Origin of the sequence: Mesorhizobium sp. M0923 (assembly GCF_040319365.1) — a bacterium.
In the GTDB taxonomy this organism is placed as follows: Bacteria; Pseudomonadota; Alphaproteobacteria; order Rhizobiales; family Rhizobiaceae; genus Mesorhizobium.
Genome location: NZ_JAMYNW010000013.1, coordinates 1 through 56598, shown reverse-complemented (window position 1 = coordinate 56598; position 56598 = coordinate 1). Strand labels below are relative to the sequence as shown.

Here is a 56598-nt window from a genome sequence, read left to right as displayed (position 1 = left end):
AACGGTGCGCCAGCGCCATGCCGATGGCAACGCCCTCGCCATGCACCAGCCGCGTGCCGTCATAGCCGGTCGCCGCCTCGAGCGCGTGACCGAAGGTGTGGCCGAGATTGAGCAGCGCACGGTCGCCGGTCTCGAATTCGTCGCGTGCAACGACGTCGGCCTTGGCGCGACAGGCCTCGGCAATCGCTTTTGCCCGCTCCGGCCCGCCGGCAAACACGCGAGACCAGTTTTCCTCCAGCCAGGCGAAGAACTCCGGCCGGTCGATCAGCCCGTATTTGGCCAGTTCGGCATAGCCGGCGCGAAACTCGCGGATCGGCAGCGTGTCGAGCACTTCGGTGTCGGCCAGTACCAGCCTCGGCTGGTGAAACACCCCGACCAGGTTCTTGCCGCGCTTGCTGTTGATGCCGGTCTTGCCGCCGACGGAGGAATCGACCTGCGCCAGCAGCGAGGTCGGGATTTGCACGAAGTTCATGCCGCGCCGCGCGATGCCGGCGGCAAAGCCGGCGAGGTCGCCGATGACGCCGCCGCCGAGCGCGACGACGACATCGCCACGCTCCAGCTTGGCGGCCAGCACGCCGTCGACCACCTCTTCCAGGTGCGCAAAGCTCTTGGTCTTTTCGCCGGGCGGCAGCGTGATGACTGCATGTTGGATGCCACCGCTTGCCAGGCCGGCCGCAAGCGTTGCGAGATGCGCGCTAGCGACGTTTTCGTCGGTGACGACCGCCGCCCTTGTGCCCGGCAGACGGCGCGCAATTTCGGCGCCGGCGCGTGACAGCAGGCCGGGGCCGATCAAAATGTCGTAGGTACGCTCGCCAAGCCCGACTTCGACAGAGACCGTTGCATCAGCGCTCACGACCGCACCTCGTCGATGTCGGCAACGCCGAGATGGCCGCGCAGCGCGTCCACCACTTCGGCGGCAATGATCTCCTTGCGGTCGTCGCGGGTCGGCACGATGACATCGGCCGCGGCGTAAACCGGGTAGCGTTCCGCCATCAGCCGCTCCAGCACCCCCCGGGGATCGGCGCTTTTCAGCAGCGGCCGGTTCTGCTTCTTGGAAACGCGCTCCATCAACAGGTCGATCTCGGCCTTCAGCCAGACCGAAACGCCATGGCTGGCGATCGCCTCGCGCGTCTGCGCATTCATGAAGGCGCCGCCGCCGGTCGACAGCACCTGGGGCCCGTGCTCCAGCACGCGCAGGATGACGCGCTGCTCCAGTGCCCGGAACTCCGCCTCGCCATAGCGCTCGAACAGGTCCGGGACGCTCATGCGCGAAACACTTTCGATCTCCTGGTCGCTGTCGATAAAGGGTAGCGCCAGCATCGCCGCCACCTTGCGGCCGATCGCCGTCTTGCCGGCGCCCATCAGCCCGACAAAGACGATGGAACGGTCGCCCAGCCGGCCGAGCAGCGCGGCATGGCTCTCGCCCGGAGGGTTTGCTGGTAACGCGTTCATGTTTCTAGGGCCTCTTTGCCGGCGTATCGACATCAAAAGCCTGTTTGCGTCAAGCGCGGCGCGCCCGGGACCTGTTATCGGCTTCACCCTTGAATTGGTGGGATTGGCGTCTCATAAGGGCACAGGGTTGGAAATGCAGAACAAGACGACGGGCGAAAATTAATGCCGACACTGTTTCGCTTTGTCGTGACGCTCGTGATTCTGGCCGGCATTGTCTACGGCGCGATGTTCGCCCTGGTCATGTTCGTCGAGCCGAGAAAGGCGGAAATGAGCGTGCGTATCCCTCCGGAAAAGCTCAATCCCAAAAAATGAACAGCGCCGCCCGCATCGAAGCCTTTCTCGAGATGATGAGCGCCGAGCGCGGCGCTGCCGAAAACACGCTTTCCTCCTATCGCCGCGACCTCGAGGACGCTTCCGCCGGGATCGGCGGCGGGCTCGCCGCTGCCACCAGCACCGACATCCGTGCCTATCTCGACGACATCGCCGCGCGCGGCTTTGCCGCCACCTCGCAGGCGCGCAAATTGTCGGCAATCCGTCAGTTCTTCAAGTTCCTCTACGCCGAAGGCCTGCGCGGCGACGATCCGACCGGCACGCTGGACAGCCCGAAGAAAGGCCGGCCGCTGCCGAAGACGATGAGCGAGGCCGATACCGGCCGGCTGCTCGACCGCGCCACGCAGGAGGCGATCGACCCCTCGCTCAACGACGACGACAGCCTGGCGGCGCTGCGCCTGCACGCACTGGTCGAGGTCCTCTACGCCACCGGCCTGCGGGTTTCGGAGTTGGTCAGCCTGCCGGTGACGGTGGCGCAGCGCGACGACCGCTTCTTCATGGTGCGCGGCAAGGGCAACAAGGAACGCATGGTGCCGCTGTCGGCCAAGGCGCGCACGGCGATGCGGACCTGGCTTGCCGCACGGGCGGCGGTGCCGGCTCTTGCCGACAGCCCGTTCCTGTTTCCGGCCGCCTCCGAAAACGGCTATCTCTCGAGACAGGTCTTTGCCCGCGAGCTGAAAGGGCTTGCCGCGCGAGCCGGCATTGCCGCGGCGAAGATATCGCCGCATGTGCTGCGCCATGCTTTCGCCAGCCATCTGCTGCAGAACGGCGCCGATCTCAGGGCCGTGCAGCAGCTGCTCGGCCATGCCGATATTTCAACGACGCAGATCTACACCCATGTACTGGAGGAGCGGCTGGTGCGTCTGGTCAACGATCATCATCCGCTTGCCGACTAGGCGTCATGTCGCTATGTGAGAACGACGTTCCACCGCGCCCAGCCTGCATTTTCGGGCTTGCGTCAGTCATTGCCTTCCGACCTGCCGGTTCGCCCAAGAATGTACAATTACCTCGATTTCGAAAAGCCTGTGCAGGATCTCGAAGGCAAGATCCTCGAGCTGAAGAAGCTTGCCGAGAACGGTGAGGCGGTCGACGTCGGCGATGAGATCGCCCGTCTCGAGAAGCGCTCACGCGATGCGCTGCGCGACGCCTATAAGGCGCTAACGCCATGGCAGAAGGTGCAGGTGGCGCGCCATCCGGACAGGCCGCATTGCATCGACTACATCAAGGGCCTGCTTACCGATTTCACGCCGCTCGCCGGCGACCGCAATTTCGGCGAGGACCAGGCGATCGTCGGCGGCTTCGCCCGCTTCCGTGGCGAGCCGGTGGCGATCATCGGCCAGGAAAAAGGTTCCGACACGGCAAGCCGGCTGAAGCATAATTTCGGCTCGGTGCGGCCGGAGGGCTACCGCAAGGCGGTACGGCTGATGGAACTCGCCGACCGCTTCCAAATCCCGCTGCTGACGCTGGTCGACACTGCCGGCGCCTATCCCGGCGTCAACGCCGAAGAGCGCGGCCAGGCGGAAGCCATCGCCCGCTCGACCTCAGCCTGCCTTGGCCTGAAGGTGCCGTCGATCTCGGTGGTGATCGGCGAAGGCGGCTCCGGCGGCGCCATAGCGATCGCCACCGCCAACCGCGTCTACATGCTCGAACACGCCATCTATTCGGTGATCTCGCCGGAGGGCGCCGCCTCGATCCTGTGGCGCGACACCACCCGGTCCAGGGATGCTGCGACCAACATGAAGATCACGGCGCAGGATCTGCTGGAGCTGAAGATCATCGACGCCATCGTCGCCGAACCGCTCGGCGGTGCCCATCGCGCCCCCGAAACGGTGATTGCCGCCACCGGCGACCTCATCGCCAGGACGATGAAGGAATTTTCCGGCGCCAACACCGACTTCCGCGAGCATCGCCGCGAGAAATACCTGGCGATGGGCCGCAATCTGTAGCCAACGCAGGTGCGCGGCCTGAAATGTGACGGCGTGGAGCAATTTCGCCACAAAAATGCCGCCGCGTTCGTCACAGTGAGCTTGCCGTAGGGGACGCGCCAATTTCGTTTGGGGCAAGAGGGCTGCTTGGCGCAAGGTCGCTTGCGGTAAGGAATTTTCAAGGTTAACGGGCTTAAGGTCCGTCAGTGGTCAGTTTAGCAGCCGCGGCATCCGCGGCGCAGAGATGAAGACGATAGCCATATCCATGTTTGCCAAGCTTGCCCGCACCGGAGTTCTGATCGCTGCGATCGGCGTCGCCGGCTGCAATGATGCTTCGATGAAGGATTTTGCACCGCAGGCCAACAAGCCGCTGCCGGACAAGATCCTGGCCGAGATGAGGGCCAAGGGCATGGTCCGCACCTCTTCGGTGATGGCCCGCATCTTCAAGGAAGAAGGCAAGCTCGAAATCTGGAAGGCCAAGACCAACGGCCGCTACGACCTGGTCGCCAGCTACGACATCTGCAAATGGTCGGGCAAGCTCGGGCCGAAGTTCACCGAAGGCGACCGCCAAGCGCCGGAAGGCTTTTACACGGTCCGCCCGGCGCAGATGAACCCGCGGTCGAATTATCACCTGTCCTTCAACATCGGCTACCCGAACGCCTATGACCGCGCCAATGGCCGCACTGGTTCCAACCTGATGGTCCATGGCGCCTGCTCGTCGTCGGGCTGCTATTCGATGACCGACGCGCAGATCGAGCAGATCTACGCTTTCGGTCGTGACGCCTTCCAGGGCGGCCAGACCGAGTTCCAGATCCAGGCTTTTCCGTTCCGCATGACTGCAGCCAACATGGCGCGCTACCGCAACGACCCGAACTACGAATTCTGGAAGATGCTGAAGGTCGGCTACGACAATTTCGAAGTCACCAAGGTGCCGCCGAAAGTCGACGTCTGCGAGAAGCGCTACGTCTTCAACCAGGTTGCGGCCGACGGCTCGACCTTTAATCCGACCGGCGCTTGCCCTGCGACCACCCAGCCCGATTCACTGAGGAGCGCCATCAACGCCTATCAAAGCACCTATGAGGCGGCCTTCAACGGCGCCGTCAAGGCCAGCGTGCCGGCACCCAAGCCGACCATCGCCGGGATCAAGGAAGCCAGCATCGTTTCCGACTGGTCGAAACGGCGTGCCCGCGGCGAACGCGTGCCGATCGAGCCGCCGTCGCTCAACCCAGACGGCACGGTGACCGAGACGGCGCGCATGGGCCGCGTCGATTCGCCGGCCGGCCGCAAGATGGCGGCACTCGACGCCGAAAAGGCCGCCAAGCAGAAGGCCGAGGAACAAAGGCTAGCCGCCATTGAAGCGGCCAAGGCCGCCAAAGAGGCAGCCAAGGCGCAGGCGCTGGCCGAGAAGGAAGCGGCCAAGGCGCAGGCACTGGCTGAAAAGGAAGCTGCCAAGACCGCCGCCGAGATGCCTGTCGCCACCGCCACTGTAGCGCCATCGGAGGCCGCCCCGGCAGTCGAAACGCAGGCTGCGGACGCCGAAAGCACGGCGACAAGGTTGAAGAAAAAGCTGCTCGGCATGTTTGGCGGCTGAGCTTCATGCTTGAACAAGAAGATGGGGGCCAAGGAGACAGGCCCTCAACCAGCCCCGCCGCCGTCTACGACCTCAAAGGTCTGAACTGCCCGTTGCCCGCGCTCAAGGCCAAAAAGCGCTTGGCCGCAATGCCGCCGGGTAGCCGCCTCTGGCTCGAAACCACCGACCCCCTCGCCGTCATCGACATCCCCGCCTTCTGCGCCGAGAGCGGCCATCGGCTGATCGAAACGGCGGCAATATCGGGCGGCCACCGCTTCCTGGTCGAGCGCGGCGGCGGCCGAGCCTGGACTTAGCTCGTTCTGCTGACGGTGCGCTGCCCCTCATCTGCCTGCCGGCATCTTCTCCCCGTATAGTGACGGGGAGAAGGGGCTGGCCGCAACTTTGGCGCTCTTTCTGCGGCGCTGGAGATTGGCGAAATCGTCGACGAGAGCGTCCTTCTTGAGAAGATGCCGGCAGGCAGATGAGGGGCAGCGCGGCGTTCGACTTAAAACTGATGAAAGCCTCTACCGCCCGGCAATAGCCAGCGGGTTGCTTTCCAGTGCCGCGCGGTCCGGCGTGTCGATCGACGGCCGGTTGGTGAAGGCGGCGAACAGCCGGCGGATATAGTCTTCCGGCATGTCGAGCGTGATCAGCACCAGCCTGGTGCCGCGCTGGCTGTCCGGCCAGGCCGGCAGTTGCACCGGCGGATGCAGGATCTTCTGCACGCCATGGATAACCAGCGGCCGCGACGGGTCTTCTGCAAGCTCGATGACGCCCTTCATCCGCAACAGGCGCTCGCCATGCGCCGAGCGCAGCAGATCGAGGAACATCTCGATTGCCGAAAACGGCACCGGCCCGTCATGAACCAGCGAATACGCGCGGATGCGGGAATCGTGCCTGTGGCCATGGTCATGGTGACCGTGGTCGGCATGACCATGACCGCTGTGGTCATGGCTGCCAACATCATGGTCGTGGCCGGCTTCTTCGCCGAGCCAACGCTGCACATCGACGGATTTGGTGGCCGGATTGTAGAGGCCGCAATCGAACAGGGTCGCGGCGCTTGCCTGGCTCGCGTCGAGCACCACGGCACCCGGGTTGAGCTGCCTGAGCCGCGCCCGCAACGCCTCCGCGTCGCCTGCATCCGTGGCCAGGTCGGCCTTGCTGAGCACGATGCGATCGGCGACGGCCACCTGCTTCACCGCCTCGACATGGGCATCGAGCGTCGCATTGCCGTTGACGGCGTCGACCAGGGTGATGACGCCGTCGAGCCGGAAGGCCTGGACCAGGGCCGGGTGCGCCATGATCGACTGCAGCACAGGGGCGGGATCGGCGAGCCCGGTGGTCTCGACGACAACGCGGGCAAGCCGGTCGATGCGGCCGGTCTGCAGCCGGTCGACGAGGTCGGCCAACGTGTCGACCAGCTCGCCGCGCACCGTGCAACAGAGGCAGCCGTCGGAAAGCTGGATGATGCCATCGGACGCCTGCTCGACCAGAAGATGGTCGATCGCCACTTCGCCGAACTCGTTGATGATGACGGCGGTGTCGGCGAGCGCGGGATTCCGGAGCAGCCGGTTGAGCAGCGTCGTCTTGCCGGCGCCGAGAAAGCCGGTGAGCACCGAAACGGGGATCGGGAAGCCGGCCATACGGCTAGTTCAGCGCCTTGGCCGGCCGTTGGACCTGCGCGGCGGTGGTGGACCCGGCCACGGCCGGCTCGGCGCCGGCCGGCGGCGCCCGATCCGGCCGCCATGTCGGCAGCGGCACGTCGGCATATTCCTGCCCGGAGGCGTCGAGCATCGCCTTCGGCTTCGGCCCCGTCGCGCCGCCGAGGCCGACGGCGATCAGCGTCGGTACATGGTCGAGCTTTTCCTGATAGGGCGATTTCGGCACATCCTTGCCCTTGTCGCCGACGGCGGGTGCGGCTTCCGACTGCTCCTCGACCGGCTTCTTCTTGCAGATCTCGTCGTTCATGTCGTTGGCCGACATGGTGTCGCCATAGGCAGGCAGCGCCGCCACCGTCAGCCAACTCGGCGCCGGGGTTGCAAAGCCCTGGTCGAGCAGTTTTGCCGCCGCCTCGGCGCGGGTGACGGCCGATTGCTCGCCGAGCACCACGGCGACCAGGGTGCGGCCGTTGCGGGTCGCCGAGCCGATCATATTGAAACCGGACGAGCAGACGAAACCGGTCTTCATGCCGTCGGCACCCGGATAGCGGCCGATCAGGAGGTTGTAGTTGGAGATCGCCTTCTTGCCGACGGCAAGGCCTTCGATCGAGAACCAGGGGGCATATTGCGGAAATTCCTTGCGGATCGCCATCACCAGCAAAGCGAGATCGCGCGCTGTCGTATACTGGTCCGGCGAATAGAGCCCGTTCGGATTGACGAAATGGGACCCGCTCATGCCGAGCCTCCGCGCCTCCGCATTCATGCGTTCGGCAAAGGCCGCTTGCGAACCGCCGATATTCTCGCCGACCGCCATGGCGATATCGTTGGCCGATTTGACCAGCATCATCTTCAGCGCATTGTCCAGCCGCATCACCGAACCCGGCTTGAAGCCCATCTTGCTCGGCGGCTCGCCGGCGGAATGTTTCGTCACCTTGATCGGCGAATCGAGCTGGACCTCGCCCGCGGCAATCGCACGAAACGCCACATAGGCGGTCATCAGCTTGGTCAGCGATGCCGGGTACCAGCGCCTGAACGCCTCCTGATGCTGCAGGATCTTGCCGCTGTTCAGGTCGAACAGGATGGTCGGATTGGCCAAGGCAGGCCCGGCCAGCGCCGCAAGCACCACCGCGCCCGCCACCAACAGTTTGAGGAAATGCCTATAGCGCATCATGAAAACCGAAATAGCCTCTTGCCGCAGTCGCCCCTGGCTCCGTAAGATTTCGTTACACGATCGCCAGGATAATGGTCCGGCTCTCTGTTCCCGGACCACAGTCGCGGTGCTATTTACTCTATGTGACGTCAACATGGCAAAGTGCTGCCGATCACAATGTGGAAGCAGCAGCACAATGCAAAGCAGCGTGCATGGTTGCAGGGCAGCAGGCACAATTGCACAGCAGCAGGTCAAGACCGCCTGCTCCAACAGCGAAATGGAACCATCATGCCGATCCTGAACCGAGCCGCCGAAATGCAGGATGAGGTGGCCGGCTGGCGCCGCCATTTGCATCAGACGCCGGAGCTGAATTTCGACGTCTTCAAGACCGCCGCCTTCGTCACCGAGAAGCTGAAGGCTTTCGGCTGCGACGACATCGTGACGGGTTTGGGCAAGACCGGCGTCGTCGGCATCATCCGCGGCCGCCACGGCGAAGGCTCGACGATCGGCCTGCGCGCCGACATGGACGCCCTGCCGCTCAACGAGATCAGCGGCAAATCCTATGCCTCGACCGTCCCGGGCAAGATGCACGCTTGCGGTCATGACGGCCACACCGCGATGCTTTTGGGTGCCGCCAAATACCTCGCCGAAACACGCAATTTCGCCGGCTCCGTCGCGGTTATCTTCCAGCCGGCCGAAGAGGGCGGCGGCGGCGGCAACGAGATGGTCAAGGACGGCATGATGGAGCGCTTCGGCATCTCCAAGGTGTTCGGCATGCACAACATGCCGGGCCTGCCGGTCGGCCAGTTCGCCATCAGGCCGGGTCCGATCATGGCGGCGACCGCCGAATTCACCATCACCGTCAAGGGCCGGGGCGGCCACGCGGCGATGCCGCACGGCACCATCGATCCGATCGTCATCACCAGCCAGCTTGTCGGCGCATTGCAGACGATCGTCTCGCGCAGCACCGATCCGGTCGAGGCGGTGGTCGTCTCGGTGACGAAATTCCATGCCGGCGACGCCTATAACATCATTCCCGAGAGCGCCGAGATCGCCGGCACCGTACGCACGCTGAAGAAGGAGGTCGCCAAGAAGGCTGAAGAGCGCATCCGCGCGCTTTGCCAAGGCGTGGGCGCTGCCTTCGGCGCGACAATCGAGGTTGATTACAATGCCAACTACCCCGTCACCTTCAACCATCCGGAAGAGACGGTCTTTGCCAGCGACATCGCGGCCGACGTCGCCGGCGACAGCCATGTGCACCGCGCCATCCAGCCGGTGATGGGCGGCGAGGATTTCTCCTACATGCTGGAAGCGCGGCCGGGCGCCTTCATCTTCATCGGCAATGGCGATACCGCCGGCCTGCACAACCCGGCCTACGACTTCAACGACGAGGTCATCCCGCACGGCATGAGCTATTGGGTGAAGCTGGCGGAGACGGCGCTGGCGGCGTAGCCGTTCGGCATCGGCGGTGCGGCGACCGCCGCACCTCTGGGCGGTAAAATCGGGCAGGACATGTTCTGCTGGTCACTTCCGGCCGGACGACTTCCGGGCAAGGCCGAAGGCAATGCCCAGAGCAATACCTATACCAATGCCCGCAACAATGTTGTCCAACACGACGCCGATGGCCACGCCGATCACGACGCCGAGTGTGAGGTGTTTGGCATCCATTATGCCCGGTCATGTAGCGTGGAAGGGAAGAGCCGCAACCGCTACGGTCCGCTCTTCGGATCCTCGACCTCCAGCGCCTCCATAACCGGCGCCAGCTCATTGTCGTCGGCAGCCTGCGGCTCTTCGCCTGTCCTTGCCTTCTTCAGGGCTGCCTCGATCGCCTCCTGGATGTTGCCGAGCTCGTCTTCGCGAACCTCGTGGCCGTAGCCGGCAGCATCGGCATCCTGCTCGAATTGCTGCGCCAGGACGGCGACGCTCACCTCGCTCTCGGCCGGCAGATTGCCGACATTCTCCTGCAGCCAGGTTTCAAAGAACTCTTTTGTGGCGCTCATGCGGTGTCTCCTTCGGGACACTAAAGCGCGCCGGCATCCCGAAAGTTCCGCTATCTTAACCGTCTTTGCACCGCTCGCCATGTCGGCTACGCAGGAACCCGCCGCTTCAACCAATCGACCATTAGCGTGGTGACTTCGCCCGGCTTCTCCTGCTGTGACCAATGCCCACAGCCGGCGACCACATGTTTTTCGAGATCGGCGATGTGGGCGTCCATTCCATCCATCATCGCTGGAGATAACACGACGTCGTCCTCAGCGCCGATCATGAGCGAAGGCACTTTTATCGTCTGGTCGACATTCAAGCCGGCTCTCCAATTGCGGGACAAGTTGCGGTACCAGTTGATGCCCGGCGTGAAACCGGTGCGCCCGAAGCTCTCGGCATAGAAAGCAAGCTCGTCTGGCGTCAGGATCAGCTCGCCGGGCAGCGTCTTCGGCTCCGGCTGCGAGAGCGCCTGTAGGAATGTCATGTGTCGGGCCTGCGGCGGCAGCTTGGCGTATTGCGCGGCGGTGATAATACCCTTGCGCATATTGCTCCTGAACACCCGCGCCACGTCGTGCGCCATCAAACGGTCCGCGAGATCACCATCTTCGAACATCAGCACATACATGTCGGGATTGTAGACTTCGCGCATCTGCGCGATCGGGTCTTTTGCCGGGTTGGCAACGAACGGCTTGTCCGGGGCGGTCAGCCCCTTGGTGAGGCTCGGATGCAGCCACAGCATTTCATGGGGAATGAATGGCGTGTTGACACCGATGACGCCAGTGACCCGGCTCTGATGCAAAAGCGGCATCTGCCATGCGACCAGGCCGCCCCAGTCATGGCCCGCGAACACGGCCTTTTCGACGCCGAGAGCATCGAGGAGACCGACGAGATCGCCGGTCAGGTGGACCATGTCATAATCCTCGACCTTGGACGGCCGGTCGGTCAGACCATATCCGCGCTGGTCGGGAACAATGACGTGGTAGCCGGCGGCCGCGAGCGGCGCGATCTGGTGACGCCAGGAAAAGGCGAGTTCGGGAAAGCCGTGCAGCAAAACAACCGCCGGTCCCTTGCCGGCTTCATAAACAGCCATATCGATGCCGTTGGAGCGAACGTATCGGACCGGCGGCATGGCCGGCGACGCGCCAAAGACCGGCAGGCAAGGCGCAAGAAGACTGCCGGCGGTGCCGAGAAGCACCGCCCTGCGGGAAAGGGTGATCATGGCAGAAGTTTCCTTAGCTGCTCGAATTCTGATCGAATGACGGCCGGGCAGGCCGAGACGTCTCGGCCGGCGCGGATCAGCACGAGAATGCCTTGGTAGAGAAGCAGAAGCCTGACGACGTGGAGATCGACCTGCCCTCCACCGATCTGGCGCTCCACGACCTGCCGGATGGCGGCTTCCAGCACGGCGAAGCCTTCCGCGAGACCTTCCGAGGCGACCGACGGTTGCGCACCGAACTCGACAGCAGCGTTCGTTAACAAACAGCCGAGGTCGCCGGATTCCGGGGCGGGCAGCAACAACGACAGGAACAACTGTTCCAAACCATCCAGATCGCTTGCTTCGCCGATGTAGGTCTCGATACGGTGTCGGATGACGGCATCGATATAGTGGCCGAAGGCCGCCCGATAGAGACCTTCCTTGTCGCCAAAGGCATTGTAGATCGAGCCAGACGTCAGGCCGGTGGCATCGCTCAGATCCTTGATCGAAATTCCCGCGAAACCGGCCCGTCGAAACGCGTTCATCGCGTCCCCCAGCACAGTGGCTTCGTCAAATAGTCGCGGTCTGGTCATGGAGCAACCCAATGTAAAATGATCATTCTAGAATGAGCATTTTACATCGCCAGTCAAGCGACTCTTTTTGCAAAGACAGCTCGATGGGCACACAGGCACGCCAACGATGCCAGGTTGCATCGCGATCTCCCGGAGCTTGGCCCCTCTGTGAGATTAAAAACCAGGCGGCGTTGGCGCCGCCTGGCCCGGCTGCTTACTGGCTGGCAGCAGTCGTCGGTTCGCACGACACGTTCGGGTTCATGTCGGCGAACGCGCCGGTCGGGTTGCCCTTCCAGGCCCAGACATGCAGCTCGTAAAACGGGCCGAGGCCATAGCGGTTGGGCGCGCTGTTGAAGTTGAACAGATGCCCATCGAGCGAGGCCGGGCCTTTCGAGGTGATGTATTCGACCGCGATCAGTTTTAGCGTGCCGTCGGCCATCGGCTCGTACATCACCGCTTCGGGCTTGGCGACATCGACAGCGTCGTCCTTGAGGTAGCCGGGATTGACGTAGTGGATGCCCATGGCGCCGCCGGTGATGCCGCTGGCGCAGGGGATCGGCGCATAGCCCTCGGCGGTCGCCGCCGCCACATTCTCGAAGCGGCTGTTGGCGGCGCGTACCTTGTCGGCCAGCGGATTGGGACCGGACGCGGGCGCTGCCTGATGCGCCTGCGCCAATGCAGTGCAGGCCGACAGCAGCGCCGCGGCAGCGAGGAATTTGTTGCGAAAGTTGATTGTCATAGTCATTCCATTCTTCTTGAAAAGCACAGCCCGGGCGGCCGCCGGAAGTAAGGAGGTCCGGCAGGTGGGCGCTGTGGCTGTTGTTGCTGGGAGATCCCTGTCCCGATGCGACAAATGCAGGGGAAGATCATCCCTTCGGCAGATACGGGATGGTTCCGGCCAGATCGGAGTTGTCGATCAGCTGGAAACGGCTGTCGCTGCCGCCCTGACGGGCCGAAACAAAGGGTGCGTAGGCGGGATCGTCGGTGAAGGCGCGCGCCGCGGCCTCGGTCGGGAACGCCATCAAGGCAATCAGCGTCGTGTCGAGCGGCTTGCCTTCGAGCGTCTTCACATTGCCGCTGCGCGACAGATATCTGCCGCCGTGCTTGTGAACGAGGTCGTGGACCGACGCGGCATAGGCCGGCATCCACTTCGGGTCCCTCACCTTGATGTCTGCGATAACGTAAGCGGTCATGGGTCATGTCTCCTGGTCGTGCACAGGGGTATCCCGTGCAGCGGCAGAGGGGTCGCATGGCAAGGCCGGCGCCAGCCAGTCCGCGATCTGTACTGGTGCGGCGAATTCGAAATTCGCATTCACTTTGGAGCAACGCAGCGAGCGAATTTCGGATTCAAAAGCCACACCAGCAAGTGCTTGGATTTCCAGTGTGGTTTTGGATTTGAAGTTCCTAACGCTGATGCCACCCAGAAAGCAGGAACTTCAAATCCACCACACTTGGCCGGTACAGTTTCTGTACTCGCCGCACCGCTGGGAAAGGCCTATGCTCCCGGCTGAGTTTGAGGGGAAGGCAACATCATGACCCAGGCCGGATACAAGCAGTTCTGCCCGTTATCGATGGCCGCGGAGGTGCTGTGCACCCGCTGGACCATGGTTCTGCTTCGCGAATTGGTGGCGGGCTCGACCCGTTTCAACGATCTGCGCCGCGGCGTCCCCAAAATGTCGCCGACCCTTCTGTCGCAACGGCTCAAGGAGCTCGAGCTGGCCGGGATCGTCGAGCGCAAGGAGGTGCGCGGCGAGAAAGGCATCTTCGAATACCGGATGACCGAGGCAGGCAGGGATCTGCGGTCCGTCGTCGAGGCGATGGGCTTTTGGGGGCAGAAATGGGTCGAGTCGCGGCTGTCGCTGAAGAACCTCGATCCGTCGCTGCTGATGTGGGACATGCGGCGCAATCTAAACGCGTCGCCGCTGCCCGACGGGCGCACGGTGATACAATTTCTGTACCAGGAGCTCCCCGCCTCCAAACGGTCGTGGTGGCTGATCGTCGAGAAGCACGGCGAGGTCGACCTCTGCTGGTACGATCCGGGGTTCGATGTCGATCTCTACGTCTCGACCGACCTGCACACCATGACCGAAATCTGGATGGGGCTGATCACCGTCGAGAAGGCCGGGCCGAAAGTCATTCTGACGGGCGATCAGGATATCGCCCGCAAAATGCAGACTTGGCTGGGCCTGAGCCCGTTCGCTGTCGAACCCAAGCGAGCAGCCTAGCTGCCTCTTGGCGAAACGATCCGAAGCGGTTATGTGTCGGGCGCGATGGTCCCGTAGCTCAGTAGGATAGAGCGGCAGATTCCTAATCTGTAGGTCACAGGTTCGATTCCTGTCGGGATCACCAAGTTTTTCAAGCGCTTAGCCAACAAGCCGCCGTACTTTTTGGTAAATTAGTACGGCAATTAGTACGGCGAATTTCGCATGAACTTCGGCTTCAGCGGCTCAATCCAACCGAGTTGTGGATTTCCATGATTCTGGAATTGAGTAGATTGTTGGGACGGGCGGCCACCGATGTCGCTTCAGGTGGCGATTTGAGGTGGGGTCTGTCGAGACGCAATGCCGCGCCTCGGCAGGCATTGATTTTACGATGTTTTTTCTAGTCTAGGAGCCCACAGCGATTTGTATCACAGTTTGTATCTCAGTCCGTATCGCACGAGGCTGACCTAGCCACCTGGTAAAATGGCACGTCTTACGAGGCCTGAGCCGTAATCAATGTTGTCGTGCCAGCGCTACATACGGTCCCTTGCACGACAGCCATGGAGCCGAGAGCGGACTGGCAGCTCATAGGTGTGGATCACGGAAAAGTTCGCATTCGACGATTAAGAGCTGGATGACTGCTACCGCCCCCCATTTCCGACATTGATGGATGGGACGCGCGTCCCATAAGCAGCCAACGTCAGTGCCGAGGCTGCAAGGTCAAAGGGTGGCTTTCAGTAGGCCGGCTGTGGCTGCCCTCGAAAAATGCGGTACTGCAAGAACGAAATTTGTTGCCGAGGACCTGATCTGCAGCGCCATACTCTCACAGGGTCCTCAGCTCCTCGTCGGCAATCGCGGCTTGGATCGATCGACAGATCTTTCAGCGAACCTACAAATTTGAAGGGGCGCTTACCGGCGCAACCTGATCGCCACGCTTCAGGAACGCGAGGTTGACCGTGCCGGTGGGGAACTGGCGGCGAAAAAGGCACTGCCGTTCCGAGCTGCCGCCGAGGGCGAAACCGTGACCGGCACCTTCACCGGGGCCGCGCAGCTATCCAGTGGCAAGTTCGCCATCGTCGAGAAGTCCCACGAGTTCACGCTTGTCCCGTGGCGGCCAGTCATCGACCGCCAGCTCGGCCGCGAGGTCAGTGGCATCGTGCAGGGCGGATCGGTGTCCTGGCAGTTGGGGCGGCAGCGGGGATTGGGGCTTTCGCCCTCAAACCCCTTGACCGACTTCACTGAGCACCCGTCGCAGCCATTGATGCCCTGGGTCGGCGTCGTGGCGCGCATGCCAAGTCTGCACCACTCGAAATGAAGGAATATCCAATGGCGGCGGAAAAAGTCGGAGCGGTAGCCGCCCTGCCAACGGTGCGAAGAGACGACGGGGTTCCGTTGCCACGAGCTCGGAGGCATCGACCAGCATCGGTGCCATCAAGAAGTGGCCGACCGTCACGACGACATTCCTCTTCAATCCTTTCTCGGTGAGCACAGCATCGACATAGCCGCTCGGATTGCCCTTCATCGAAACCTGAAGATGGCGCAGCGAGAGATAGCGGTCGAGGTCGAGACTATCGGCCAGATCGGTGTGATCGCCGCGGCCAGCGCAGATGAAGTCCTCTTCGTATAGCAGTTCTTCTCGCATATGGGTCGGCGGCTGGGGGAAGTTGCCGGCGATGAGTTCGACTGCGCCGTCGTCCAGCATCGGCAAACCGACGCTGCGGCTCGTGTTGCGGACCACCAGAGAAACGCCTGGTGCTTCGCGGCCGAGCCGTGCAGTCAGACGCGGTAGCAGCACGAAAGCGGCATAATCGGAGAGACCGACCACGAATTGCCGAGTGCTTTCGGTCGGATCGAACGAGCGCCCGCCGAGCAGGACGCCTTCAACCTGTTCGAGGATCGACCGAACACTCGGCGCAATGTCCTGCGCCAGTGGCGTCGGCGTCATGCCGCGCGGGGATCGGACAAACAGCGGGTCTCCGAACAGAGCCCGAAGGCGATTGAGCGAATGGCTGACCGCCGGCTGGGTCAGCCCAATCCGCTCGGCCGCGCGCGTGGCGTGCCCTTCGGCAACGAGGGCGTCGAAGACGACCAGCAGATTGAGATCGACGTTAGCGATATGAATCTTCTTCATCACGGCGATGCTAATAATGAATTGAATTTATCGCAATCGCCGATGCAAGGTCTGACCTGAAATAAAGCGGGGGCGGGCAGAGTTAGAGAACATGAGTGTCAGGTCCCACCACCGCAGCAACGGGAAGAGTAAGTTCTCGCCGACGCTTTATTGAGGCTGCCTTCATCGCAGCAAGTTCTTTCGCCATCAGTCGGAGCGGGCAAGCCATGGCCTCGGAAACTCATGAGGATCGATTTTCACGCGGCCTGGAGACGCTCCGCCGGATCGGCGGGGAGAATTTCGATGGACCGATCAATGCTCTGGCGGAGACCTCCGCCGATTTGTCGCGCTTCACCGTCGAATATCCCTATGGCGATGTGTTGTCCCGCCCGGGGCTGGATCTCCCGCTAAGGCAGCTCTGCACCGTCTCGATGCTGCTGGCCGACGGAAGCGCCCAGCCGCAATTGAAGTTTCATATCGCCGGCTTTCTCAATGCCGGCGGCACCCCCGAAGCGATCGTCGAACTGCTCTTCGTCTCGGTCGCGGTCCTGGGCTTCCCTGCAACCGTCAATGCCGTCGGCATCGTCCGGTCGGTATTCGCCGAACGCGAGCTGGCATTTCAGCCCATCAAGCCCGCGACGGGTTACGGAGCGGGACGCGGATGGGCCGGACGCGAGATGCTGGAGCGGCTCGTAGCGGGCGACGCGCAGGGCTATTTTGACCGCTTCGCCGGCATCGCGCCCGACCTCGCGCAGCTTTCGATCGATTTCGGGTTCGGGGAGGCGCTGGCTCGGGACGGCCTCGATCACAAGGCCAAGCTGCTCGCGATCACGATTTGGCTTTCCCGGTCCCGATCGACATAGGTCCGCGACCTTCGACCCACCATGAAGCATCGAATTTTCGACAGCGAATGTATAGCGCTTATCCGGCGCGCATGTCGCTCTGTTCGAGCCTTTGAACACCGGCGCTGACCACCGGTTCGGATGGAAAAGATGCAGGAGGGGGCGTCGGCGTGCTCCTGCGGAAAGCCGCACCCCCTCATGCAAACGCAGCCTCCCCGCGTGGGGAGCGCTTGCCTGCGCTACGGCGGCGGCTTTCCATGCGAGCCGCTTCAAAAATGATGCTGCGAAACGGCTCCGGCTTTATCCGACGAACGCCTCACGCATCCGAGCGAACATGCCTGGCTGTCTCCCGGCAATCGCCGCACGGATGTGACGGGCGGCCGTTACGGCGCTCACCGTCGCGCCGAAATGACAATAGCAGATGATCTCATGCAATTGCCTGTCGGTCAGTTCGAAGAACCGCTTCGCTTCGCCGTAGTTGTCGTTTTCCAACCCGGCGGCGCGGAGGACAGGATCCTCGAAAGCGACTGAGATCGGCGAGCCGTCGCCGCGCATGGCCCCGCGTGATCTAACCGGCTGATACTCGGTCTGGTGTAGCGTCGAGAGTCGCCGGTCAGGGTTCCGTTCAAGGAGCTCCGCCCAGCGTTCAAGACGCTCGCTGCGCGACATGGCCTGGCGCGGGTAGGCCTGATCGATCTCGGCGACGATCTGCAGTTGCTCGATCGTCTGGTATTTCATTTTGGCCTCCTATTCGGACGATAGTTGGTCCACCCATATCCTTCTTATGCCTGCAGCCAGCGTGACTCCAACCGATCGTGAAGTCCAATCACGATGATGCTGGGAGGGCTTCCCCCCACGAAAATGCGGAGGCTTCGCAAAGATCGGCCATTAATTTGGCGAACGCGGTCAAATGCGCGGCTGTTCGACGATGTCGGTCTGGAGTCCGTGCCGATCGAGGTGATCGACGGGCAGAGTCTGTGCTGGAGTAGCCCGGCTCCATCGCTGGCCGGGCAGCGGGATCAAGCGAGTGGCAGTTTAGCTTCGAAACCGCCGAAGGCCGGGCTGATGCGAGTTCTCCGCCCGGTCGTTGGGCCCTTGTGGCTCCAGTGTACGACTTCCGGCATGACCTGGCGCCTGGCTACTCCGTAGGATCGCAGTTTGTCCGTGTCGAAACCATTATCGAAGTTACCCGGCCCGATGGCGGAGTGTTGCGGATTGCGCGATCCAAGGACCGGTCCGTCCAACAACCAACAAGTTGCGCGGAAGCCATCTCAAAAAGGTCCAGGCTGTGCGTCGTCAGGATGGTAGCCGAACCAGCGAAACAGCCAATCAGGTGTCCCTTCCTTCGACCTTTAGAGACTGAGCAGTCAGCTGCCGCCAAGCGAGAATGACGATCGCTCTCACTGCTGCGGCGCTGGTATCGGTGTGCCGCCAAACCAACCCGCCGCATACGCAATCACGACCAATACCACGATCACGGCTACCACGCCGTACCAGAGGCGCCTGTCCTTGAGATCCATCGTTACCTCCTGCCCGCTACGTGTTGGCCACTGGGCGAATTCCTTGAGCCTTTAGCCGTCATTTCCCAGATGAGCGACCCATTTGCCGTCTGGCAGGCACACAGTAGGCTGGATAAGGGGTCTTTGAGAAGCGCGCAATACGACCGCGCCGGCATGATCGCCAGCGGCTGCGACCGGCGGCGGCAGGCGTGCTCGACGAGTGGCGTTGCGGCATGGATGTCAAAAGATCGGCGATGCCATCCAGCGCCTGTGTGATCGATGCGGCGCGCGTTATCCTGATCTTCCAGCACGGCTCCGCGCAGCCGCACCCCTCATTAGACCGTTTCGAGACGGCTGAACCGAACCGGGATGAGTTTGCGAGTCTTCAGTTGCCCTGCCGCATCCTTGTCGATGACCGTCAGAAACTGTGCATTTTCAGATCCCAAAGGCAGAACCAAGCGTCCTCCCGGCTTGAGTTGCTTCAGTAAAGCCGGCGGTGTCCGCTCAGCCGCCACCGTGACCAGGACCTTGTCGAATGGGGCGTGCTCAGGCCAGCCGCGAGACCCGTCTCCGACACGAATGCCGACATTGGAGAAGCCGAGACCCTGCAGGAGAGCCTCGGCATGGCTTGCGAATTCCTCGATGATTTCGACGCTCCAAACTTGCCCGGCAAGGTCCGCGAGGATTGCGGTTTGGTAGCCTAGGCCGGTGCCGATCTCGAGCACTACCTCGTGCGGTTGCGGCGCAAGGAGATCGGTCATGAGAGCAACGATGAAGGGCTGCGAGACGGTTTTATCAAAGCCGATCGGCAGCGGCATGTCTTGGTAGGCATAAGGCGCAACTGATGCTGGCACGAAGAGATGCCGCGGTATCCGCCTCATCGCCGCCAATACCCGCTCATCGAGCGCCGCCTTGCCAAGTTCTTCGCTTGCAAGATCGGTGTGAATTGCAATCATCTCGACCATGTGCCTGCGTAGAACCGCGAGATGCTCTTCGTTCATCGGCTTCATGACGGTGGGGCGCTCCTCAACCAGTCTGCTGCCTCATAACCTTATACCCTGTTCGTCTTGTCACAGTAACCATGTCGTCGAGAACGCGGCTTCGGTTGGGGCGGGTTGTACCGCCCTGCTATTTCGTCGCCGTCCTTGGTGCTCTCCCGTTCCTCGCACCGGGGTGGAACGGCGTGCGCATCAGAAGCTCGCCAGCCAGGCGACAACATCGATATAGCGGATCGCCAGCCAATTGAGCACCAATAGGCCGAAGGCCAAAACGACGCCGAACCCTGCGCTGTCGTTCACCGGCTCCATCCCGTGCTGATCGTGCGTGATCTGGCGATTGACGATGGCCGAACCTGGGCGAGCCAGCAGCGCGATTCGCGCTGCAGGCCGGCCATACGATAATCAGCGTTAGCCCGCGTGGCGCTGCTGAGAAGAACCGGAATTTCGTGATGGCTTGCCGCCGCCATTGGCGCGGCACTGGGGGACTGGCTGTCCTTCTGGATCGGCAAACGGCTTGGAAAGCGGGTTTCGCACTATTGGCCCCTCCCCTGTTCTTCGAGCGGTGGGGGGTCGCCGGCGCTTCTTCGGTCCCTTGCGTGCATCCGTACCCATGGTGGCGGGCATCTGCGCGATGCCCGCTCTGACGTTTCAGTTTGCCAATATCGCTTCGGCTCGCCGGAGTTCGTAGCCGACGTTGCACGGTTTTTCGACGTCACGAGAGGACACGTCTTGCTCGCCGGTCCCAAGACGATCGCGAGCGTTCCGGATTTTGCTCGCGCGGATCGGGAACTTGTCGTCGTTCGCTCCAGTATGGATCCCGAGGACACGCTCAAGCGCTTTGCCGGCCGTGTCGTCTTCATCGGCGGCGGTCCACCGGTCTGGGACGCCTACGCGCGCTTCGTCAGCCACTGGGATGTCACGCGGCTGCCCTATGACGGGCCGGCGGACCGCTGGTTCGATGCAAGATGGCTTACGGGGTGGCGAAGTTGCCAGAAATCACCGCGACCAATGAAGGCTCGGCTCGTATCGATCTGGGATTATTTAGACCACCTCGCGACCCAAGTTCCAGACCGCATTTTATGCAACTTTACATCGAACACAGAACCGACAGCGGTGCAGCTTGCAATTATTTCGCCGAACGGCGTCACACGGTGATGGTCGTGCAGCACCAGCCCGCGCACAAAACGATCGCGGACTCCTTCCTGCAACTGGTGCAATCCCCGAAAGTCCTGCGGAACCGTTTGCGGAGGCCTTCACCTCGATACCGACGACCCGACCGCGTCGATCCTCGATCACGACGCCGACCTCGTCCTGATCCTTGGTCCGGTAGTGTGAGAAAGACACCCGTCGCTCTGACCACCATGCGAGCTTCAGGAATTCCGACACCACGAACCTCTCGAGCAAAGCACCGAACCGCGATCGGTCCTACGTTCTTCGTCTACGGCCGCTCACAAGATTGTCAACAATCTGATAAAGTTTTGTTGACAGGTGATTGATTTGAGCCTTCACTCACAAAAATCCGCGTATCGGTCGAGTTCTGTCGCGACAATGCGCGGCCTCCAAAGGGGAAAGAACAATGATCAACAGACGTTCAATAATCACATCCGCGGCGCGCGGCGCCGTCTCCGCGCTGGCAATCATGGCCGGCGGCACAATAGCGGTGCACGCCGCCAACAAGGAACTCAAGATCGGCTTTGTCGGCGTGACGAGTGGCGCGGCCGCTGCGTGGGGCACATCCAACGTCCGCTCGATGCAGACGCGCGCCGCCTGGATCAACGAAACCGGCGGTGTGAAGATTGGTGACGAGACCTATGACGTCAAAATCGTCACCTTCGACGACCAGAAGGACCCGAAGCGGGCGATCGCCGGCATGGAGAAGATGGCCCAGGAGGGCATCCACTATGTCGTCGGTCCGAATGTCGACGACGGCGCGGCGGCGGTGCGTCCCGTGGCAGAATCCAAGGGCATCATCTATTTTCCCTACGCATTCCCGAAGGAACTCTACACCCCGCCGGCATCCAACGCCGTGCTCGGCATGATCGCCAACTACCAGTCGGCTCCGGCGATCTACAAATATCTCATGGAAAACAGGGGCGTGAAAAAAGTTGCCTTTGTCGCTGCCAACGAATCCGATCCGCTGAGCCAGCGGGATGGCGGTGTTGCCGCGGCAAAGGCGCTCGGGCTCGAGGTTGTGGCTGCCACGGATGTCTACCAAAACGATACCCGCGATTTCACGCCGGTACTGACGCCGATCGTTTTGCAAAAACCGGACCTACTGGTGCTTTCGGGCGTCGCGCCGGGCAATGCGCCGCTGCTGATCCGCGCCGCGCGCGAGCTCGGCTACGAAGGCCTGATCTCCACCGAAACGGCGCAGGATGCCAAGGTGTTGGAAGAGGGCGCGGGCGAGTTGGCCAACGGCTTCATCTCGGTCGGCGGCGCATCGACGCCCGAAATCGCGTCCGACACGATGAAGGAGTTCGTCGAACGCTATACGAAAATGTTCGGCGAATACAATGACGAGTCCAACACCAAGGTCTACGCGCTCGAATACATCATCGAGACGCTGAAGGCGAACCCGGCCGCGATCGACAATGTCGAGGAGTTCAAGAAGACGATCGACACTTTCTCGGCGCCCAATCCCTATCTGAAGGACGATGCCAAGCTGACCTATGTCGGAATGACGTCATTTGGCCAGAAGCGCCAGCTTTCGGTCCCGATGGTGGTCACGGAATACCGCGACGGCAAGTTCGAGACGCTCTTCGTCGCTCAAGTCGATTGACGCAACTGCACTGAAGCGGATTGCCGCAGAGACTCGAGCATTCGTCTTCAGCCTCTGAACGGCCGGAACCATCCTGATGGAACAAGTCATCGCCAACGGGCTTTATCTTGGCGCGCAATACGCGTTGATCGCGCTCGGTCTGACCCTGATCTTCGCGCTAATGAACGTGCTTAACTTTGCCCATGGGCAGATGTACGTTCTCGGCGGCTTCGTCACCTACACCGTCTATGGCCAGCTCGGCATGCCTTTCGTCGTCGCGCTCGTCGCGTCCGGGGTCACGCTGCTGGTCATTGGAGCGCTTGTCGAGAAATTCCTTTTCAGGACGGTGATTAAGCGAAGCGTGCGGGAGGAAAGTACGATGCTTCTCGCGGCGGCGGTCGCATTCTTCCTCGACGCCGTGATCCTCCTCCTGTTCGGCGAAAAGCAGCGCGGCGTGCCGAAGATCGTCAAAGGCGTCTTCGTCTCCGACAGCCTCATAATGCCTTACGACCGGCTGCTGGTCGGCGCACTCGCCATACTGTTCATCGCCTCCTTCGTGCTTTTCATGCAGTACAGCAAGCCGGGACGCGCCATGCGGGCGCTGGCGCAGGACCGGGTCGCGGCGCAGCTGATGGGCGTCGAGGTCGACCGCTATTCGATGATCGGCTTTGCGCTCAGCGCCATGCTTGCCGGCATAGTCGGGGGGCTGCTGGTCGCCATCACCGGCGTCAATTCGGGCATCGGCGGGCCGATCTCGATCAAGGCGTTCTTGATGGTGATGATCGGCGGGGCCGGCGTGGTCAGCGGAGCGATCGCCGGCGGCTTCATCCTCGGCATGATGGAATCGGTCGGCCTGACGGTCCTACGCCAATATGGCGACGTCACTTATCTCGTCATCTTCGCCGCGCTGATGGTGTTCCTGAGCATCCGCCCGAACGGACTCATGGGCAAGCCGTGGGGATGATGGACATGAAGCGTACACGCAACATCCTCGTCGTCGCTGTCTTCCTGCTGGTCGTACTCGTCGGCGTGCCCTGGCTGATCGAGGCGACCGGTCGGCTCGACCTCTACTACACGCTGACCTCGGTCGCGCTGCTCAGCATCGCCAGCGCCGGGGTGTGGGTGACTTTCTACATCGGCCGCATCAATATCGGCCAGGGCGCCTTCGCGCTTATGGGCGGCTATGTTTCGGCCATTCTTGTCGTCCAGTACGGTGTGTCGTTCTGGCTGACACTGCCGCTGGCTGGGCTATTCTGCGCCGCTGCAAGCGTGCTGATCGGACTGCCCATCCTCAGGCTTCGCGGCGTCTATTTCGCCATGGTCACGCTGGTTTTGACCGAAGTGGCGCGGCTGCTCGCGCTGGCGCTGCCGATCACCAACGGAGCCAAGGGCATGGTCAGCATTCCGCTCCCCGGCGGCATCTCAATCTTCGGGCTGACCATCCTTCCAGATTTCGCGACGCTCGCCAATCCGCGTCCCGCCTTCTATCTGGTGTCGGTTGTGCTGATGGCGCTGTGCTTTGCGGCGCTCTATCGCCTAGTCCATTCGCGCATTGGCAAACTCTGCCAGTCGTTGCAGCAGAACGAGGAACTGGCCTCCTCGATCGGCGTCAACATCGCCTATCTGCGCGTTATCGCCTACGCCTTCTCCTCATTCCTCGGCGGTCTCGGCGGTGCGATGTTCGTCGCCATCTCGCAGTCGATCTATCCGTCGAGCTTCACCGTCACCGACTCGGTGAACTTCATGCTGAACTGCTTCCTCGGCGGGCTCGGCCACGTCTTCGGGCCGATGATCGGCACCTTCGTGCTCTATTTCGGCTGGGATTTCCTGTTCGAGACCGGCGAGTTCCAGTTGCTGATCTTCTCTTCGGTGCTGATCGCGCTGATGCTGTTCCTTCCCAACGGCCTGCTCAGCCTCAGGCTGTTCGGCAAGAAGCAGGGCTAGGACCATGACTGAGCTTCTCCAGATCAAGGCCGTGAACAAACGCTTCGGCGGGCTGGTCGCGGTCAACAATGTTTCCTTCGCGGTCCGCGAACGCGAAATCCTCTCCGTCATCGGCCCCAACGGCGCCGGCAAGTCGACGCTGTTCAAGTTGATTTCCTCTTTCCTCAATCCGACCTCGGGCGAAGTGCTATTCCGGGGAGAGCGGATTTCAGGCCTGGCGCCGCATATCGTCGCCCGGAAGGGCGTGGTGCGCACGTTCCAGGAGACGACGATCTTCAAGGGCATGACGGTGCGCGACAATGTCATCATCGCGCATCACCTGCGTTCCAATGCCAGCCTTGCCGGCTTCTATCTCGGCACGAACACCGCACGGCGCGACGAGGATGAATTCGGCCGCTCGGCCGACGAGATCATCGACTTCCTCGATCTCGGCACGCAACGGCATGAGATCGCCAGCACGCTGCCGCACGGCCATCTGCGCGCGCTCGGGATTGCCATCGGGCTCGCTACCAACCCGACCGTGCTTCTGCTCGACGAGCCCTTCGCCGGCATGAACCATGACGAAACCGTGCGCGCGGTGGAGATGGTGCGCGGCGTGCGGAAGCGCGGCGTGACTGTCCTGCTGGTCGAGCACGATATGCCCGCCGTCATGAACATTTCCGACCGCATCGTCGTCCTGAACTTCGGTGTGAAAATCGCCGAGGGAACGCCGAAGGAAATCCAGGAGAACGAAAAGGTCATCGAGGCCTATCTCGGCGTCGAAGATGAGACGATCGGATTTTAGCCATGAGCGAACTGCTGAAAGTCTCCGACATCGAACTCTACTACGACCATGTCTATGCACTGAAGGGCGTGTCGCTCAACGTCAACGAGGGCGAGACCGTCGCGCTGATCGGCGCGAACGGCGCGGGCAAATCCTCGATCCTGCGCGCCATCACCGGCCTGAAGAAAGTCCGCAGCGGCGAGATTCATTTCCGGGGCCACCGCATCGACGGAACGCGCCCGGACGAGCTGGTCAGGATGGGCATCGCCATGGTGCCGGAGGGTCGGCGCGTCTTTTCCTACATGACGGTGCGCGACAATCTGATGATGGGCGCCTTCACCCGCACCGACAAGGCCGAAATCGCCAGGACGCTGGACATGGTGCTCGCGCGCTTTCCGCGCCTGAAGGAACGCTATTCCCAGACGGCGGGCACGATGAGCGGCGGCGAACAGCAGATGCTGGTGATCGGGCGGGCGCTGATGGCCAAACCGAAGCTTCTGCTGCTCGATGAACCCTCGCTCGGCGTCGCGCCGAAGCTCGTCCAGGACATCGCCCGCTCCATCGTGGCGATCAATCGCGACGAAAAGGTCAGCGTTCTCTTGGTCGAGCAGAATTCGCGCATGGCGCTGCGCATCTCGCAGCGCGCCTACGCACTGACGACCGGAAAGATCGCGCTGGCCGGACATTCGGCTGAGCTGCTTGGCGACGACCGGGTCAAGAAACTCTATCTCGGCGGCGAAATATGAAAGCGCAAATGGACATACTCGTCGTCAATCCCAACACCACTGCGTCCATGACCGAGAAGATCAGCGAGGCGGCGCGCGGCGCGGCTTCGGCCGGCACCAGGATCATCGCCGTCAATCCGAAGGACGGGCCGCCGAGCGTCGAAGGCTATTTCGACGAGGTCTTCGCCATCCCGGGAATGATCGGCGAGATCCAGAGATATCCGGCGGCGAGCGCCTGCGTCATCGCCTGCTTCGACGACACTGGCCTCGACGCAGTACGCTGCGTCGGCGAGATGCCGGTGGTCGGCATCGGCGAAGCGGCGTTTCACATGGCAAGCCTAATTGCCGGCAAGTTCAGCGTGGTGACGACGCTGTCGCGTTCGGTGCCGGCGATCGAGCACAATCTGGTGCGCTACGGCCTCGCCAGCCGCTGCGCTAGGGTGCGGGCAAGCGACGTTCCCGTTCTGGAGCTCGAAGTGCCCGGCTCCAACGCCCGCCATCGAATTTCGGAGGAGATCGAGCGCGCCATCCGCGACGACCGGGCCGAAGCGATTGTGCTGGGATGCGCCGGCATGGCCGACCTCGCCGCCGCGCTCAGCCGCGAACATGGCCTTCCTGTGCTCGACGGCGTCGCCTGCGCGGTACAACTCTGCGAGAGCCTCGTCAGCCTTGGCCTGTCGACCTCGAAGCGCGGCGGCTACCAGGTTCCACTCGAAAAGTCCTTCGCCGGAATCTTTGCGTCCTTTTCGCCCTCCGGCCGTGTATCCTGATGCGTGCAAAATTGTTGACATTCCCACACAGGATGTTCGATGTCCGGCCGGAAACGCGGTGTTCGCGCCGCTATGCGATCCGGCCGCCGGGACAATGAGACGATGGACCTGCTTGGACCAAAGACACGGGATGGCGACAAGCCGACGATGCGCTGGTTTCCGGTCTATGCCGGCCTGCGCGACGCCATCGTCAGCCACCGCCTCGCACCGGGCACAAAGCTGCCCGAGGACGAGCTCGCCTCGATCTATTCGGTGAGCCGCGCGGTGATACGCGCGGCGCTGCAGGCGCTGTCGCATGACCGCTTGGCTCGGCTCGAGCCGAACCGCGGCGCGTTCGTCGCCCAGCCGACCAAGCAGGAAGCGCGCGAGGTGTTCGAAGCGCGAGCGCTGATCGAGCCCAAGGTCGCGGCGCTTGCCGCCGAAGTGGCAAAGCCGGCCGAGATCGCGCAACTGCGGCTTCATCTCGAAAAAGAGCACGAGGCCCTGCATGCCGGCCGCGACAGCGACGCCATAATGCTGTCGGCAAAATTCCATGTCGGCATCGCTGAAATCGCCGGCCATTCGATCCTGACCGGCTTCGTCAAGGACCTGTTGTCGCGGTCGTCGCTGATCATCGCGCTCTACTGGCGCCGCCGCGACACCACCTGCGAAAGCCACGCCCATCACGCCCTCGTTGATTCCATCGAAAAGCACGACGCAAAAAACGCGTCCGACCTGATGCAAAGTCATCTCATCGACCTTCTGTCGGGCCTTGATCTGTCGCTTGGCGAGAAGAAGCCCGAGAGCCTGTCGGACATCTTGCGCTGATCTCCGCTGTCAAACTCTTCGCCGGAGTTCGCCTATGTCCGCACGTGCTGGGCGTGATCGAAGCAATGCATAGCATGCATCGGTCCATGAGGACTGCTTCTTCGTTCCTGCCGTCATAACAGTAGCGCTCGTTGAGTCCGCGGCGCTGCCCTCCAGCTTCGGCTACTCCTGCTGCCGCACAACGGACGGGCAATGCGCCGATCAGAGCTTGAGGCACGCAGTCGCAGCAAGGATTGGCAAACTGCCGGTTTTTCTTACGGCCTTTAGATACGACCTGATGCGATCGGTCCATGGCCCTCGCGAGAGGCCAGTTCCAGACTGTCTGTTTATGCGACTTTGGAAGCACAAAAGGGGAACATCTAGCGGCTTATGTGTTTTCGACGTCAACAGCCTCTGGCGGTCAGATCGGCGATCGACCGGCATTGTGAATGCCTGGAAGGGGCCGGAACCGGACTGTCAGCTTTCAAGATGACTGGACAAGATAGCCGGCCCTTGCGTCCAGCCCCGTCTGACCGCTGTGCGCCAGAAGCGACCTTTCGGACCACTGGGGCTAATGGACGACCTCCTGGCTTTGGCCGGGCGGGCTCGTCAGGGCGCCGCGATAGGTGTACAATTTTAGCCATGTTGGGTCCGGGGCCGGATGATGATCGTCCCTCCATTGAACCGGAAACTGCTGGCGATCCTTGCAGCGGATATGGTCGGCTATTCAACGGCGATCGAAATTGACGAAGCTGGCACCATCGGACGCCTGAGAGCTATCCGGGCCGACGTAACCGATACGGCGATCGCTCTGCACCAGGGTCGAATTGTCAAACTATTAGGAGATGGCGCACTTGTCGTCTTCGACAGCGTGGTCGATGCGGTAATCTGCGCAGCCGAAATTCAAAAAGCTGTGGCCGTTCGCAATGGTGGACTGCCGGAGCATGAGCGGATTGTGTTCCGCATCGGGATAAATCTTGGCGATGTGGCGCTCGTGGATGGCGATGTGTATGGCGACGGCGTCAATATCGCCGCTCGGTTGCAGCAACTCGCTGACCCGGGCGGCGTGATCGTATCGGGCACGGCCTTTGACCATCTGCAGGGCAAGCTTGATTGGCCCCTCGATTTCGCTGGCGAGCAGCAAGTCAAGAATATCAATCGCCCCGTGCGGATGTACCGGCTGAGGCTCGATGGCAAGCCGGCGCGCCGCCCGCTTCTCGGAATGATGCCGCGCTGGGCCAGGACGGCTGCGGCGGCCATCGTGGTGCTGGCTCTGGCGGGTGGAGGGACATGGTGGGTCTTTCAGCCTGCGCCACTGGGGGCCAAGCCGTCGATCGCGGTGCTGCCCTTCAATAATTATGGCGGCGACGAGGCCACCGGGCGTTTGGCCGATGGCCTCACCGAAGACATCATCACCGATCTCGCGCAGTTTCCCGAACTCGACGTCGTGGCACGCAATTCGACGCAAGCGTACAAAGGCAAGTCGCTGGATGTCCGCCAGGTCGCGAGTGCGCTCGACGTCGGCTATGTGCTGGAAGGCTCGATCCAGCGCCTGGGCGGTCGGCTGCGGATCACCGCGCAGCTGATCGATGCAAAAACCGGCAACCATCTGTGGTCGGAGCGATGGGACCGGCCTGCTGAAGACGTATTCGCCGTTCAAACCGAGATCGCCGAGCAGGTCACCAACCGCCTCGGCAACGGCGTGGGGCTGATTCAAGGCGCGGGGCGGGCTGCAGCGAAGCGTAAACGGCCGGACAACTTGACTGTCTATGATTACTACCTGCTCGGAACCGAAAGGATTGAAAAGATTACCGTAGCGGATGAGGAGGAGGCCATCAGGCTGCTCAACCTCGCTGTCGAGCTGGACCCGGGGTTCGCCCGCGCCTGGGTGGAACTTTATCATGCTCATAACATATTGGCTGGCTTCGGTATCAATCCCGAGAGCGAGATCAAGGCGGCTGCCGATGTAGCCGAACGCGCGGTGCGGCTCGATCCGAGCGACGCCGAGGCGCACGCCGTTTTTGGCATGAGCCTCAAAGACAAGGGCGACAACGCCCGCGCCAAGGTCGAGCTGGACACGGCCCTCCGCCTCGCTCCGGGTTCGGCCGAAATCCTGACATTCTATTCCGGCTTTGCGGCAGGCTTCGACGAACCCGAACGCGGCGCTCAGTTGGTCGACCAAGTTATACGGCTCGACCCGAATTACCCGATGTGGGCAACTGCTTTCTACTCCACTGCCTATTTTATGGCTGGTCGCTATGAGGACGCCTTGAAGATGCTGGAGCGCAAGACGCCCGATAACTACGGCAAAGGGGGTTGGGTGGTGCGTAGCAGCTCCTTTGCGGCTCTGGGTCGAATCGATGAGGCGAATGCTTCGGTCCGGGAAACCCTCAAACGGTATCCGGACCTGACCGTCGAGGGCATGGTCAATGAATTCAGCTTGAGCAAGACGGAGCGCGGTCGTTTCATCGAGACAATGCCGCTAGCCGGCTTCCCGGCGTGCGCCAAGACCGGGTCGCTGGCAAAACTCGCCAAACCTGTGCGGCTGCCGGAATGCGAGGCGGGGGAGGCGCAGCCTCTCGGGCAGCCATAGAACAAGCTCGGCGCAAAAGGGAGACGTGAGCCGCGAATCACCCCGGCACTGGCGGGCGCTGTCGCCGAAGGTTGGAGGCGATGACACATATGGTTGTGACGCCGCGCGAGGCTCCCGCTAGCGAACGAAGAACTCAGGGTCAAACGCTCAAGTGAGTATCCCTACGGTGGAAGCCGGCTGAGCAAGTGATTTTCTGAGCAGTGGCGATTATGTCAGGAATGGGCCGACAACGGATCGGCAGCTTCGAGCCCGTGGATATCGAAAGCGGACATTCACGTCGATGTGGGCATGATCATCATCTGACCCTGAACAGACTGGGAGCGAGGTGCCAAAAGCTTCAACGCCGAAGAGCGATTTAGGTCAAATCAGACGATCCTCATTACGACATCGATGTTGCCCCGTGTCGCTTTGGAGTAAGGACAAATCTCGTGCGCTTCATCCACCAGAATTTGTACCACATCGCGCTCCAGACTCGGCACGGCAATATCCAGTTGGACGTTAAGAAAGTGGCCGTTTTCTCCGTAGTTCAGATTCACCTCGGCCTCGATGCTCATCCCTGCAGGCAGCGCGATTTTTCGTTCGTGGGCCGCAGATGCGATTGCGCTTGCGAAGCTGGCCGACCAGCCGGCCGCGAGCAACTGCTCCGGATTGGTGCCGATGCGCGCCGATCCAGGCGTCGATAGCCAGATGTCCAGAAGGCCGTCGGAACTGCGCGAGGCGCCATTTTCGCGACTGCCCGTGGTTGCGGTCCTGGCCGTATAGACAACCCTTGTGATGTGGCTCATGGGCATTCTTTGCTGGTAGCGGTAACCGCCGCTTCGGCGGTTGCCGCGAACTCGATCAGGCGTCGACTTCGACAACGGCATCGGCAAAGGCCTGCGGCGCTTCCTGGGGCAGGTTGTGCCCGATGCCGCCGGTGACGACCCGATGCGCGTATCTGCCCGGGAACATCGTGGCGTATACGCTGGCGTCCGGATGCGGCGCGCCATTGGCGTCGCCTTCGAGGGTGATCGTCGGCACGCCGATGACCGGTGCCTGCGCGAGTCGCTCCTCGAACGCGTCGTATTGCTGCTCGCCGGCGGCGAGTCCGAGCCGCCAGCGATAATTGTGGACCACAATGGCCACGTGATCGGGATTGTCGAAGGCTGCGGCGCTGCGCTCGAATGTGGCATCGTCGAAATTCCACCGCGGCGACGCGAGTTGCCAGATCAGCCTGGTGAAATCTCGTGTGTATTTCTCGTAGCCGGCGCGGCCGCGATCGGTGGCGAAGTAATATTGATACCACCATTGCAGCTCGGCCTTGGGTGGCAGCGGCAGCTTGCCGGCTTGCTGGTTGCCGATGAGGTAGCCGCTCACCGAGACCATCGCCTTGCAGCGTTCAGGCCATAGTGCGGCAATGATGTTCGCGGTGCGCGCGCCCCAGTCGCAGCCGCCAATCGTCGCCTTTTCGATGCCCAGTGCGTCCATCAGGGCGACAATGTCCGCGGCAATCGCTGACTGCTGACCGTTGCGCATCGTGTCGTCCAACAGGAATCGGGTCGTGCCGTATCCGCGCAGGTAGGGAACAATCACGCGGTGGCCTTTCGCTGCCAGCAGAGGAGCGACATCGGCATAGGTGTGGATGTCATACGGCCAGCCATGTAGCAGGATGACGGGCGGGCCGTCGGTCCGTCCAAGTTCCGCATAGCCGACGCTCAGCACGCCGGCCTCGATCCGCTTCAAGGGCCCAAAGGACGCCGCAGGCTCTCCAGTCGTCTGTTGCGCTTGTGCCGGGCCGATCAGGCCGAACTGAGTGGCGGCGACAGCCATCGCGGCGGCGCCAAAGAACCGACGGCGATCTTGGTCGATTTCATCGGGGATATTGAGCGAATGCATTTGGGAACCTCTATCCTTGCGCGGGCGATCAGCCGAACGTGAATGCAAAGACCTCCACGCCTGAGTCGAGAAACTCGATCTCGAACTGGCGATCGACGATGGGTTTCGATTGTCGGATCAGTTGGTACAGGCGCTGCTCTGTCACTGCGCCTTCGCCCATTTCATTGACGTCGATGCCGTGAGCCGTGCCTGGCGGCTGCCCGTCGATCAGCACGCGAAATCTCACAGACGTTCCCGGCGCTGCCGGACCCATGACCAGATGAAGGTCGCGCGCGTGAAAACGGTACGCGATGCGGGCATCGGACTTGTTCAGTACGGCGGTTTCTTTCCTTACCGTCCAACTGCCAGACAGCCCCCACTCATTCAGGCGTAGTCGCGCCGGCACGTCGTAGATGTGCGGCGCGTCCAAGACCGCTTCACCGCCGGAGGCAGAATTCTGGGTGCGTTCGTAGCCGAGATAATTTTCCGGAGACTTGAGGGTCTCCCAATCGGCCGCGGCCTCGATGCCGCGGGCATCCACCGACACAGGCTCACGGTCGAATCCGCCGGCGCCAGCCTCAGTCAGCAATTCCTGGATGACCATTTCCGACTGTTGGTATGAGCCCTCGCCAAAGTGGTGATACCGGACGCGTCCCCGCGAATCGACGAAATAGAGTGCCGGCCAGTACTGGTTGCTGAAAGCCCGCCATATGAGATGGTCGTTGTCGACGGCGATCGGGTAATCGATCCCCAGGTCTTTCACCGCCCGGTGCACGTTGTTCAGGTCTTTTTCGAACGAGAACTCCGGCGCGTGGATTCCGATCACCACCAAACCATGCTTCCGGTATTTCTCGTCCCAGGCCTGAACGTAGGGAAGCGTGCGCAGCCAGTTGATGCAGGTGTAGGTCCAGAAATCGATGAGGACGACCTTGCCATGCAAAGCCGACGCCGTCAGCGGCGGCGAATTTATCCACTCGTGCGCCACGCCAAGCGAAGCAAGCTCGGATTGACTCTCGAACTGGTCGGAGGAAAGTCCGTGAAGGAACGGAACCCTCATCGGTGCGGAGGGTATCGGCTGAGCCACATTCGTGTCTCCCAGAAAACTGGCAATCGGAGCCCCGATTGCCATTGCGAGCGCCACGGCGACGAGCAGCTTAATTGCTTTCATCGACGACGCCTTTTCAGTTTCGATCGATATCGCCGCGCAGACGGTTCAGCGGCGCGCTGCGCGCTGAATCCTTCAGAGCGGAAGCTCTTTGCCGGCCTGCTCAGCCACCATGTATTCCGCGTACCAGTCCGGCCAGTTCTCATCGCGCTGGCCGCCGTTGCGCTTCTCGTGCTCGCCGTGGGCCTCCGACGCGCGTCGCAGCGCGGCAACAAGATCCGCTCCGGAAGCGTAGGTCGTGGTGTCGATCCGGCCGGGAAAGCGGGTGGTGATTTCCTGCAGCAGCCATTCGTTGCCGTCCGGGTCCTTGAACGTCGCGAACGAGGAGTAGCTGCGCCGCTCGGGATCGCGCCCCTTGACCGCCGGCTTGCCGGGACCTGTGCGGTGAAACGCCTCGCTGACCTCGGCGCCGTGGCCAATGAGCTCGGCGCGCGCCGCCTCGATGTCCGACACGACAAGATAAAGCCCGCTTGCCGAGCCGGGCTCCGCCGTCGTGACCCCCGTGCCGAAGTGGATCGAGGCAGGCGAGCCCGGAGGTGTGAACTGCACACCCCGGAACGTATCGCCGACGACGAAATCGCCGTCGAGCCGCCAGCCCAGGCCGATATAAAAGCTCTTGGCGCGATCGACGTCCGAGACGGGGATGACCACGACCTCGAGCTTCATGTCGAGCGCCTGCTTTTTGAGGGTCCCGGTCGCAGTTTCGTGCTTTTCGTCACGGGGCGTTTTCATGGTTTGAGACATTTGTCGTTCCTTTCGAGTGAGGTGGTTATTTGGTTTGCCGCAGCGGCCTGAACGCGGCGCGCAACTCGGCAGAAAAGAGCTCCGGCCGCTCCCACGCGGCGAAGTGGCCGCCTTTGTCGACCTCATGGAAGTAGATCAGGTTGGGGTAGGCGCGCCGGGCCCACGTCTCGGGGGCCTGATAGCCTTCCCCCGGAAAGACCGTGATGGCCACCGGCAGCGAGACTTCGCTGGTCTTTTCAGGGCCGGCAAAAACGGGACTGCGCCCGCCGCCGTACTCCCAGTAAATTCGCCCGGACGAGGTGGCGGTGTCCGTCAGCCAGTACAGCGTGATATCGTCCAGCACCTCGTCAGGCGACTTTTCGGGGTCGCTTTTGTCGTAGGTCCAGCCCGAAAAGCCCGGATGCCCGAGCATCCAAGCGGCGAGCCCTGCGGGGGAGTCATTGATGGCGTAACCGATCGTCTGGGGCCGGGTGCCCATCATCGTGGCGTAGGATCTGTTCCCCATCTTGGCGGCCATGCTGAGCGCATCGAACGCCGCGCGCTCCTTGTCCATGAGCCCCGCCGGCGCCGGTCCGCCGGCGGCGAGCACCGCGGCAATCTCTGGCGGTACGACAGCCGGCAGGTTGACATGAATGCCGAGCAGGCCTGCCGGGGCCAGACGTCCCATTGCATTCGAAACGGGAGAGCCCCAGTCGCCGCCCTGGGCGACGTAATCTGTGTAGCCAAGGCGCTTCATCAGCTCTGCCCAGGCTCGTGCAATGCGGTCTGTACCCCAGCCGGTATCTGTGGGTTTGCCGGAGAAGCCGAAACCCGGCAACGACGGCAGTACGAGGTCGAACGCGTCTTCCGGGCTACCGCCATGCGCCGTGGGATCGGTGAGAGGGCCGACGGTCTTGAGCAGTTCCAGCACCGAGCCGGGCCAGCCATGCGTCATGATCAGCGGCAAGGCATTGGGATGTTTCGAGCGAACGTGAATGAAGTGGATGTCCACTCCGTCGATCGTCGTCATGAACTGGGGCAGGGAATTCAGCTTCGCTTCCGCTGTCCGCCAGTCGTAGGCCGTGCCCCAATACTCGACGAGCGGCCTGATCTTCGCGAGCTGTATGCCCTGCGACTGGTCATCGACCGTCTCCCGGTCGGGCCACCTTGTCTGCGCAATGCGACTGCGAAGATCATCGAGCGGCGCTTGCGGCACATAGACTTTGAAGGGCCGGATCGAGCGATCCTCGACCGGGTTGGCGGAGGCGGGCGCGGAAAGGGTGCAAAGCCCGAATGCCAGCACGGCCGCCAGTTGGTCGAGCCTCATGGCTGCACCTTCTTGTCCGGAGTGTGGAACGTCACCGTTTGTTTGGTGAAGACTTTGCCTTCGGGATCCACCACCTCGATCAGCACCTTGTGCTGGCCGCTTGGCATGCCAACCAAGATGATGGTGTTGCTCTGACCGTAGTCCGCCCACGCCCAAGGCAGGTCGTCGACGGTGACGTGCAGATGCCCGACCCGTGGAGACACGTTGCGCGCGGCCGCCCCGCCCACAGGCAGGATGCGCAAGTTCTCTACCCGGTACGGGATGAACACGACGCCGTTGGCCAACGGACCCGGAAGCGGCGGCTCCACGATCAGCTTGGATGCGGGCTCGTTGTCGATGGGAACGACCGTGCTCTGGGCAAACGCGCCCGTGGCGAGCACGGTGCAAACCGCGAGTGCGGTGAGCGTCTTGATGAGGGGGTTCATTGCAGTCGCTCCCTTCGGAGGTTCGCTACGCAGCTATCGCTGGGCGGAAGATGACGAGCGTCCGGCGCGCCATCCCCCGCCAACACGTCATGTCTGCAACGTCTTGAATGTTGCGCGCACCTCATCGGTGAAACTCTTCGGCTGCTCCCAGGCGGCGAAATGGCAGCCCTTGTCCGTGCGGCCATAGTGCAGAAGCTTCGGGAACGCGCGTTCGGTCCAACTCTTCGGTGCGGTGTAGATTTCACTGGGGTTCGCAGTCGCACCGACGGGAATGGTGATGCCCTTGGCGTCGAAGAAGCCGGCCTTCGCCGTTTGCGTATGTTCCCAATAGAGACGTGCCGACGAGATCGCCGTGTTCGTCAGCCAGTAGAACGTGATGTTGTCGAGGATGTCGTCGCGGGTAAGGCCCTCCGGCTCTCCATCGAAGGAGCGGGCGATCAGCGCATAACTGTCCGCATCGTGATCGAGGATCCACGCCGCCAGGCCGGCCGGTGAATCGACGATCCCGTAGAGCGTTTGCGGACGAAGAGCCATCTCGTTGGCGTAGCCCAGGCCGTTTTGGTAGAAGAACGCTACCTGCTCGTAGGCACGCTTCTCGTCGGGGCCAAGATCAGCGGGGGGCGGACCGCCGGAGGCCAGCGCCTTCACGATCTCCGGCGGAATGGTCCCCGGCATATTCGTGTGGATGGCGACCAGCTCGGGAGGTGCGATCAGGGCCATCTGTTCCGTGATGAGTGCTCCCCAATCGCCGCCCTGCGCGACGTAGCGGTCGTAGCCAAGGCGTTTCATCAGCACGATCCACGCCCGCGCGATGCGCCCGGGATCCCAACCGGTTTCGGTGGGCTTGCCGGAAAAGCCGTAGCCCGGCATCGACGGGATCACCACGTCGAACGCCTCCGCCTCCGTGCCTCCCTGCGCAGTGGGATTGGTGAACGGGTCGATGATCTTCAAAAGTTCGATGACCGAACCGGGCCAGCCGTGCGTGATGATGACAGGCAGGGCGCCCTGATGCTTAGACTTCACATGGATGAAGTGGATGTCGAGCCCATCGATCTCAGTGACGAAATTCGGCAGCGCCTTCAACTGCGCCTCGCACTTGCTCCAATCGTATTCCGTTCGCCAGTACTGCATGAGCTTCTGCATTGTGGCGAGTTGCACGCCCTGCGTTGGCCCTACAGTTGCTGGGGTCGACCAGATCCGCCGGGACGCCTCGTCGGAGACGAGTTCGCGCTCGGGCCAGCGCGTGGTGGCGATGCGCCGGCGCAGCTCATTGATCTCCTCCTGCGGGAAACTGACGGAGAAAGGGCGGATGGCATCGCTCGTGGATGCGGCGGCCAATTGCGACGGGAGCAGGCTTGCCGCGCCGGCGGCGGCGATGCCGGCCGCCGCAGTGCCCAAAAGTCGCCGGCGATCCTGGTCGATTGCTTCGGAGGTTCTGGTCGTGTCCATGGGTCTCTCCTGGGTTGATGGGTTTGCGATCTATCTACGTAGCTTGAACTACGCCCAGGAGGCGGGATTAGCCCGTTATGCGTCGTGAGCTTGTGTTAGCCGCTGCCAGCCTGCCGCTTTTTTGAGCAGATAGGAGGCGCCTAGACTGTGAGACTCCCTATGGTGCAGGAGCGCTCCTTGACTTAAACTGCGGCGCTGGGTGCAGGCGGCTCCAAAAGAAGACGCCATGACGAAAACGGGAATACAAGCCAAAGACAGATTGTCGTTTGGCCCTTTCCATTTTGCTGCGGGTGAAAGGCTCCTGACAAGAGAAGGCGCTCCCGTAGAGTTGGGTTCGCGCGCCATCGACATTCTCATAGTCCTGACCTCTGCACCGAATGAAGTCGTCAGCAAGAAAGATCTAATGTCGCGGGTTTGGCCGGATGTCGTCGTCGAGGAAGGCAGCCTGCGGTTCCACATGACCGGACTGCGCAGGGCGCTGGGCGATGGAAAGGATGGCGCGCGGTACATCGCGACGCTTCCGGGGCGGGGCTATTGCTTCGTTGCGCCGGTTTTGCGATTAAACAGCCCACGCGACGAAGCCCTATTCATTGCCGCTGAGTTTCCGCACGCGAATCTTCCAAACCGCTTGAGCCGGATGGTCGGACGGGACGAGGATGTTCTTAAGCTGTCGGTGCAGCTGAATGCTTCGCGGTTCGTCACCATCGTTGGCGCCGGTGGCGTCGGCAAAACCACCGTCGCGATCGCAGTCGGGCATCACCTGATCGAAGCATTTTCAGGGGCGGTCTTGTTCGTCGATCTGGGAATGATCGGCGATCCCGGTCTGGTGACGACAGCCGTCGCCTCGATGCTTGGACTAACGGTTCAAACAGAGGATGCGACGCCCAACCTGATCGCTTACTTGCGCAACAAGCGGATTCTCTTGATCCTCGATACCTGTGAGCATCTCGTGGATGCGGTGGCGCCTCTGGCCTCGAGCATCGTCGATGCGGCGTCACAGGTCTACATCCTGGCGACGAGCCGCGAGGCGCTTCGGGTCGAGGGCGAACATATCTGCCGGTTGGATGCGCTTGCGTTTCCGCCCGACGAACCGGGGCTAACGGCGGCCATCGTCCAGACATTCCCGGCCACCCAGCTGTTCGTCGAGCGAGCGGTGGCAGGTGGCGCTCGTTTGGACGTCGGCGACGCCGAGGCCTTGATCATCGCAAGCATCTGCCGAAAGCTTGACGGGGTGGCGCTCTCGATCGAACTGGCGGCCAGACGTGTCGAATCCTATGGGCTGCAGCAGACAGCCGCGCTTCTCGATCAACGCCTGACACTGCTGTGGCTCGGTTCACGGACAGCGCCGCCGCGTCAGCAGACCTTGCAGGCGACACTAGACTGGAGCTTTGGGCTCCTGACCGACGTTGAGCGCGTGGTGCTTCGCAGGCTCGCTGTATTCGTCGGTCATTTCACGCTCGATGCCGCCCTGGAGGTCGTGACGAGCGCGACCCTCGACCGATCGACCGTCCTTGGCGCCATGGACAGTCTTGTCGCCAAATCGATCGTGGCGACGCGTCCGGTTGGAGCAATGATGCGCTACAGGCTCCTCGATACGACGCGCGCCTACGTTCTCGACATCCGGATCGATGACGCCGAGGCTGCCGATCTGGCAGTGCGCCACGCCGCCTACTATCGGAGATGGCTGGAGCAGACCGGGATCGAGTGGCCAAGCCTGGCGACCGGTGAGGAGCGGGCGCCCCACTTCGCCGCCATCAACAATGTCCGGGCTGCCCTGGAATGGTGCTTCGGCGACAGCGGAAACGCCGACATCGGCGTCGGACTCGCCAGCGCTGTCGCGCCGGTTTTCCTGGCAATGTCCTTGTTGCCGGAGTGTCATCGCTGGTCTGAAAGAGCAATATTCGCTTTCGACGATGCCGCCCTTGGCGGACTTGACGAGATGCATCTTCAGGCAGCCCTCGGCGTGTCCTTCATGTTCATGCGGGGAGGACGCGACAGGGCGCGCGTAGCTCTGGAGAGGAGCCTGGCGATCGCCGAGCAGCGCGGCGATCCGCTGGACCGGGTGCGTCTGTTGGGTTCGCTCAACATGTTCCATCTGCGGACGGGCAATTTCGCAACCGCCCTTGAGTTTGCAAGGCGTTGTTCAGCCACAGCCGCGACCTTGGACGACTCGGTCGTCAACGCGCTGGCACACTCGATCCTGGGCATCTCGCTCCACCTGCGAGGCGACCTCGCGGAGGCCCGCGCAGAGCTGGAGGCGGCGCTCGACCGTGGGCCGCGCTCCCAGCGGACCACGACGATCTATCTGGGCTTCGAAGGCAAAATCCTGGCCAGGGCCATCCTGGCGAGGAACCTTTGGCTACAAGGCCATCCGGACCAAGCCATGGCACACGCCCGACAGGCCGTCGAAGAGGCTGCCGCCATGGATCATTCTCTAACGTTGGCGATCGCGTTGATCTGGGCGATATCGGTCTTCCTGTGGACCGGTGACCTGAAGAGCGCCGAGGCGTACATAGATATGCTCATCGCCCGCGCGGAATCCCATTCCATGACTCCTTACCTGCTGGTCGGTCGGGGCTTCAAAAGCGAAGTCGCGATCCGTCAGGGCGATGCAAAAAGCGGCGTCGAGGGCCTGCAGACATCTCTTCGGAAGCTCCACGCGGCGCCTTATGAATTGCTCACGACGCCGCTCAACCTCTCGCTAGTTAGGGGACTGTCCGCGATCGGTCAGGTTGATGAAGCCATTGCGTTGATCGACGAGTCGCTTGGTCAAGTCGAAAAGAACGGCGACCAGTTGTACCTCCCGGAGTTGCTACGGATGAAGGGAAGCCTCCTTCTCCAGTCGGAGCGCAACCGTGATGAAGCTGCCGCCTACCTCATGCAGGCACTGGAGTTGAGCCGAAGTCAGCGCGCACGGGCATGGGAGTTGCGAACCGCAATCGACATGGCGACGCTGATGGCCGGGCGCGGGGAGATCAACAGCGCTCGCGAGCTCTTGCAGTCGGTTGCGGCGTATTTTGTGGAGAGCCTGAATACGGCGGATGTCGGGGCTGCCGAACACCTGCTGGCGACACTGAGGTAGAGCCTCAATGCCACTTCTCCTAATGGTGTCGTCCCCTCTCGGCGCAATTTCGACGGTGGTGTGGGCACTATTAATGTCGGCTTCGGGAGGACAGGAGTGGCTGGCTGAATGACCGACATGCTGAAGGGTTTCGGGTGCCGTCAGGCGTACGAAAGTCTCTCATGCAGGAACCCGCGGGCCGCAGACGACGGCCTATGGAGATTTGTGTTTCGGAGCGTGCCAGCGCCTGGGGCGAACTTCCGCATAGGATGCGGTGGGCATGTCGTGGAAGCGGCTTCCGGGCCCGGTCGCAGAGCCTGGAGCGTTGATTCCGACGGGATTGGTGTGCGTGACGACCGGCTCGACGGCAATGTGCACATAACATCCCGTTGACCGTCGCCGGCGTGGCGCGGTCGTACGAGCAACTTGGTCATGCCGGGTCATGAGGTGTTCTCCCGGTTCGGCGCTCGTGAGGTTGGCGGCGCACGAGGCTGGCACCACCGTTCGAACCTCTCGATGACCACCATGCGCCCGCCGCAGCAAGGGCAAGGCGGGCGGACGTCAGCCGGTTCTTCTGGAGTGTCGTTTTCGGGCGGCGGAGCGACGCCCAGCAGTTTGCGCGCGAGTGCGAGGCTGGCCTTGCGGGCGGAGCCGGCGAGCAGTCCATAGTGACGGATGCGGTGGAACCCACGCGGCAGGACATGGAGCAGGAAGCGGCGGATGAACTCGTCGGCGGCAAGCGTCATGGCGCGCTGGCGCTCGACACCATCGCGGCGATAGTCCTTGTAGCGGAAGGTGACTCCAGCCTCATCGAAGGTGATCAGGCGGCGGTTCGAGATGGCGACCCGGTGAGTGTAGCGCGACAGGTAGGCGAGCACCGCTTCCGGCCCAGCGAAGGGCGGCTTGGCATAGACCACCCAGCGCTTGCTGCGAACAGGCTTCAGATGACGCAGGAAAGCCCGACGGTCGGCCAGGTGAGCCGCCGATCCGAAGAGGGCGAGCCGACCGGCGTCGTGCAGCGCGACCAGCCGAGTCAGGAACAGACGGCGGAACAGCTTGCCCAGTACTTTGACTGGGAGAAGGAAGGCTGGCCGCGACGATATCCAGCGTGACCCGTCCGGCGCGATGCCGCCGCCCGGCACGATCATGTGGACATGAGGATGGTGTGTCATTGCCGAGCCCCATGTGTGGATCACGGCAGTGATGCCGATGCGCGCGCCGAGGTGCTTGGGATCCGCCGCGATCGTCAGCATCGTCTCCGATGCCGCCTTGAACAGCAGGTCATAGACCAGCGCCTTGTTGTGGAAGGCGATGACGGCGACCTCGGCGGGCAGCGTGAACACGACGTGGAAGTAACCGACTGGCAGCAGGTCGGCTTCGCGCTCGGCGAGCCATGTACGCGCGGCGGCGCCCTGGCACCTGGGACAGTGCCGGTTGCGGCAGCTGTTATAAGCGATCCGCCATTGACCGCAGTCCGCGCAGGCTTCGACATGACCACCCAATGCAGCGGTGCGGCAGTGTTCGATCGCCGACATGACCTTGAGCTGCTGCAGGCTCAGATGCCCGGCGTGGGCGACCCGGTATCCGGGGCCGGCAGCACGGAAGATATCGGCGACCTCCAGGTCTGCGCGCACCGGTTCAGCCGGGAGGCGTCTTGCCTTCCATCAGCGCCATCAGCCGGTCGAGCGGCCCTGCGATCGCGTGGATCGTCCGGGTCGAGACCTTGGTGTAGAGCGCGGTGGTATCGAGCTTGCTGTGCCCGAGCAGGACCTGGATGACGCGGATGTCGACATCCTGCTCGAGCAGGTGGGTGGCGAAGCTGTGACGCAGCGTGTGCGGGCTGACGCGCTTGCGGATGCCGGCGACTTCAGCTGCTTCCTGGACCGCGCGATGCAGTTGACGCGACGAGATCGGCGCCGTGCAACCGCGCCCTGGGAACAGCCAGCCGTGCGGGAGCATCACCCCGCGCCGCTTGCCTTCGCGCCACCACAGACGCACCAGTTCCAGCAGTTGCGGCGAGAGCATGGCGTTGCGGTCCCTGCGTCGCCCTTGTCTTCTTCCCGTCCGAGTCGAGCTCAGCGGAAATCGATCTAGCGCGGATCACTCCTAGCCTTGAAGCGTGCCGCCTCTTCCGACCCGCGGGTGGCGTCTCCCGCGCTGTAGGAATGCGCGCCAGCGCCGGCGAGCTTGCCGCCATCGACGATCAGATATTCCTCACGGATCGGCCGGCCTTCGAACCAGCATTCGAGAATTTCGCGGGTACCCGCGGCGTAGCGCGCCTGGGCGGAGAGCGACGATCCTGAAATGTGCGGCGTCATGCCGTGATGTGGCATCGATCGCCACGGATGATCCTTGGGAGCCGGCTGCGGGAACCAGACGTCGCCGGCATAGCCAGCGAGTTGGCCACTCTCCAGCGCGCGGGCGATGGCGTCACGATTGCAGATCTTGCCGCGCGCCGTGTTCACCAGATAGGCGCCGCGTTTCATCCTAGCGATCATCGTCTCGTCGAAGAGGTTCTCCGTCTCCGGATGCAGAGGTGCATTGATCGTGACCACGTCGCAGACGCCGACCATGGATGCGGAATCCTGGTGGAAGGTGACGCCGAGTTCTTTCTCGACCGCCTCAGGCAGTCGGTGGCGATCGGTGTAGTGCAACTTGACGTCGAACGGCTTCAGCCGGCGCAATACTGCGCTGCCAATCCGGCCGGCGCCAATGGTTCCGATCTGCATTCCCTCGATATCGTAGGAGCGTGCGACGCAGTCGGCGATATTCCAGCCGCCTTTCACGACCCACTGGTAGGACGGGATGTAGTTGCGCACGAGCCCCAGGATCATCATGACCACATGCTCGGACACGCTGATCGAATTGCAGTAGGTCACCTCGGCGACCGTGATGCCACGGTCCATGGCGGCTTGAAGATCGACATGATCGGATCCGATGCCGGCGGTGATCGCAAGCTTCAGTCTGCTTGCCTTGGCTATTCGTTCTTCGGTCAGATATGCCGGCCAGAACGGCTGCGAGATCACGATTTCGGCGTCAACGAGTTCGCGTTCAAAAATGCTGTGGGGACCGTCTTTGTCCGAGGTTACTACCAGGCTATGGTCCGCGCCTTCGAGAAATTTCCTCAGGCCGAGTTCGCCCGACACGCTACCGAGCAAGACCCCTGGTTCAAAGTTGATGGTCTTCGGCGTGGGAAGTGTCTGGCCGCCGGGATAGCGGTCGAGCTTCGGCAAGCCGTCCCGCGCATATTTTGTCGGATAGCCGTCGACCGGATCGTCATAGAGGACGCAAACGACCTTTGCCATTGTGTATCTCCCTTCGTCTGACAACGAAGAGGAAAACGCTCTGTTGTTAACGCTGCCGGCCAACGATGGTCGGCACGGCGATGCTCTATTGAATTGCTGGTGGGGAGCAGACTCATCTGCCGGCGCTTCCTCATTCGGAAAGTTGTGCGCTATTGCGTATTACATGGAAGACCCGGGCATGGTTTCAAGTGCTGCGGGCGGCACTGGTGCAGCGTTCGAGTTCCTTTATTTCAGACCGCGCGCACGGTTTGCTGACAACAAATGCTTGATGCGGACACTTCAGAATTGCCGAGGTTCGGCACCGTGCATCATGATCACTGACAGGCTCCGACTTCGCAGACTTCTGTATCCCCCCAAAGATTGCAAACAACCTGTTAGCCAGCGCTTATCAAGCAGAGGAATCTCGCATCGTTTGCCGCTCAGACGGTATTGCCAAGCCAGTTCGCAACGCTCACCAGCCAGCGCTACAAGGCTAGCCTTTCCACAATGCGGGCCGTTTGTTGCCTTTCTACAGAAAATACGAAAACGCCGCTCGACCGGAAGGGAGCGGCGTTTACCAAGTGTGGTGTCCTACCCTAGACGAAACCCCGATTTGGCCGGGGCCGTCGGACTTGAACCGACGTTTCCAGCTTGTTCGCTATCAGTTTATAGGTGGTGTTTTCCTGTCGTCCTTGCAAGCGCCATCGGCGCAGCTTTGCAGGGTGTGCAAGGATAGTCGGAGTCGATATAATTCCATCCGAATTCCGTAATTGAACGACGCTGCTTTCCGGCTTCCGTGACGCGCACACTCGCTGGTTCTGCCGTCAGCAACGTCATCAATCGACCGGTCGCGTTCGACGCGGCTCGGAACGGCGATGATGCAACGACATCCTGACTCGCCGTAGCGGCAGACGCTGGCCCTGTCGCCTAACTGCTCCGCCACTGTTTTCAGTGGAGCCGTAAGCCCGCGCCGAAAAATACTAGAAGCCCGCTCCTGCGGGGTTTTTCGTTGGGGGAAGCGTTGCGGCGACATCGACGGGTGATCCGCAGGAGAGGGAGCAGCGCCAGAGATCAGCGATGCGGCTTGGTCGGCACAAGGCGACGGCAGGCCAACCTCACCAAGCCACTCGTCGTAGTGATGGTTTAGGGCCAACAACAACTCGTTTGGCTCGGCCGTCGTGCGCCGAACGCTCACTCGACCGCGCCTGGAGGAAAATAACGAATGACGAATGATGATCGCACCAGATAATCCCAGGAGAACGCCGGAATCAGCGGCCTTGTCAGCAAACGTCAACACAGCGGCGGGGCAACCAGCAAGGGAGTCCGCTATGAAAGTCAAAGACGCAATGCACAAGGGTGTCGACTGGGTCAGCCCCGAAACCCCTGTCGCCGAACTAGCGAAGATGATGCGAGCCCAGGATATTGGCTCGATTCCTATCGGAGAGACGACCGGTTGATCGGAATGGTGACCGACCGCGACATCGTCTGCAAAGCACTGGCGGAGGATGGTTTAGACAGCCGTAGCGCGACGGCGCGCGATGTCATGACCGCCGGCATTCACCGCTGCCGCGAAGACGAAGATCTGGCCAAGGCCATGCAGCACATAGAGGAAACTAAAAATCCGCAGGTTACCGGTGATCAACGAGAATATGCGGATGGTCGGCATCCTCGGCGTGGGCGACCTCGGTCAGTCGGCGCCGATGGAACTGGTGTCCGAATACATCAAGAGCGTTTCCGCCCATCACCACTGAAAGGGTGGCTCGCCCGGCGGATAGTCGATACCCGTCGGGCTTCGGCTCCGACGATTGCGGAACCAACCGCAACTGTCGGCTGCATCCTTGAAATGCCGCGTGTGCAGGACGAACTTATACTGCACCCGTACGCAGCTCTGGCGGAGAAGGAGCAGCGGCAAATATCGGAGCGCACTCGGTCCGCCCTCGCATCTGTCGTTGTGGCGCTCCCATGCAGAACCTGGCCCATAGTGCATCCTTTGATTCGGACGACAATGATGAACCATCAAAGCCTGGGATCAAACATCTAGCCGAAGAGGCTCTTTAATCAGTGATCCCACAATATCTCCTGGAGCATTTCCTCGACCGAGTGCGGCGAAATGCCAAGTCCTTCAAATCCGGGCATCTGCGGCGATGACACATTGTCAACCTGCATCAGTTCCACCTGATTACGAGTGACGGGCGGACTCGCAAGCATTTCCGCGGCCCATGCGAACGCGTGCCAAGCGGCAAATGGCACTGGGACCAGTATGGGTCTAAGGCCGGCTTGGTGTGCAACGGCTTTGAGAAATTCCTCGTAAGAGTAGATGCGAGGACCGCCGCACTCATACGTGATCGCATGCGTTTCCGTTCCCTGCAGCGCTCTTGCGGTCGCCTCTGCCACATCGCCCACATAGGCCGGCTGCAATCTCGTCAGGCCGCGACCGAACATCGGATAGATTGGAAGCCGGCGGAGAAGTTTGAGGATAATGGTGAGAAGCGCGTCATCCGGTCCGAACATCACCGCCGGGCGGATGATAGTGGCGTCAGCAAACGCGGCACGCACCACCAGTTCGCCTTCGCCACGCTTGCGGATGTAGGGCGACGGCGAGGCAGCATCGGAGCCGATTCCTGAAACGTGAGCGAGCCGTTCGACGCCAGCTCGGTGTGCTTGAGCTGCAACCTGCCGGGCCGACTCGACATGCACGGAGTGAAAGGTCTCCTGTCCCCGTTCGACATAGAGACTGACCGCATTTACAACACCGAAAGCACCGGCAAGTGCATCGGCGATCGCCCGCTCATCGTGGATATCGGCTTTGACCGATTGAAATTGCGGATCATCAGAACCAAACAACTTCTTGGCCCGTTCCGGATGTCTTGATGCAATCCGAACAAAAAACTCGCCATCGCGGAGATGCCGAACAACGCGGCGGCCGAGAAACCCGGTTCCACCGAACACGATGACGACGCGATGGTTCATAGCAGCCATGGCTTAGACTTTGTCAGCTTGTGTCGGCGGTCTCGACCCGGCGGTTCAGGTCATGTGGGCGGCACGCCTACCGACCACTATCTGAGCTGCCTCGTACAGATTGGGGTCGATCTCGTCCGTCAACTGATCGAAAATGACCCCACTCCTTGCGGAATTCCGGCGATTGATGAGCCGATCGCAGCAGATCGCGATTCTGCCATTGTGCGTCGTTGACGGTGCGCCGCCCGTTGAGGCTGCTAGGCTGATTGAAGTCAGGCTGGCGCGCCATAAAAGCAGCAGGAGGATCTGGCCACCAATTGAAAGTGGATGTTGGTCGCCTGCGCGATGAACAGGGCAGCCAACGTCATGTAGATGCGGCCCAGCCTTTCGCCGTCAACGGACAGTCGTCGTTTGCAAACGATTCAGCACCTGCTAAAATTGCCAAAGCCTCAGCGACGATCTGTGACGTCGGCTGAGCATCAAAAGTCAACTCGAGAGGTGAAAAATGTCCAAGAGACAGCTTTGCCTTGCGCTGATCACAGCGCTGGCTCTGGCGGCAGCTCCGCAGGCTGCTGCCGCACAAGACAAGATCAAGATCGGCTTTCTGCCTGGCGTCGTCGATCTTTCTATCAGGTGATGCAGACTGGCGTTGAGGCTGCGGCGAAGGACCTCGGCGTCGAGGTCGTGACGCAGATCCCGCAGACGTGGGGCGTCGAGGCCCAGACGCCGATTTTGGACGCCATGGTGGCGCGCGGCGACCTCGACTACATCGTGACCGCGCCGACCGATAAGGACCAGATGATCGGTCCACTCAAGGCGGCGGTCGACGCCGGTATCAAGGTCATCACCGTTGATACGTTCCTCGGCGACGGCGACTACGTGAACGGCCCCGTGACCTTCCCGATCAGCTATATCGGCTCTGACAACGTCGAAGGCGGACGCATTTCAGCCCGGGGCCTCGCCAAGGCAATCGGCGGAAAGGGTATTGTCTACATCAACTCCACGAACCCGAACGTCAGCTCGGTCGAGGGTCGCGAGCAGGGCTTCAAGGAGGTGATGGAGAAGGAATTTCCGGACATCAAGGTCCTCGGGCCGGACTACAATCTCGATGACCAGAACAAGGCGACGCAACAGACCGCGGCGGTCCTCGAACGCGAACCCGACCTCGCCGGGGTGTTCGGCACCAACGTGTTCAGCGCTCAAGGCGCCGGAACGGCCGTCGTCAACGCCGGATTGGGCGGCCACGTTCAAGTTGTCGCCTATGACGCGACGCAATTGGCAATCGAGCTGATGAACAACGGCGTCGTCTCGCTGGTGTTGGCACAGAAACCGTTCGACATGGTTACATGGCTGTGCAGTTCGCCGCGGCCGATGCTGCCGGCGTCACGAGCCTGCCGCGTCGTGTCGAGACCGGGTTCGCCATCGTCGACAAGGATAACGTCAAAGACCCGGCGATTGCCCGCTTCATCTATCAGGTTCCGGCCAAATAGCGGGCGACTGGCCTGCCGGGAGCGGCGCTCCCGGGATTAGCTCGCGTCCGCTCATGAGGACAAGGTTTCGTGGCCCGCGTGGAAATGAAGGTGGTGGCGGAGATGGCCCCCGCAGCGCAAACCCTAACGCCGCCGAAGCGATTCGTGCTGGCGCTGAGCCGGTCCTGGGCCTGGGCTTTCCTCGCCCTGATGATCGTCTTCTTCGTCGTGACAGTACCGATCGTCAGCTTTGGCGCCGTCAATTTCCTCACCGTGCGCAACTCGCAGAACATCCTCGTCGCCATCACACCGATACTGTTGCTCGGCCTCGGCCAGACCTTCGTCATCATCGCCGCCGGCATCGACCTCTCCGTCGGCTGGGTCATGAGTCTCGCCTCGGTGCTGTCGGCGCTGGCGATCCGCGCTGTCTTCAATGCCGGACTGCCGCTTTTTCCCTCGGTCGTCGTCGGATTCCTCGCTGCGGTGGCTGGCGCCGGTGTCGTCGGTTTCGTCAATGGCGTCATCATCGCCAAGCTGAAAGTACCGGCCTTCATCGTGACGCTGGGGAGCTCGTTCATCGTGCGTGGCGTCGCGTTGTTGATGTCCGAGAACACGACGGTGATCGGCCTGCCTCCAGGAATTCGCGCCTATGGCAATGACGCTCTCGTCTATTTCATACGCGGCGAGGCCGGCGGCCTCCATTTCCTCGCAGCGCCGGAGGTAAGCGGCGAGCTGCTCCGTCGCATGGACCGCATCCTTCCTTATCCCGTGGTGCTCACCGCCATCATTGTCGCGATCGCGATCTTCGTTTTGCGAAAGACGCAGTTCGGCCGGCACACCTACGCCATCGGCGGCAATGTCGAGGCAGCCATCCGCACCGGCATCCCGGTCGACCGCCATATCATCTCGCTCTACATCCTCTCCTCCGCAACGGCCGGTATCGCCGGTTTCCTGTCGACACTCCGCTTCACTGCCGGCTCGGCGGTGATCGGCGATGCGTTGCTTCTCTCCTCGATCGCCGCCGTCATCATTGGCGGCGTCAGCCTATTCGGCGGCGCCGGAAGCGTGATGGGCACCGTCATCGGCGCTTTGATCATCGCAGTGCTAACTACCGGTCTTGTCATGCTGAACGTCGAGGCGTTCTGGCAATTCATCGTCGTTGGCGTTGTCGTGATCGTCGCCGTGCTGATCGACCAGTCGCGAGACCTGATTATCGGCCGGGCGACACGAGGGCCGCCGACGTGACGGAGCCTGTCCTTTCGATCAGGAAGCTGACTAAGCGCTTCGGCGGCCTTGTGGCCGTCAACGACGTAAGCTGGGATGTCTACCCTGGCGAGGTCGTTGGTCTGCTCGGCGACAACGGCGCCGGCAAGTCGACCCTTATCAAGTGCGTCTCAGGCGTTTATCAGCCCGACGAAGGCGAGATCTACTTCGAGGGCCGGCTCAGCCGTTTTGCCCGCCCGATGGATGCGCGCCGGCAGGGCATCGAGACGATCTATCAGGACTTGGCGCTCACCAACAATCTCGATGTCAGCGCCAATATCTTCCTTGGGCGCGAAGCGAAGAAGCGCTACCTCGCCGGCCTCATCCGGACGCTCGACGAGCAGATGATGCTTCGGGAGTCCCGGGCGGCGCTGGAGTCGCTCGCGATCCAATTCCCGAGCCTCACGCAGCCGATCGAGAGCCTATCCGGCGGACAACGTCAGGCCGTCGCAATCGCTCGCGCCGTCTATTGGGACGCCCGGTTGATGATCATGGACGAGCCGACCAACAATCTGGGCGTTCCCGAGCAGCACAAAGTCCTGGAGCTCATCAGGAAGCTGCGGGACCAGGGGGTCCCCGTCATCCTGATCACGCACACACTGCCCGATGTTTTCGCGGTCTCAGACCGCCTCATGGTGATGCGCAGGGGGCACAAAGTGACGGAGAAGCGGACGGCGGAGACGCATACTCAGGAGCTTGTGCAATACATGGTGGGCGCCCTGGACGATACGCGCGTACAATAGATGGCGGCGCTCGGTGTACTGGAAGAGATGACACCGAAGAGTGACACGAACACAACGCGCCCCAGCGGGAGGAGCGCTCAAGCACGGCCATCAGTGCGAACGATACGTCTTCGGCGCGGACAGGAAGCGGTTCGTTGCGAACAACGGTGCACTCCTGGCCACTGCCGCCACCGCGGGGACCGACAATCTCGTACTGACCCGACCGGGGCGCATTTGTCACACCGTGGAGCCCGCATCCACTTCAACTGAAGCAGCCAAGATGTTAAAATGGCAGTTAGCGCACCTCGGTGCACCTACGGGAGATGTGGGTTGTGATGACCCACGAGTTGCCCCGCAGTATTGATGCTTTGGCGGTCCAAGTGGCCCCCTGCGCCGTTCGCACCCCTTTCAAACGTTGCCGTCTGCGACGGAGCGCTCGCGCGCTTCGTAAGCGGTCAAAACGCGTGCGAGCGGTTCTGGCACCGGCCGCCCGACAGGCCGGAGCGGAAACGGGAGGAATAAGATGGTCAGAAGATTTCTTTTCTCCGTGGTCTTGGCGCTGTCGTCGCTGATGGCGACGCACGCGTGGGCCGACATAACAGTGCTCGTTCCCTCGGGAAGCGAGGGCGACGGCCTGAGAGCCGCTGCCGCCGACTATGCGAAGCTGAAGGGCACCAAAGTCGAGATCGTCCAGGCTCCCTACAGCAACGTCTTCGAACAGGCGGCCAATGCCGGCCAGACAAAATCGGGCGCCTTCGATATCGTTCTGATGGACGATCCGTGGATTCCGTTCTTCGCGGAAAACGGGCATCTTGAAGATCTGACGCCCTATTTCAAGAAGGCCGGGCTCGAAGGACCGGACAGCGACTTCCTGTCGAAATCCCTGGCAGTCTGCCGCAATCCTTACAACAAGGGGCCCTACGTGTGCCTGCCCTATGTGGGAAACGCGCAGATGTTCTTCTATGACGCCACCAAGTTCAAGGAAGCAGGCGTTGAGGCACCGAAGACGTGGGACGACGTGCTGAAGGCAGCCAAGGCGCTCTCCGAAAAAGGCGGCGGCCGCTATTTCGGCTATGTTTTCCGGGGCGGCCAGGGCAACCCCGTCGTCGCCGACTTCATGCCGATCTTCTGGTCCTATGGCGCGGACATGTTCAACGCTGACCGGACAAAAGTGACGATCGACACGCCCGAAGGTGCGGCCGCGATGAAGACCTTCATGGCCCTGCGCGACGTCTCGCCGAAGGGCGTCGAGAGTTACAACGCCAACGAGGTCGGGCAGGCCCTGGCAGCGGGCACCGCAGCCTCGTCGATCAACTGGCCGAACTGGGTCGCGACCTTCGAAGATCCCAGCCAGTCGAAGATGGTCGGCAAGATCTCTTACTCGCCGATCCCGGCGGGCACCAAACCGGGCAGCTCGGAAATCGGCCACTGGACGATGGGCATCATGGCCGCTGCGAAGAACAAGCAGGAGGGCTTCGACTTCATGCTGTGGGCGACCTCACCGGAACAGATGAAAATCTCGGCCCAGCGCGGCAACCCGCCGGTGCGCAAGTCGATCTTCGCTGATCCCAGCCTGACCGGCCAGGAAAAATTCCGGCATTATCCAGTGCTCATGCAAGCGATCGAAGCCTCGACGCCGCGTCCGCGTCATCCGAAATGGCCCGAGATCGAGAACGCGTTCGGGATCGAGCTTTCCAAAGCCGTAGCTGGCACCGAAACGTCGGAGGAGGCGCTGAAGAGATCCCAGGCTGCGGTCGAAGAGATAACCGGCATCAAGTAGTTGGCCGCATATGGTGGTATCCGGTGATGCTGCTCCATTTTGCCGGATCAGCTCTCGGGGCAAGCACGAGCGAGTACGCGCCGGTTTGGATCTCGGGTTCGCCATGCTATGATTGACTGATATGACGGATAGAACTTCCGATGACCGTCTCTATCGGTGCGAAGTTCGGAAATTCGTTCGAGCGGTGGTTTGAGCGCCACCTGCGGGTATTGATGCTTGCGCCAGCTATGCTCGTGCTCCTGGCGCTCACGATATTTCCGTCGATCTACATGATCATTGCGGCGGCAACGCGGATCAGCCCGAATCCGGACCTGCCCTGGCAATTTGCCGGCGCTGACAATTTTCTGCGGCTTCTCACCGACGAGCAGTTTCACGTCGGCTTGTGGAACACGCTGGTGTTCACCGTCTTCGCTGTCGGCACCGAGTTCCTGTTTGGCCTCGGCCTCGCCTTGCTGCTCGACCGATACATCCGGCGCTTGAATTTCCTGAAAACGATCCTGATGCTGCCGATGATGCTGCCGCCGGTTGCGGTCGCGATCACCTGGAAGCTCATCTACGAGCCGCAATTCGGCGTGCTCAACGAGATCATGTTCCGGCTCGGCCTGCCCCTCCAAGCTTGGGCCGGCGACGTCCGACTGGCTATGTTGTCCGTGATCGTCGCCGACGTTTGGCAATGGACGCCGTTCATGTTCCTGCTGATGCTTGCCGGGCTCGCCAGCCTGCCGGACGAGCCCTACGAGGCGGCGGCGATTGACGGCGCCTCCGCCTGGCGGCAGTTCTGGGATCTGACGCTGCCGTTCCTGAAGCCGGTCATCGCCATCGCGCTGCTGTTACGCATCATGGACGCGCTGCGGCTCTTTGACCTCGTCTTCATCTTGACCGGCGGCGGCCCTGCCGACCGGACAAAGACGCTCAGTCTCTATATTTACCAAGTGGCGTACCGCTTCGCCGACCCCAGCTATGCGGCCGCCATCTCGCTTTTCGTGCTGTTCACGACCGTCGCGTTCAGCACCTGGTTCATCAAGCGCATGCGGCTTGCCGACTAGAGGACCTATGGCGCACCGCCGAAAGCGTATCGGAATCCAGCGCATCGCCGCCTATGTGGTGATCGCCGTAGCGCTCGTGGTCACCCTCTTCCCAGTCTACTGGATCGCGGCCAACTCGTTCAAATACGACATCGACATCTTCTCGATACCGCCGCAATGGGTCCCCGCCAATCCGACGTCGAAGCATTACCACGCCGCCTTCGTCGAGCGGCCTTTCCTAATCTATGCATTGAACAGCCTGATCATCGCGGTCTCGACGACGCTTGTCTCGGTCGTCTTTGGCTCCCTGGCCGGCTATGCGCTCGCCCGTTTCCAGTATCCGGGCAGATGGCGCTACCAGATCTCGTTCTGGATCCTGTCGACGCGCATGATGCCACCCATCGTGACGATCATCCCGCTCTACATCGCCTTCAACCATCTCGGCATGCTGAACACGAAGCCTGCGGTGATCATCGCCTATACGGCGTTCAACCTGCCTTTCTCTACCTGGATGATGAAGAGCTACTTCCAGGACCTGCCGGTCGAGCTCGAGGAGGCGGCGATGGTCGACGGCGACACGCGATGGGGCGCATTCCTGCATGTCGCTTTGCCGCTCGCCCGTCCTGGGCTGGCGGCCACAGCCATCTTTTGCCTGATCATTTCGTGGAACGAATTTCTGCTCGCCCTTATCCTGACCCTGACCGAACGATCGCAGACACTACCGATCGGCATTGCCGGGCGCGTCACGCAGTACAACACCTATTGGGGCGAAATCAGCGCCGCCGGCTTCACCGCCTGCATCCCGATCATGATCTTCGCCTTCGTCGTCCAGAAACACCTGGTTCGCGGCATCTCGTTCGGCGCGGTCAAGGGGTGAGCCATGGCCTCGGTCGTGTTCCAGAACGTGGTCAAGAAGTTCGGCACCTTCACCGCGGTCAGCGACCTCAATCTTGAGGTGCGCGACAAGGAGTTTCTCGTCCTACTCGGGCCTTCGGGCTGCGGCAAGACCACGACCATGCGCATGGTAGCCGGCCTCGAGGAGGTTACGGCTGGAGAGATCTTCATCGGCAGCGACCGGGTCAACGACGTGCTGCCGAAATATCGCGACGTCGCGATGGTCTTCCAGTCCTACGCGCTCTACCCCCACCTCAGCGTCGCCGATAACATCGGCTACCCCTTGAAGATCCGCAAGGTGGCGCAGGACAAGATGCGCCAGATGGTCATGGAGGTGGCACGCCGCGTCGAGCTCGACGGCCTGCTCGACCGGCTGCCGAAGCAACTCTCCGGCGGGCAGCGCCAGCGCGTCGCGCTGGCCCGCGCCATCATCCGCACACCAAAGGTCTTCTTGATGGACGAACCGCTGTCCAATCTCGACGCCAAGCTGCGGGTCCAGATGCGGGCCGAACTCAAGCACCTCCAGCACGAGCTACAGGTGACGACGATCTACGTCACCCACGACCAGATCGAGGCGATGACCCTCGCTCACCGGGTGGCGGTGATGAACAAGGGCGTGATCGAGCAGCTCGGCACGCCGAAGAAAATCTACAACGACCCGCGCACCCTTTTCGTCGCGGGCTTCATCGGTTCGCCGCCGATGAACCTGATCGACGGTGAGGTCAAGGACGGGGTCTTCACGAGCCTCGGCGGCGTCAGGCTCGACGGCCTCGGGGGCGCGAACGTTGCGAGCGCTGTACTGGGCGTCCGCCCGGAGGACATCCACGTCCTTCCTGCCGGAAGCGAAAAGACCAATATCGTGGCCCCGATCTATTCGGTCGAACTGACCGGCGAAAGCACGCTGGTCACCCTGCGCGCCGGAGCGGCCTTGCTCACTGTTCGCGCCGACAAGAATTTTGTGGGCGACTTTGATCAGATGGTGGAGGTCGGCTTTGCGCCCGGACGGGTGTTCCTGTTTGACCGCCAGAGCCAGGACCGTGTTGACTTCTAGGATGCTCCTCGCCGTCGCGGCACTTCTGTGGAGCGGAGGCGCCGCGGCAGGCGAGGATGTCATTGCGGACAATCCGCTTGTCGAAATTCCGGGGGGGCCGTTCGTCTTCGGCAACGACACGGGCGATGAAAACGAGCGGCCGCGACATGTCGTCGAAGGCCAGGCCTTCGCCATGAACCAGACCGAGATCACCAACGCGCAATACCGCCGCTTCGTCGCGGCGACGGGACATCGCGCCGCTTTCTACGACCGGCATCCGGCCCTCGGTCTGCCTGACCACCCGGTCGTCGGCGTCAGCTTTACCGATGCAGAGGCGTTCTGCGCCCATTATGGCCTGAAGTTGCCGTCCGAGCAGGAATACGAACGCGCCGCGCGCGGGCCGCAGGGAGCACACTTTCCCTGGGGTGATGCGCCGGTCGACGCGACACGCGCCAATTTTGGACGCGGCGCCTGCTGCGACGAGGACGCCAGCGACGGTCATGACATGACGGCACCCGCCCGGTCGTTTCCACTAGGGGCGGGCAGGGAGGGCCTGCTCAACCTCGTCGGCAACGTGTGGGAATGGACCCGCGACTTCTATGCACCCTACGGCGGCGAAGCGCTGCCCGAAATCGCCGGAAAATATCGGGTGCTTCGTGGTGGCGCGTGGAACAGCGACCCCACCCGCCTGAGCACGACCCGCCGGCTTGCCTATGACCCTGATTTTCGCTTCGCCGCCAACGGAGGCTTTCGATGCGTACGCTCACCGGATTGATTGCCCTTTTGCTTATGGCGATCGCAACGCAAGGGTCGGCGGAGCCGAAGGCAGCGTCGGGATACGAAGTCGAAATCGTGCGAAGACCGGGAGCGATCTTTGCCGGACTTGCTCGCGACGGCGATGCGCTTCTGGTGACCGACCTAGCCGACGGCCGCCTCTACAGGCGCACCCCGAACGGCCGTTTCACCGCTTTCGGTCCGGTCCTGCCGCATGGCACCGACGTCATGGGCGAACCGACCGGGCCCTATCGGGTCGAGCGCCATGGCAGCGGCTATCTCGTCGCCCAGGGCTGGACGCCGGCGGACCATGACGAGGACTCCAACGACCACGCGATGCTCGAGGTCGACCAGGGCGCCGTCACGCGGGTCGTCAGCAACGACTTCTGGAACCCGTACGACTTCGCGTTGTCAGGCGACACGCTCTATGTCGTCGACGCCGCGCGGAACTCCGTCGAACGCCTTCTGGCCGACGGGAGCGGCCGCACGCAGCTCTTTGCCTTTGCTCGGCTGAGCACCAGCGGCCAGGCCCTAACCGCCCTCTCGCCGACCGAGTTCGGCGACGGTCAGAAATACGAGTTCGACGCGGTTCCGACCGGCCTTGCCGTGCACGGCAGCCGGCTTTACGTCTCCCTGTTCGGCGGATTTCCCTTCGTCGCCGGCAGCGGCCGTATCGTCTCGCTGAAGCAGGCCGGCCAAACAGGCAGCGTCCGCATCGAGGCCATCGGCATGAATGCTCCGGTCGATGTCGCCTTCGATGCAGAGGGCGAGATGCTGGTCCTCGAACATGGCACTTTCGATCAGTCGGATGGCTGGGCTTCTGGCAGCGGCAGGCTTCTCGGGTTAGACCTTGTCTCAGGAAAGAGGCAGGTGCTTCTCGATGGACTGACCCGGCCGGTCGACGTGCTCCCCTTCGACAAAGGCGCTATCGTCGTCTCGCAACTGGACGGGAAGCTCGTCTTTCTCAAACAGGCAGGGCCTGCCCAGCCGCACCCCTAAATATCTGTTATCGATGGCGTCGCCGGCGCTAGGGGAATGCGCACCGGCGCCGGCGCGCTTGCCGCCATCGACTATCAGATATTCCTCGCGGATCGGCCGGCCTTCCTTTGCCGTTCGCCATAGGCCTGAGCAACACCAAGACAGGTCGCTTCACGCGCAACAACGGAGGAGATATCGGAGATTTTCTTGGTGTGGGGAAAGGCGGTAGCGCTCTCCCGACTCGAACCGCGACCGTTTCTTAGGTCGCGCCTACCGTTTTGCACGCCCTCCCCTGCCCGGCCGTGGCGGAAGGTTGAACCAGTTGGGCGACTGCTAGGTTCCAGACTGGAGGTAAGGTCGGCTCGCTGAAAGCACGGCAGGTGGCATGCGGCACATGCGCGACAACGGCGGCGGAGGGTTTGAGAGGGCCGGAGCCCCGACAGCTTTCGGCAGTTCGAACGATATAGTCGAACGGCCGAAATCGGGGCGCAAAGCTGATGGGGTGGACGCCCCCCGACGGCATCGCTGTGCCAGAATGGAGTGTTGCAACCATTCGAAGGGAGGCGTCCGTGCCTGAGGTTACCACGATCGGT

At 62.0% G+C, this 56598-nt stretch carries 52 protein-coding genes, 1 tRNA gene and 6 pseudogenes (1 of these 59 only partly in view); 32 read left to right on the top strand and 27 right to left on the bottom strand.

The window, feature by feature from the left end; genetic code table 11:
- A protein-coding gene (gene aroB, locus NKH89_RS21740; RefSeq protein WP_352483487.1) for a 3-dehydroquinate synthase crosses the window boundary here: on the bottom strand, nt 1-853 show its 5' portion. The gene continues 269 nt to the left of window position 1, outside the view; the window shows 853 of its 1122 coding nt (coding positions 1-853); it begins with the start codon at nt 851-853; the stop codon falls past the left edge of the window.
- Nucleotides 850-1452: a shikimate kinase gene (locus NKH89_RS21735; RefSeq protein WP_352483486.1), complete on the bottom strand. Its 603-nt coding sequence runs from the start codon at nt 1450-1452 to the stop codon at nt 850-852. Before NKH89_RS21735 ends, aroB begins: the two co-directional genes overlap by 4 nt.
- A gap of 162 nt (nt 1453-1614) precedes the next feature.
- On the opposite strand from NKH89_RS21735, the gene NKH89_RS21730 reads away from it, so the two are divergent.
- The 5 genes from NKH89_RS21730 (at nt 1615) to NKH89_RS21710 (ending at nt 5591) form a co-directional block, all read left to right on the top strand.
- Nucleotides 1615-1764, top strand: a complete 150-nt coding sequence (locus tag NKH89_RS21730) for a hypothetical protein (RefSeq protein ID WP_023721139.1) — start codon at nt 1615-1617, stop codon at nt 1762-1764.
- A complete protein-coding gene (locus tag NKH89_RS21725; protein WP_352495633.1) occupies nt 1761-2678 on the top strand; it encodes a site-specific tyrosine recombinase XerD in 918 nt (305 codons plus the stop codon). The genes NKH89_RS21730 and NKH89_RS21725 overlap by 4 nt, the downstream gene beginning before the upstream one ends.
- 99 nt (nt 2679-2777) lie before the next feature.
- Nucleotides 2778-3728 carry an acetyl-CoA carboxylase carboxyltransferase subunit alpha gene (locus tag NKH89_RS21720; RefSeq protein WP_023721141.1) on the top strand — a complete coding sequence of 317 codons (951 nt, stop codon included), beginning with the start codon at nt 2778-2780 and terminating at the stop codon, nt 3726-3728.
- A gap of 244 nt (nt 3729-3972) precedes the next feature.
- Complete coding sequence (locus tag NKH89_RS21715; protein WP_352909973.1) at nt 3973-5298, top strand: L,D-transpeptidase family protein; 1326 nt, start codon at nt 3973-3975, stop codon at nt 5296-5298.
- A 5-nt stretch (nt 5299-5303) separates the two neighbouring features.
- Complete coding sequence (locus tag NKH89_RS21710) at nt 5304-5591, top strand: sulfurtransferase TusA family protein (RefSeq protein WP_352483484.1); 288 nt, start codon at nt 5304-5306, stop codon at nt 5589-5591.
- A 210-nt stretch (nt 5592-5801) separates the two neighbouring features.
- On the opposite strand, the gene NKH89_RS21705 is transcribed toward NKH89_RS21710, so the two are convergent.
- On the bottom strand, nt 5802-6920 hold the full coding sequence (locus tag NKH89_RS21705) for a CobW family GTP-binding protein (protein WP_352909885.1): 1119 nt from the start codon (nt 6918-6920) through the stop codon (nt 5802-5804).
- Between the two features lie 4 nt (nt 6921-6924).
- Nucleotides 6925-8103, bottom strand: coding sequence for a D-alanyl-D-alanine carboxypeptidase family protein (locus NKH89_RS21700; RefSeq protein WP_352548874.1), 1179 nt, complete (start codon nt 8101-8103; stop codon nt 6925-6927).
- Nucleotides 8104-8373: 270 nt separating this feature from the next.
- On the opposite strand from NKH89_RS21700, the gene NKH89_RS21695 reads away from it, so the two are divergent.
- Nucleotides 8374-9537 (top strand): M20 aminoacylase family protein, encoded by a 1164-nt coding sequence (locus NKH89_RS21695; RefSeq protein ID WP_352789577.1) that lies wholly within the window; start codon nt 8374-8376, stop codon nt 9535-9537.
- Between the two features lie 72 nt (nt 9538-9609).
- Here NKH89_RS21695 and NKH89_RS21690 read toward each other — a convergent pair whose 3' ends face one another.
- The 6 genes from NKH89_RS21690 to NKH89_RS21665 all read right to left on the bottom strand — a co-directional run bounded on the left by NKH89_RS21690 (nt 9610) and on the right by NKH89_RS21665 (nt 13028).
- Nucleotides 9610-9753, bottom strand: coding sequence for a glycine zipper domain-containing protein (locus NKH89_RS21690; RefSeq protein WP_198023575.1), 144 nt, complete (start codon nt 9751-9753; stop codon nt 9610-9612).
- A gap of 41 nt (nt 9754-9794) precedes the next feature.
- Entirely contained in the window at nt 9795-10085 is a 291-nt protein-coding gene (locus tag NKH89_RS21685; RefSeq protein WP_023722345.1) for a DUF768 domain-containing protein, read from the bottom strand.
- A gap of 86 nt (nt 10086-10171) precedes the next feature.
- Nucleotides 10172-11197: an alpha/beta fold hydrolase gene (locus NKH89_RS21680; RefSeq protein ID WP_352483560.1), complete on the bottom strand. Its 1026-nt coding sequence runs from the start codon at nt 11195-11197 to the stop codon at nt 10172-10174.
- An 86-nt stretch (nt 11198-11283) separates the two neighbouring features.
- Nucleotides 11284-11808, bottom strand: a complete 525-nt coding sequence (locus NKH89_RS21675; RefSeq protein WP_051409761.1) for a TetR/AcrR family transcriptional regulator — start codon at nt 11806-11808, stop codon at nt 11284-11286.
- A gap of 241 nt (nt 11809-12049) precedes the next feature.
- Nucleotides 12050-12574 (bottom strand): hypothetical protein, encoded by a 525-nt coding sequence (locus NKH89_RS21670; RefSeq protein ID WP_502896926.1) that lies wholly within the window; start codon nt 12572-12574, stop codon nt 12050-12052.
- Nucleotides 12575-12701: 127 nt separating this feature from the next.
- Complete coding sequence (locus tag NKH89_RS21665; RefSeq protein WP_023677873.1) at nt 12702-13028, bottom strand: DUF1330 domain-containing protein; 327 nt, start codon at nt 13026-13028, stop codon at nt 12702-12704.
- A 339-nt stretch (nt 13029-13367) separates the two neighbouring features.
- Between NKH89_RS21665 and NKH89_RS21660 the strand changes: the two genes are divergently transcribed.
- The 3 genes and pseudogenes from NKH89_RS21660 to NKH89_RS21650 all read left to right on the top strand — a co-directional run.
- Entirely contained in the window at nt 13368-14060 is a 693-nt protein-coding gene (locus tag NKH89_RS21660) for a winged helix-turn-helix transcriptional regulator (protein ID WP_023722341.1), read from the top strand.
- A 47-nt stretch (nt 14061-14107) separates the two neighbouring features.
- Nucleotides 14108-14184: transfer RNA gene (locus NKH89_RS21655), tRNA-Arg, on the top strand.
- A gap of 762 nt (nt 14185-14946) precedes the next feature.
- Nucleotides 14947-15240 (top strand): annotated as a pseudogene (locus tag NKH89_RS21650) (DUF3363 domain-containing protein); the annotation flags it as partial.
- Between the two features lie 12 nt (nt 15241-15252).
- Here the strand turns inward: NKH89_RS21650 and NKH89_RS21645 are convergent.
- A complete protein-coding gene (locus tag NKH89_RS21645) occupies nt 15253-16167 on the bottom strand; it encodes a LysR family transcriptional regulator (RefSeq protein ID WP_023722340.1) in 915 nt (304 codons plus the stop codon).
- Between the two features lie 320 nt (nt 16168-16487).
- On the opposite strand from NKH89_RS21645, the gene NKH89_RS21640 reads away from it, so the two are divergent.
- Nucleotides 16488-17009, top strand: a complete 522-nt coding sequence (locus NKH89_RS21640) for a carboxymuconolactone decarboxylase family protein (protein ID WP_352909882.1) — start codon at nt 16488-16490, stop codon at nt 17007-17009.
- 279 nt (nt 17010-17288) lie between these two features.
- On the opposite strand, the gene NKH89_RS21635 is transcribed toward NKH89_RS21640, so the two are convergent.
- From NKH89_RS21635 to NKH89_RS21625, 3 genes and pseudogenes are all read right to left on the bottom strand, one after another.
- Nucleotides 17289-17726 (bottom strand): hypothetical protein, encoded by a 438-nt coding sequence (locus tag NKH89_RS21635; RefSeq protein WP_352909879.1) that lies wholly within the window; start codon nt 17724-17726, stop codon nt 17289-17291.
- 303 nt (nt 17727-18029) lie between these two features.
- Nucleotides 18030-18154, bottom strand: a pseudogene (locus tag NKH89_RS21630) (IS6 family transposase); the annotation flags it as partial.
- 668 nt (nt 18155-18822) lie between these two features.
- Nucleotides 18823-19497, bottom strand: a complete 675-nt coding sequence (locus NKH89_RS21625; protein ID WP_023722337.1) for a protein-L-isoaspartate(D-aspartate) O-methyltransferase — start codon at nt 19495-19497, stop codon at nt 18823-18825.
- Nucleotides 19498-20160: 663 nt separating this feature from the next.
- On the opposite strand from NKH89_RS21625, the pseudogene NKH89_RS21620 reads away from it, so the two are divergent.
- A pseudogene (locus NKH89_RS21620) lies at nt 20161-20460 on the top strand (diacylglycerol kinase); the annotation flags it as partial.
- Nucleotides 20461-20562: 102 nt separating this feature from the next.
- Here the strand turns inward: NKH89_RS21620 and NKH89_RS21615 are convergent.
- On the bottom strand, nt 20563-20871 hold the full coding sequence (locus tag NKH89_RS21615) for a DUF4143 domain-containing protein (protein ID WP_352909875.1): 309 nt from the start codon (nt 20869-20871) through the stop codon (nt 20563-20565).
- 190 nt (nt 20872-21061) lie between these two features.
- Between NKH89_RS21615 and NKH89_RS21610 the strand changes: the two genes are divergently transcribed.
- From NKH89_RS21610 to NKH89_RS21575, 8 genes are all read left to right on the top strand, one after another.
- On the top strand, nt 21062-22264 hold the full coding sequence (locus NKH89_RS21610) for an ABC transporter substrate-binding protein (protein ID WP_031195079.1): 1203 nt from the start codon (nt 21062-21064) through the stop codon (nt 22262-22264).
- A 76-nt stretch (nt 22265-22340) separates the two neighbouring features.
- The gene (locus NKH89_RS21605; protein WP_352909873.1) at nt 22341-23207 is read left to right on the top strand and encodes a branched-chain amino acid ABC transporter permease; all 867 of its coding nucleotides are present in this window, start codon (nt 22341-22343) and stop codon (nt 23205-23207) included.
- A gap of 5 nt (nt 23208-23212) precedes the next feature.
- Nucleotides 23213-24187 carry a branched-chain amino acid ABC transporter permease gene (locus tag NKH89_RS21600; RefSeq protein WP_352791664.1) on the top strand — a complete coding sequence of 325 codons (975 nt, stop codon included), beginning with the start codon at nt 23213-23215 and terminating at the stop codon, nt 24185-24187.
- Between the two features lie 4 nt (nt 24188-24191).
- Complete coding sequence (locus NKH89_RS21595) at nt 24192-24971, top strand: ABC transporter ATP-binding protein (protein ID WP_352909871.1); 780 nt, start codon at nt 24192-24194, stop codon at nt 24969-24971.
- A 2-nt stretch (nt 24972-24973) separates the two neighbouring features.
- Nucleotides 24974-25696 (top strand): ABC transporter ATP-binding protein, encoded by a 723-nt coding sequence (locus NKH89_RS21590; protein ID WP_023722330.1) that lies wholly within the window; start codon nt 24974-24976, stop codon nt 25694-25696.
- Nucleotides 25697-25704: 8 nt separating this feature from the next.
- Nucleotides 25705-26445: an aspartate/glutamate racemase family protein gene (locus NKH89_RS21585; RefSeq protein WP_352484980.1), complete on the top strand. Its 741-nt coding sequence runs from the start codon at nt 25705-25707 to the stop codon at nt 26443-26445.
- A 102-nt stretch (nt 26446-26547) separates the two neighbouring features.
- Nucleotides 26548-27252 carry a GntR family transcriptional regulator gene (locus NKH89_RS21580; RefSeq protein WP_023722328.1) on the top strand — a complete coding sequence of 235 codons (705 nt, stop codon included), beginning with the start codon at nt 26548-26550 and terminating at the stop codon, nt 27250-27252.
- 643 nt (nt 27253-27895) lie between these two features.
- Nucleotides 27896-29824, top strand: a complete 1929-nt coding sequence (locus NKH89_RS21575) for an adenylate/guanylate cyclase domain-containing protein (RefSeq protein WP_352484987.1) — start codon at nt 27896-27898, stop codon at nt 29822-29824.
- Between the two features lie 365 nt (nt 29825-30189).
- On the opposite strand, the gene NKH89_RS21570 is transcribed toward NKH89_RS21575, so the two are convergent.
- From NKH89_RS21570 to NKH89_RS21540, 7 genes are all read right to left on the bottom strand, one after another.
- Nucleotides 30190-30609, bottom strand: coding sequence for an Ohr family peroxiredoxin (locus tag NKH89_RS21570; protein ID WP_352496626.1), 420 nt, complete (start codon nt 30607-30609; stop codon nt 30190-30192).
- A 55-nt stretch (nt 30610-30664) separates the two neighbouring features.
- The gene (locus tag NKH89_RS21565; RefSeq protein WP_502895824.1) at nt 30665-31633 is read right to left on the bottom strand and encodes an alpha/beta fold hydrolase; all 969 of its coding nucleotides are present in this window, start codon (nt 31631-31633) and stop codon (nt 30665-30667) included.
- A 94-nt stretch (nt 31634-31727) separates the two neighbouring features.
- Entirely contained in the window at nt 31728-32846 is a 1119-nt protein-coding gene (locus NKH89_RS21560) for a redoxin domain-containing protein (RefSeq protein ID WP_023722327.1), read from the bottom strand.
- Nucleotides 32847-32918: 72 nt separating this feature from the next.
- On the bottom strand, nt 32919-33575 hold the full coding sequence (locus tag NKH89_RS21555) for a VOC family protein (RefSeq protein ID WP_031195072.1): 657 nt from the start codon (nt 33573-33575) through the stop codon (nt 32919-32921).
- A gap of 37 nt (nt 33576-33612) precedes the next feature.
- Nucleotides 33613-34893 (bottom strand): epoxide hydrolase family protein, encoded by a 1281-nt coding sequence (locus NKH89_RS21550; RefSeq protein ID WP_352909867.1) that lies wholly within the window; start codon nt 34891-34893, stop codon nt 33613-33615.
- The gene (locus NKH89_RS21545; protein ID WP_023722324.1) at nt 34890-35318 is read right to left on the bottom strand and encodes a DUF6130 family protein; all 429 of its coding nucleotides are present in this window, start codon (nt 35316-35318) and stop codon (nt 34890-34892) included. The genes NKH89_RS21550 and NKH89_RS21545 overlap by 4 nt, the downstream gene beginning before the upstream one ends.
- An 87-nt stretch (nt 35319-35405) precedes the next feature.
- The gene (locus NKH89_RS21540; protein ID WP_352909864.1) at nt 35406-36767 is read right to left on the bottom strand and encodes an epoxide hydrolase family protein; all 1362 of its coding nucleotides are present in this window, start codon (nt 36765-36767) and stop codon (nt 35406-35408) included.
- 226 nt (nt 36768-36993) lie between these two features.
- Between NKH89_RS21540 and NKH89_RS21535 the strand changes: the two genes are divergently transcribed.
- Nucleotides 36994-39849, top strand: coding sequence for an ATP-binding protein (locus NKH89_RS21535; RefSeq protein WP_352516210.1), 2856 nt, complete (start codon nt 36994-36996; stop codon nt 39847-39849).
- Between the two features lie 419 nt (nt 39850-40268).
- On the opposite strand, the gene NKH89_RS21530 is transcribed toward NKH89_RS21535, so the two are convergent.
- The 3 genes and pseudogenes from NKH89_RS21530 to NKH89_RS21520 form a co-directional block, all read right to left on the bottom strand.
- A complete protein-coding gene (locus NKH89_RS21530; RefSeq protein ID WP_502896925.1) occupies nt 40269-41462 on the bottom strand; it encodes an IS91 family transposase in 1194 nt (397 codons plus the stop codon).
- A 4-nt stretch (nt 41463-41466) separates the two neighbouring features.
- A pseudogene (locus NKH89_RS21525) lies at nt 41467-41880 on the bottom strand (tyrosine-type recombinase/integrase); the annotation flags it as partial.
- 38 nt (nt 41881-41918) lie between these two features.
- Nucleotides 41919-43133: an NAD-dependent formate dehydrogenase gene (locus NKH89_RS21520; protein ID WP_352516209.1), complete on the bottom strand. Its 1215-nt coding sequence runs from the start codon at nt 43131-43133 to the stop codon at nt 41919-41921.
- A gap of 1307 nt (nt 43134-44440) precedes the next feature.
- Here NKH89_RS21520 and NKH89_RS21515 point away from each other — a divergent pair.
- A pseudogene (locus NKH89_RS21515) lies at nt 44441-44863 on the top strand (CBS domain-containing protein).
- A 307-nt stretch (nt 44864-45170) separates the two neighbouring features.
- Here the strand turns inward: NKH89_RS21515 and NKH89_RS21510 are convergent.
- Nucleotides 45171-46091, bottom strand: coding sequence for a complex I NDUFA9 subunit family protein (locus NKH89_RS21510; protein ID WP_352516208.1), 921 nt, complete (start codon nt 46089-46091; stop codon nt 45171-45173).
- A gap of 296 nt (nt 46092-46387) precedes the next feature.
- Here NKH89_RS21510 and NKH89_RS21505 point away from each other — a divergent pair, with 296 nt between their 5' ends.
- The 11 genes from NKH89_RS21505 to NKH89_RS21455 all read left to right on the top strand — a co-directional run bounded on the left by NKH89_RS21505 (nt 46388) and on the right by NKH89_RS21455 (nt 56026).
- A complete protein-coding gene (locus NKH89_RS21505) occupies nt 46388-46546 on the top strand; it encodes a hypothetical protein (RefSeq protein ID WP_352516207.1) in 159 nt (52 codons plus the stop codon).
- A gap of 29 nt (nt 46547-46575) precedes the next feature.
- Entirely contained in the window at nt 46576-46707 is a 132-nt protein-coding gene (locus NKH89_RS21500; protein WP_352516206.1) for a hypothetical protein, read from the top strand.
- Entirely contained in the window at nt 46707-47600 is an 894-nt protein-coding gene (locus NKH89_RS21495) for an ABC transporter substrate-binding protein (protein WP_352909858.1), read from the top strand. Before NKH89_RS21500 ends, NKH89_RS21495 begins: the two co-directional genes overlap by 1 nt.
- Before the next feature lie 29 nt (nt 47601-47629).
- Complete coding sequence (locus NKH89_RS21490; RefSeq protein ID WP_352496623.1) at nt 47630-48784, top strand: ABC transporter permease; 1155 nt, start codon at nt 47630-47632, stop codon at nt 48782-48784.
- Nucleotides 48781-49545: an ATP-binding cassette domain-containing protein gene (locus NKH89_RS21485; RefSeq protein WP_352496622.1), complete on the top strand. Its 765-nt coding sequence runs from the start codon at nt 48781-48783 to the stop codon at nt 49543-49545. The genes NKH89_RS21490 and NKH89_RS21485 overlap by 4 nt, the downstream gene beginning before the upstream one ends.
- Nucleotides 49546-50047: 502 nt before the next feature.
- On the top strand, nt 50048-51304 hold the full coding sequence (locus NKH89_RS21480; RefSeq protein ID WP_352496621.1) for an ABC transporter substrate-binding protein: 1257 nt from the start codon (nt 50048-50050) through the stop codon (nt 51302-51304).
- A gap of 140 nt (nt 51305-51444) precedes the next feature.
- Nucleotides 51445-52350 (top strand): carbohydrate ABC transporter permease, encoded by a 906-nt coding sequence (locus NKH89_RS21475; protein ID WP_352496620.1) that lies wholly within the window; start codon nt 51445-51447, stop codon nt 52348-52350.
- 7 nt (nt 52351-52357) lie between these two features.
- A complete protein-coding gene (locus NKH89_RS21470; RefSeq protein ID WP_352496619.1) occupies nt 52358-53206 on the top strand; it encodes a carbohydrate ABC transporter permease in 849 nt (282 codons plus the stop codon).
- Between the two features lie 3 nt (nt 53207-53209).
- Nucleotides 53210-54274 carry an ABC transporter ATP-binding protein gene (locus tag NKH89_RS21465; RefSeq protein WP_352909853.1) on the top strand — a complete coding sequence of 355 codons (1065 nt, stop codon included), beginning with the start codon at nt 53210-53212 and terminating at the stop codon, nt 54272-54274.
- Nucleotides 54240-55028 carry a formylglycine-generating enzyme family protein gene (locus NKH89_RS21460; protein ID WP_352496617.1) on the top strand — a complete coding sequence of 263 codons (789 nt, stop codon included), beginning with the start codon at nt 54240-54242 and terminating at the stop codon, nt 55026-55028. Before NKH89_RS21465 ends, NKH89_RS21460 begins: the two co-directional genes overlap by 35 nt.
- On the top strand, nt 55007-56026 hold the full coding sequence (locus NKH89_RS21455; protein ID WP_352909850.1) for a ScyD/ScyE family protein: 1020 nt from the start codon (nt 55007-55009) through the stop codon (nt 56024-56026). Before NKH89_RS21460 ends, NKH89_RS21455 begins: the two co-directional genes overlap by 22 nt.
- A gap of 15 nt (nt 56027-56041) precedes the next feature.
- On the opposite strand, the pseudogene NKH89_RS35840 reads toward NKH89_RS21455, so the two are convergent.
- Nucleotides 56042-56128, bottom strand: a pseudogene (locus NKH89_RS35840) (formate dehydrogenase); the annotation flags it as partial.
- Between the last annotated feature and the right edge of the window lie 470 nt (nt 56129-56598).

Bases quoted from the DNA above. Each gene is read 5' to 3' on its own strand.
- NKH89_RS21735 (WP_352483486.1), bottom strand. From the start codon at position 1,452: ATGAACGCGTTACCAGCAAACCCTCCGGGCGAGAGCCATGCCGCGCTG.
- NKH89_RS21730 (WP_023721139.1), top strand. From the start codon at position 1,615: ATGCCGACACTGTTTCGCTTTGTCGTGACGCTCGTGATTCTGGCCGGC.
- NKH89_RS21725 (WP_352495633.1), top strand. From the start codon at position 1,761: ATGAACAGCGCCGCCCGCATCGAAGCCTTTCTCGAGATGATGAGCGCC.
- NKH89_RS21720 (WP_023721141.1), top strand. From the start codon at position 2,778: ATGTACAATTACCTCGATTTCGAAAAGCCTGTGCAGGATCTCGAAGGC.
- NKH89_RS21715 (WP_352909973.1), top strand. From the start codon at position 3,973: ATGTTTGCCAAGCTTGCCCGCACCGGAGTTCTGATCGCTGCGATCGGC.
- NKH89_RS21710 (WP_352483484.1), top strand. From the start codon at position 5,304: ATGCTTGAACAAGAAGATGGGGGCCAAGGAGACAGGCCCTCAACCAGC.
- NKH89_RS21705 (WP_352909885.1), bottom strand. From the start codon at position 6,920: ATGGCCGGCTTCCCGATCCCCGTTTCGGTGCTCACCGGCTTTCTCGGC.
- NKH89_RS21700 (WP_352548874.1), bottom strand. From the start codon at position 8,103: ATGCGCTATAGGCATTTCCTCAAACTGTTGGTGGCGGGCGCGGTGGTG.
- NKH89_RS21695 (WP_352789577.1), top strand. From the start codon at position 8,374: ATGCCGATCCTGAACCGAGCCGCCGAAATGCAGGATGAGGTGGCCGGC.
- NKH89_RS21690 (WP_198023575.1), bottom strand. From the start codon at position 9,753: ATGGATGCCAAACACCTCACACTCGGCGTCGTGATCGGCGTGGCCATC.
- NKH89_RS21685 (WP_023722345.1), bottom strand. From the start codon at position 10,085: ATGAGCGCCACAAAAGAGTTCTTTGAAACCTGGCTGCAGGAGAATGTC.
- NKH89_RS21680 (WP_352483560.1), bottom strand. From the start codon at position 11,197: ATGCCGCCGGTCCGATACGTTCGCTCCAACGGCATCGATATGGCTGTT.
- NKH89_RS21675 (WP_051409761.1), bottom strand. From the start codon at position 11,808: ATGAACGCGTTTCGACGGGCCGGTTTCGCGGGAATTTCGATCAAGGAT.
- NKH89_RS21670 (WP_502896926.1), bottom strand. From the start codon at position 12,574: ATGACAATCAACTTTCGCAACAAATTCCTCGCTGCCGCGGCGCTGCTG.
- NKH89_RS21665 (WP_023677873.1), bottom strand. From the start codon at position 13,028: ATGACCGCTTACGTTATCGCAGACATCAAGGTGAGGGACCCGAAGTGG.
- NKH89_RS21660 (WP_023722341.1), top strand. From the start codon at position 13,368: ATGACCCAGGCCGGATACAAGCAGTTCTGCCCGTTATCGATGGCCGCG.
- NKH89_RS21645 (WP_023722340.1), bottom strand. From the start codon at position 16,167: ATGAAGAAGATTCATATCGCTAACGTCGATCTCAATCTGCTGGTCGTC.
- NKH89_RS21635 (WP_352909879.1), bottom strand. From the start codon at position 17,726: ATGAAATACCAGACGATCGAGCAACTGCAGATCGTCGCCGAGATCGAT.
- NKH89_RS21625 (WP_023722337.1), bottom strand. From the start codon at position 19,497: ATGAAGCCGATGAACGAAGAGCATCTCGCGGTTCTACGCAGGCACATG.
- NKH89_RS21610 (WP_031195079.1), top strand. From the start codon at position 21,062: ATGATCAACAGACGTTCAATAATCACATCCGCGGCGCGCGGCGCCGTC.
- NKH89_RS21605 (WP_352909873.1), top strand. From the start codon at position 22,341: ATGGAACAAGTCATCGCCAACGGGCTTTATCTTGGCGCGCAATACGCG.
- NKH89_RS21600 (WP_352791664.1), top strand. From the start codon at position 23,213: ATGAAGCGTACACGCAACATCCTCGTCGTCGCTGTCTTCCTGCTGGTC.
- NKH89_RS21595 (WP_352909871.1), top strand. From the start codon at position 24,192: ATGACTGAGCTTCTCCAGATCAAGGCCGTGAACAAACGCTTCGGCGGG.
- NKH89_RS21590 (WP_023722330.1), top strand. From the start codon at position 24,974: ATGAGCGAACTGCTGAAAGTCTCCGACATCGAACTCTACTACGACCAT.
- NKH89_RS21585 (WP_352484980.1), top strand. From the start codon at position 25,705: ATGGACATACTCGTCGTCAATCCCAACACCACTGCGTCCATGACCGAG.
- NKH89_RS21580 (WP_023722328.1), top strand. From the start codon at position 26,548: ATGGACCTGCTTGGACCAAAGACACGGGATGGCGACAAGCCGACGATG.
- NKH89_RS21575 (WP_352484987.1), top strand. From the start codon at position 27,896: ATGATCGTCCCTCCATTGAACCGGAAACTGCTGGCGATCCTTGCAGCG.
- NKH89_RS21570 (WP_352496626.1), bottom strand. From the start codon at position 30,609: ATGAGCCACATCACAAGGGTTGTCTATACGGCCAGGACCGCAACCACG.
- NKH89_RS21565 (WP_502895824.1), bottom strand. From the start codon at position 31,633: ATGGCTGTCGCCGCCACTCAGTTCGGCCTGATCGGCCCGGCACAAGCG.
- NKH89_RS21560 (WP_023722327.1), bottom strand. From the start codon at position 32,846: ATGAAAGCAATTAAGCTGCTCGTCGCCGTGGCGCTCGCAATGGCAATC.
- NKH89_RS21555 (WP_031195072.1), bottom strand. From the start codon at position 33,575: ATGAAAACGCCCCGTGACGAAAAGCACGAAACTGCGACCGGGACCCTC.
- NKH89_RS21550 (WP_352909867.1), bottom strand. From the start codon at position 34,893: ATGAGGCTCGACCAACTGGCGGCCGTGCTGGCATTCGGGCTTTGCACC.
- NKH89_RS21545 (WP_023722324.1), bottom strand. From the start codon at position 35,318: ATGAACCCCCTCATCAAGACGCTCACCGCACTCGCGGTTTGCACCGTG.
- NKH89_RS21540 (WP_352909864.1), bottom strand. From the start codon at position 36,767: ATGGACACGACCAGAACCTCCGAAGCAATCGACCAGGATCGCCGGCGA.
- NKH89_RS21535 (WP_352516210.1), top strand. From the start codon at position 36,994: ATGACGAAAACGGGAATACAAGCCAAAGACAGATTGTCGTTTGGCCCT.
- NKH89_RS21520 (WP_352516209.1), bottom strand. From the start codon at position 43,133: ATGGCAAAGGTCGTTTGCGTCCTCTATGACGATCCGGTCGACGGCTAT.
- NKH89_RS21510 (WP_352516208.1), bottom strand. From the start codon at position 46,091: ATGGCTGCTATGAACCATCGCGTCGTCATCGTGTTCGGTGGAACCGGG.
- NKH89_RS21500 (WP_352516206.1), top strand. From the start codon at position 46,576: ATGTCCAAGAGACAGCTTTGCCTTGCGCTGATCACAGCGCTGGCTCTG.
- NKH89_RS21495 (WP_352909858.1), top strand. From the start codon at position 46,707: ATGCAGACTGGCGTTGAGGCTGCGGCGAAGGACCTCGGCGTCGAGGTC.
- NKH89_RS21480 (WP_352496621.1), top strand. From the start codon at position 50,048: ATGGTCAGAAGATTTCTTTTCTCCGTGGTCTTGGCGCTGTCGTCGCTG.
- NKH89_RS21475 (WP_352496620.1), top strand. From the start codon at position 51,445: ATGACCGTCTCTATCGGTGCGAAGTTCGGAAATTCGTTCGAGCGGTGG.
- NKH89_RS21470 (WP_352496619.1), top strand. From the start codon at position 52,358: ATGGCGCACCGCCGAAAGCGTATCGGAATCCAGCGCATCGCCGCCTAT.
- NKH89_RS21465 (WP_352909853.1), top strand. From the start codon at position 53,210: ATGGCCTCGGTCGTGTTCCAGAACGTGGTCAAGAAGTTCGGCACCTTC.
- NKH89_RS21455 (WP_352909850.1), top strand. From the start codon at position 55,007: ATGCGTACGCTCACCGGATTGATTGCCCTTTTGCTTATGGCGATCGCA.